Annotated in this window: 51 protein-coding genes and 5 pseudogenes (2 of these 56 only partly in view); 14 read left to right on the forward strand and 42 right to left on the reverse strand. The window is 70.4% G+C overall.

The genetic code is table 11. The features are described from left to right. The 4 genes and pseudogenes from AB0J12_RS13465 to AB0J12_RS13480 form a co-directional block, all read right to left on the reverse strand. Nucleotides 1-317, reverse strand: partial view of a hypothetical protein gene (locus tag AB0J12_RS13465; RefSeq protein ID WP_363264424.1) — the 5' portion only. 73 nt of this gene lie to the left of the window's left edge; 317 of the gene's 390 nt are visible here — the first part of the coding sequence; its start codon is at nucleotides 315-317; the stop codon falls past the left edge of the window. Nucleotides 318-716: 399 nt separating this feature from the next. Then, entirely contained in the window at nucleotides 717-1,055 is a 339-nt protein-coding gene (locus AB0J12_RS13470; RefSeq protein ID WP_363264580.1) for a hypothetical protein, read from the reverse strand. 356 nt (nucleotides 1,056-1,411) lie between these two features. Then, nucleotides 1,412-2,029: pseudogene (locus AB0J12_RS13475) on the reverse strand (FAD-dependent monooxygenase); the annotation flags it as partial. Then, nucleotides 1,948-2,361, reverse strand: a complete 414-nt coding sequence (locus tag AB0J12_RS13480; protein ID WP_363264425.1) for a hypothetical protein — start codon at nucleotides 2,359-2,361, stop codon at nucleotides 1,948-1,950. The gene AB0J12_RS13480 and the pseudogene AB0J12_RS13475, both read right to left, overlap by 82 nt. A gap of 477 nt (nucleotides 2,362-2,838) precedes the next feature. On the opposite strand from AB0J12_RS13480, the gene AB0J12_RS13485 reads away from it, so the two are divergent. Next, complete coding sequence (locus AB0J12_RS13485) at nucleotides 2,839-3,513, forward strand: hypothetical protein (protein WP_363264426.1); 675 nt, start codon at nucleotides 2,839-2,841, stop codon at nucleotides 3,511-3,513. A gap of 406 nt (nucleotides 3,514-3,919) precedes the next feature. Here AB0J12_RS13485 and AB0J12_RS13490 read toward each other — a convergent pair whose 3' ends face one another. Beyond that, nucleotides 3,920-4,870: an SDR family NAD(P)-dependent oxidoreductase gene (locus AB0J12_RS13490; protein ID WP_363264427.1), complete on the reverse strand. Its 951-nt coding sequence runs from the start codon at nucleotides 4,868-4,870 to the stop codon at nucleotides 3,920-3,922. Between the two features lie 684 nt (nucleotides 4,871-5,554). Between AB0J12_RS13490 and AB0J12_RS13495 the strand changes: the two genes are divergently transcribed. After that, the gene (locus tag AB0J12_RS13495) at nucleotides 5,555-6,388 is read left to right on the forward strand and encodes a PIG-L family deacetylase (RefSeq protein WP_363264428.1); all 834 of its coding nucleotides are present in this window, start codon (nucleotides 5,555-5,557) and stop codon (nucleotides 6,386-6,388) included. A gap of 749 nt (nucleotides 6,389-7,137) precedes the next feature. On the opposite strand, the gene AB0J12_RS13500 is transcribed toward AB0J12_RS13495, so the two are convergent. The 3 genes from AB0J12_RS13500 to AB0J12_RS13510 form a co-directional block, all read right to left on the reverse strand. Further along, the gene (locus tag AB0J12_RS13500) at nucleotides 7,138-7,992 is read right to left on the reverse strand and encodes a class I SAM-dependent methyltransferase (protein WP_363264429.1); all 855 of its coding nucleotides are present in this window, start codon (nucleotides 7,990-7,992) and stop codon (nucleotides 7,138-7,140) included. A gap of 420 nt (nucleotides 7,993-8,412) precedes the next feature. Continuing rightward, nucleotides 8,413-9,048, reverse strand: coding sequence for a hypothetical protein (locus tag AB0J12_RS13505; protein WP_363264430.1), 636 nt, complete (start codon nucleotides 9,046-9,048; stop codon nucleotides 8,413-8,415). Between the two features lie 473 nt (nucleotides 9,049-9,521). Next, entirely contained in the window at nucleotides 9,522-10,235 is a 714-nt protein-coding gene (locus AB0J12_RS13510) for a hypothetical protein (RefSeq protein ID WP_363264431.1), read from the reverse strand. Nucleotides 10,236-11,212: 977 nt separating this feature from the next. Between AB0J12_RS13510 and AB0J12_RS13515 the strand changes: the two genes are divergently transcribed. Beyond that, nucleotides 11,213-12,091: an alpha/beta hydrolase gene (locus AB0J12_RS13515; protein ID WP_363264432.1), complete on the forward strand. Its 879-nt coding sequence runs from the start codon at nucleotides 11,213-11,215 to the stop codon at nucleotides 12,089-12,091. Between the two features lie 290 nt (nucleotides 12,092-12,381). On the opposite strand, the gene AB0J12_RS13520 is transcribed toward AB0J12_RS13515, so the two are convergent. Then, complete coding sequence (locus AB0J12_RS13520) at nucleotides 12,382-12,645, reverse strand: hypothetical protein (RefSeq protein ID WP_363264433.1); 264 nt, start codon at nucleotides 12,643-12,645, stop codon at nucleotides 12,382-12,384. Between the two features lie 308 nt (nucleotides 12,646-12,953). Further along, nucleotides 12,954-13,522 (reverse strand): annotated as a pseudogene (locus tag AB0J12_RS13525) (rhodanese-like domain-containing protein). 76 nt (nucleotides 13,523-13,598) lie between these two features. Here AB0J12_RS13525 and AB0J12_RS13530 point away from each other — a divergent pair. Next, on the forward strand, nucleotides 13,599-13,880 hold the full coding sequence (locus AB0J12_RS13530) for a metal-sensitive transcriptional regulator (protein ID WP_363264434.1): 282 nt from the start codon (nucleotides 13,599-13,601) through the stop codon (nucleotides 13,878-13,880). A 38-nt stretch (nucleotides 13,881-13,918) separates the two neighbouring features. Here the strand turns inward: AB0J12_RS13530 and AB0J12_RS13535 are convergent, their stop codons facing one another. The 7 genes and pseudogenes from AB0J12_RS13535 to AB0J12_RS13565 form a co-directional block, all read right to left on the reverse strand. Continuing rightward, nucleotides 13,919-14,671, reverse strand: coding sequence for a sulfite exporter TauE/SafE family protein (locus AB0J12_RS13535; protein WP_363264435.1), 753 nt, complete (start codon nucleotides 14,669-14,671; stop codon nucleotides 13,919-13,921). Beyond that, nucleotides 14,668-15,033, reverse strand: coding sequence for a rhodanese-like domain-containing protein (locus tag AB0J12_RS13540; RefSeq protein ID WP_363264436.1), 366 nt, complete (start codon nucleotides 15,031-15,033; stop codon nucleotides 14,668-14,670). The genes AB0J12_RS13535 and AB0J12_RS13540 overlap by 4 nt, the downstream gene beginning before the upstream one ends. Before the next feature lie 41 nt (nucleotides 15,034-15,074). Next, nucleotides 15,075-16,077, reverse strand: a pseudogene (locus AB0J12_RS13545) (rhodanese-like domain-containing protein). A 469-nt stretch (nucleotides 16,078-16,546) separates the two neighbouring features. Then, nucleotides 16,547-17,392 (reverse strand): lysozyme, encoded by an 846-nt coding sequence (locus AB0J12_RS13550; RefSeq protein ID WP_363264437.1) that lies wholly within the window; start codon nucleotides 17,390-17,392, stop codon nucleotides 16,547-16,549. A gap of 146 nt (nucleotides 17,393-17,538) precedes the next feature. Then, complete coding sequence (locus AB0J12_RS13555; RefSeq protein WP_363264438.1) at nucleotides 17,539-19,404, reverse strand: M1 family aminopeptidase; 1,866 nt, start codon at nucleotides 19,402-19,404, stop codon at nucleotides 17,539-17,541. 498 nt (nucleotides 19,405-19,902) lie between these two features. Further along, nucleotides 19,903-20,718: a hypothetical protein gene (locus AB0J12_RS13560; protein WP_363264439.1), complete on the reverse strand. Its 816-nt coding sequence runs from the start codon at nucleotides 20,716-20,718 to the stop codon at nucleotides 19,903-19,905. Nucleotides 20,719-20,853: 135 nt separating this feature from the next. Continuing rightward, nucleotides 20,854-21,240, reverse strand: coding sequence for a nuclear transport factor 2 family protein (locus AB0J12_RS13565; protein ID WP_363264440.1), 387 nt, complete (start codon nucleotides 21,238-21,240; stop codon nucleotides 20,854-20,856). 251 nt (nucleotides 21,241-21,491) lie between these two features. Between AB0J12_RS13565 and AB0J12_RS13570 the strand changes: the two genes are divergently transcribed. After that, nucleotides 21,492-21,821, forward strand: a complete 330-nt coding sequence (locus tag AB0J12_RS13570) for a hypothetical protein (RefSeq protein WP_363264441.1) — start codon at nucleotides 21,492-21,494, stop codon at nucleotides 21,819-21,821. A gap of 105 nt (nucleotides 21,822-21,926) precedes the next feature. Here the strand turns inward: AB0J12_RS13570 and AB0J12_RS13575 are convergent, their stop codons facing one another. Continuing rightward, on the reverse strand, nucleotides 21,927-22,571 hold the full coding sequence (locus AB0J12_RS13575; RefSeq protein ID WP_363264442.1) for a helix-turn-helix domain-containing protein: 645 nt from the start codon (nucleotides 22,569-22,571) through the stop codon (nucleotides 21,927-21,929). 181 nt (nucleotides 22,572-22,752) lie between these two features. On the opposite strand from AB0J12_RS13575, the gene AB0J12_RS13580 reads away from it, so the two are divergent. Further along, entirely contained in the window at nucleotides 22,753-23,715 is a 963-nt protein-coding gene (locus tag AB0J12_RS13580) for a zinc-binding dehydrogenase (protein WP_363264443.1), read from the forward strand. 188 nt (nucleotides 23,716-23,903) lie between these two features. On the opposite strand, the gene AB0J12_RS13585 is transcribed toward AB0J12_RS13580, so the two are convergent. After that, complete coding sequence (locus AB0J12_RS13585; RefSeq protein WP_363264444.1) at nucleotides 23,904-24,554, reverse strand: TetR/AcrR family transcriptional regulator; 651 nt, start codon at nucleotides 24,552-24,554, stop codon at nucleotides 23,904-23,906. 178 nt (nucleotides 24,555-24,732) lie between these two features. Between AB0J12_RS13585 and AB0J12_RS13590 the strand changes: the two genes are divergently transcribed. Then, nucleotides 24,733-25,764: a medium chain dehydrogenase/reductase family protein gene (locus tag AB0J12_RS13590; RefSeq protein WP_363264445.1), complete on the forward strand. Its 1,032-nt coding sequence runs from the start codon at nucleotides 24,733-24,735 to the stop codon at nucleotides 25,762-25,764. Nucleotides 25,765-26,391: 627 nt separating this feature from the next. Here the strand turns inward: AB0J12_RS13590 and AB0J12_RS13595 are convergent. The 3 genes from AB0J12_RS13595 to AB0J12_RS13605 form a co-directional block, all read right to left on the reverse strand. Beyond that, the gene (locus AB0J12_RS13595) at nucleotides 26,392-27,330 is read right to left on the reverse strand and encodes a sigma-70 family RNA polymerase sigma factor (protein WP_363264446.1); all 939 of its coding nucleotides are present in this window, start codon (nucleotides 27,328-27,330) and stop codon (nucleotides 26,392-26,394) included. Between the two features lie 10 nt (nucleotides 27,331-27,340). Continuing rightward, the gene (locus AB0J12_RS13600; RefSeq protein WP_363264447.1) at nucleotides 27,341-28,531 is read right to left on the reverse strand and encodes an FAD-dependent oxidoreductase; all 1,191 of its coding nucleotides are present in this window, start codon (nucleotides 28,529-28,531) and stop codon (nucleotides 27,341-27,343) included. Between the two features lie 753 nt (nucleotides 28,532-29,284). Next, nucleotides 29,285-29,629 (reverse strand): hypothetical protein, encoded by a 345-nt coding sequence (locus tag AB0J12_RS13605; RefSeq protein WP_363264448.1) that lies wholly within the window; start codon nucleotides 29,627-29,629, stop codon nucleotides 29,285-29,287. A gap of 204 nt (nucleotides 29,630-29,833) precedes the next feature. Here AB0J12_RS13605 and AB0J12_RS13610 point away from each other — a divergent pair, with 204 nt between their 5' ends. Continuing rightward, complete coding sequence (locus AB0J12_RS13610; RefSeq protein WP_363264449.1) at nucleotides 29,834-30,022, forward strand: hypothetical protein; 189 nt, start codon at nucleotides 29,834-29,836, stop codon at nucleotides 30,020-30,022. Nucleotides 30,023-30,234: 212 nt separating this feature from the next. Here AB0J12_RS13610 and AB0J12_RS13615 read toward each other — a convergent pair whose 3' ends face one another. From AB0J12_RS13615 to AB0J12_RS13625, 3 genes are all read right to left on the reverse strand, one after another. Beyond that, the gene (locus AB0J12_RS13615) at nucleotides 30,235-30,798 is read right to left on the reverse strand and encodes a TetR/AcrR family transcriptional regulator (protein WP_363264450.1); all 564 of its coding nucleotides are present in this window, start codon (nucleotides 30,796-30,798) and stop codon (nucleotides 30,235-30,237) included. Nucleotides 30,799-30,975: 177 nt separating this feature from the next. Next, nucleotides 30,976-32,367 carry an amidase gene (locus AB0J12_RS13620; RefSeq protein ID WP_363264451.1) on the reverse strand — a complete coding sequence of 464 codons (1,392 nt, stop codon included), beginning with the start codon at nucleotides 32,365-32,367 and terminating at the stop codon, nucleotides 30,976-30,978. After that, nucleotides 32,354-32,563 (reverse strand): hypothetical protein, encoded by a 210-nt coding sequence (locus tag AB0J12_RS13625; protein ID WP_363264452.1) that lies wholly within the window; start codon nucleotides 32,561-32,563, stop codon nucleotides 32,354-32,356. Before AB0J12_RS13625 ends, AB0J12_RS13620 begins: the two co-directional genes overlap by 14 nt. A gap of 224 nt (nucleotides 32,564-32,787) precedes the next feature. Between AB0J12_RS13625 and AB0J12_RS13630 the strand changes: the two genes are divergently transcribed. From AB0J12_RS13630 to AB0J12_RS13640, 3 genes are all read left to right on the forward strand, one after another. After that, the gene (locus AB0J12_RS13630; RefSeq protein ID WP_363264453.1) at nucleotides 32,788-33,951 is read left to right on the forward strand and encodes an MFS transporter; all 1,164 of its coding nucleotides are present in this window, start codon (nucleotides 32,788-32,790) and stop codon (nucleotides 33,949-33,951) included. A 24-nt stretch (nucleotides 33,952-33,975) separates the two neighbouring features. Beyond that, the gene (locus AB0J12_RS13635; protein WP_363264454.1) at nucleotides 33,976-34,890 is read left to right on the forward strand and encodes an MBL fold metallo-hydrolase; all 915 of its coding nucleotides are present in this window, start codon (nucleotides 33,976-33,978) and stop codon (nucleotides 34,888-34,890) included. Nucleotides 34,891-35,055: 165 nt separating this feature from the next. After that, nucleotides 35,056-35,205, forward strand: coding sequence for a hypothetical protein (locus AB0J12_RS13640; protein WP_363264590.1), 150 nt, complete (start codon nucleotides 35,056-35,058; stop codon nucleotides 35,203-35,205). 64 nt (nucleotides 35,206-35,269) lie between these two features. On the opposite strand, the gene AB0J12_RS13645 is transcribed toward AB0J12_RS13640, so the two are convergent. Together AB0J12_RS13645 and AB0J12_RS13650 are read right to left on the reverse strand one after the other, a co-directional pair. After that, entirely contained in the window at nucleotides 35,270-36,010 is a 741-nt protein-coding gene (locus AB0J12_RS13645; RefSeq protein ID WP_363264455.1) for a methyltransferase domain-containing protein, read from the reverse strand. A 140-nt stretch (nucleotides 36,011-36,150) separates the two neighbouring features. After that, nucleotides 36,151-37,002, reverse strand: coding sequence for an alpha/beta hydrolase (locus AB0J12_RS13650; RefSeq protein WP_363264456.1), 852 nt, complete (start codon nucleotides 37,000-37,002; stop codon nucleotides 36,151-36,153). A gap of 103 nt (nucleotides 37,003-37,105) precedes the next feature. Here AB0J12_RS13650 and AB0J12_RS13655 point away from each other — a divergent pair, with 103 nt between their 5' ends. After that, on the forward strand, nucleotides 37,106-37,519 hold the full coding sequence (locus AB0J12_RS13655) for a helix-turn-helix domain-containing protein (protein WP_363264457.1): 414 nt from the start codon (nucleotides 37,106-37,108) through the stop codon (nucleotides 37,517-37,519). Between the two features lie 437 nt (nucleotides 37,520-37,956). Here the strand turns inward: AB0J12_RS13655 and AB0J12_RS13660 are convergent, their stop codons facing one another. Further along, nucleotides 37,957-38,409: a hypothetical protein gene (locus AB0J12_RS13660; protein ID WP_363264458.1), complete on the reverse strand. Its 453-nt coding sequence runs from the start codon at nucleotides 38,407-38,409 to the stop codon at nucleotides 37,957-37,959. 292 nt (nucleotides 38,410-38,701) lie between these two features. On the opposite strand from AB0J12_RS13660, the gene AB0J12_RS13665 reads away from it, so the two are divergent. Further along, nucleotides 38,702-39,262, forward strand: a complete 561-nt coding sequence (locus AB0J12_RS13665; RefSeq protein WP_363264459.1) for an alpha/beta fold hydrolase — start codon at nucleotides 38,702-38,704, stop codon at nucleotides 39,260-39,262. Nucleotides 39,263-39,480: 218 nt separating this feature from the next. Here the strand turns inward: AB0J12_RS13665 and AB0J12_RS13670 are convergent, their stop codons facing one another. The 13 genes and pseudogenes from AB0J12_RS13670 to AB0J12_RS13730 all read right to left on the reverse strand — a co-directional run bounded on the left by AB0J12_RS13670 (nucleotide 39,481) and on the right by AB0J12_RS13730 (nucleotide 53,003). Next, nucleotides 39,481-39,804, reverse strand: coding sequence for a nuclear transport factor 2 family protein (locus AB0J12_RS13670; RefSeq protein WP_363264460.1), 324 nt, complete (start codon nucleotides 39,802-39,804; stop codon nucleotides 39,481-39,483). Nucleotides 39,805-40,053: 249 nt separating this feature from the next. Beyond that, nucleotides 40,054-41,502, reverse strand: coding sequence for an FGGY-family carbohydrate kinase (locus AB0J12_RS13675; RefSeq protein WP_363264461.1), 1,449 nt, complete (start codon nucleotides 41,500-41,502; stop codon nucleotides 40,054-40,056). Nucleotides 41,503-41,508: 6 nt separating this feature from the next. Continuing rightward, nucleotides 41,509-42,222, reverse strand: a complete 714-nt coding sequence (locus AB0J12_RS13680) for a GntR family transcriptional regulator (RefSeq protein WP_363264462.1) — start codon at nucleotides 42,220-42,222, stop codon at nucleotides 41,509-41,511. 35 nt (nucleotides 42,223-42,257) lie between these two features. After that, nucleotides 42,258-43,307: a hypothetical protein gene (locus AB0J12_RS13685; protein ID WP_363264463.1), complete on the reverse strand. Its 1,050-nt coding sequence runs from the start codon at nucleotides 43,305-43,307 to the stop codon at nucleotides 42,258-42,260. Beyond that, entirely contained in the window at nucleotides 43,304-44,062 is a 759-nt protein-coding gene (locus AB0J12_RS13690; RefSeq protein WP_363264464.1) for a cyclase family protein, read from the reverse strand. The genes AB0J12_RS13685 and AB0J12_RS13690 overlap by 4 nt, the downstream gene beginning before the upstream one ends. Nucleotides 44,063-44,154: 92 nt before the next feature. Then, nucleotides 44,155-45,168 carry an ABC transporter permease gene (locus AB0J12_RS13695; RefSeq protein WP_363264465.1) on the reverse strand — a complete coding sequence of 338 codons (1,014 nt, stop codon included), beginning with the start codon at nucleotides 45,166-45,168 and terminating at the stop codon, nucleotides 44,155-44,157. Then, nucleotides 45,168-46,736 (reverse strand): sugar ABC transporter ATP-binding protein, encoded by a 1,569-nt coding sequence (locus AB0J12_RS13700; protein ID WP_363264466.1) that lies wholly within the window; start codon nucleotides 46,734-46,736, stop codon nucleotides 45,168-45,170. The genes AB0J12_RS13695 and AB0J12_RS13700 overlap by 1 nt, the downstream gene beginning before the upstream one ends. A gap of 6 nt (nucleotides 46,737-46,742) precedes the next feature. Beyond that, on the reverse strand, nucleotides 46,743-47,939 hold the full coding sequence (locus tag AB0J12_RS13705; protein ID WP_363264467.1) for a sugar ABC transporter substrate-binding protein: 1,197 nt from the start codon (nucleotides 47,937-47,939) through the stop codon (nucleotides 46,743-46,745). Between the two features lie 34 nt (nucleotides 47,940-47,973). Beyond that, nucleotides 47,974-48,816 (reverse strand): cyclase family protein, encoded by an 843-nt coding sequence (locus AB0J12_RS13710; RefSeq protein WP_363264468.1) that lies wholly within the window; start codon nucleotides 48,814-48,816, stop codon nucleotides 47,974-47,976. Between the two features lie 36 nt (nucleotides 48,817-48,852). Then, nucleotides 48,853-50,067 (reverse strand): CoA transferase, encoded by a 1,215-nt coding sequence (locus AB0J12_RS13715; RefSeq protein ID WP_363264469.1) that lies wholly within the window; start codon nucleotides 50,065-50,067, stop codon nucleotides 48,853-48,855. A gap of 2 nt (nucleotides 50,068-50,069) precedes the next feature. Continuing rightward, the gene (locus AB0J12_RS13720; protein ID WP_363264470.1) at nucleotides 50,070-51,776 is read right to left on the reverse strand and encodes a thiamine pyrophosphate-binding protein; all 1,707 of its coding nucleotides are present in this window, start codon (nucleotides 51,774-51,776) and stop codon (nucleotides 50,070-50,072) included. Nucleotides 51,777-52,073: 297 nt separating this feature from the next. Beyond that, nucleotides 52,074-52,301, reverse strand: a pseudogene (locus AB0J12_RS13725) (leucine zipper domain-containing protein); the annotation flags it as partial. 99 nt (nucleotides 52,302-52,400) lie between these two features. Next, the gene (locus AB0J12_RS13730; protein ID WP_363264471.1) at nucleotides 52,401-53,003 is read right to left on the reverse strand and encodes a hypothetical protein; all 603 of its coding nucleotides are present in this window, start codon (nucleotides 53,001-53,003) and stop codon (nucleotides 52,401-52,403) included. A gap of 389 nt (nucleotides 53,004-53,392) precedes the next feature. Between AB0J12_RS13730 and AB0J12_RS13735 the strand changes: the two are divergent. Continuing rightward, nucleotides 53,393-53,767, forward strand: a pseudogene (locus AB0J12_RS13735) (hypothetical protein); the annotation flags it as partial. Nucleotides 53,768-54,001: 234 nt separating this feature from the next. On the opposite strand, the gene AB0J12_RS13740 reads toward AB0J12_RS13735, so the two are convergent. Next, on the reverse strand, nucleotides 54,002-55,047 hold the 3' portion of the coding sequence (locus AB0J12_RS13740; protein ID WP_363264472.1) for a serine hydrolase domain-containing protein. Its footprint extends 487 nt past the window's final position; only the last 1,046 of its 1,533 coding nucleotides appear in the window; its start codon lies off the right edge, out of view; the stop codon is at nucleotides 54,002-54,004.

The raw sequence follows: 55,047 nt of genomic DNA on the forward strand, positions 1-55,047 counted from the left end.
CCGTTCGTGTCGCCCGGCTTGGAGTCGCCCGCGTAGCCGTACAGCGGGTGCCCGTGGTAGGTGACCTGCGTCTTGCCGTCGGATCGCTTCGACGTGCCCAGCAGGCTGGACTTCGCCGAGCCGCCGACCGAGGGCGCCCCGGAGGTCAGCAGCGGGGGCCACGCCGCTGCGCAAGGCCCATTGCACGTCGAGGTCTTCGACTTGTCCGCCTCGAACAGGTACAGAGTACGGCCCTTCCCGTCGACCAGAATCGTGCCGAGCTTGCCGGCCGAGGCGGTCTTCACCATGGCCTTGGCACCGGCCGACGCACTGCTCACCGCTCCGTACGGGCCTGCGCTCTGGTTCGGCGCGCTGCTCGTGGCCGTACTCGACGGCGTGGCCGACGACGAGGACGAGGAACCACTGTCACTACTGGAACAGCCACTCGCAGCAGCGATCGTCACAAGCGCGGCCGTCCACACGGCGGCCAGGCGGATACGCCTCATCACAACTCCACCACTGATCAGTAAGGGTCCGACGTACGAGGGGCCAACGAACGCATACTCCCCAGAAAGCTCGGCGCTTCGTGCCCCAGAGCACCGAGTTTCACTGAGATGGACCGGTGTGCGGCAGCAGAGCGCATATCAGCGTCCGTCAGGGCCGCAGACCTGCGGAACGACCCGCACCTCGAACCCCGCGACTACGAGCAGGGCGGCACGGCACGGCACAGGAGCGGCTCACCTCCGGGACCAAGGTGCCCGGTGTTGAGGGCCTCGTCGTCCGGGGCACCGAGAGCGGTATCTGCGCGGAGCCCGCACCCTGCGCAAGGTGCGCCGTCGGGGTTGTTTGCGGCCGTCTCGGAGCAGGCGGCGGACGGGTGCGGCAGTGCCGGGGGCGCAGGGGGCGGCGGTGGAGCGCACAGGTGGCGGTGGTCGGCGCGCCGAGCACTGTTCCAGCGCGTCTGGCAGACCCTTGCCGTCTTCCGTGTCGGTGGCCCATGCCACGTATCCGTCCGGTCGTACGAACAGAGCCTTGAGGCCGGGCCGGTCCGGGCAGGTGAGCGTATGGACCTCCAGCCGTCGCCGTACCCTTCGGGGTGGGAGCGCAGTTGGACATCGTCGGCGAGGTCGAGCAGCAGGGCGCGGCCGGAGTGCATGCGGTCACCGAGGCGGGATCCGTCGGCCAGTATGAGGTCGGGGGCGCTGGCGCCGGTCAAGGGATGGTCGCCGGGCAGGTCGTAGCGCTGCCAGATGCCGGAGATCTTCGTGACCAGGTACGTCGTTCCGGAGGTGGTCAGCGCCAGGTCGGTGACCACGCGGCGCAGGGCGCGGGCGTGCCGGTCCGGGCGCATCACCGCGATCTGGGCGCGCGTCCAGTCGAGCACCCAGGCGCCGATCGGATGCCGTTCGGTGGCGTAGCTGTCGAGCAGCGACGCGGGCGCCGTGCCGCGTACGACGGCGGCCAGCTTCCAGCCCAGGTTCATCGCGTCCCCGATGCCGAGGTTGAGTCCCTGCCCGCCGAAGGGTGAGTGCACATGCGCGGCGTCGCCCGCGAGCAGCACCCGGCCCTGGCGGTAGTCGGTTACCTGGCGGGCGTTGTCGGTGAAACGGGTGGCGCTGATCACCCTGCCACGGTGACCTCGGGTACGCCGGAGACCCGGCGCAGGCTGGCCTGCAGCTCCTCGGCGGTGACGGGCGCCGACCGGTCGGTGGGGGGCTTGTCGACTCCACGGTGAGGATCCGGCCCGGGAAGGGTCCGTGCACGTGTGTGCCCACGTCGGTCGTTTCCAGCCTTCGCTCAGTCGCTCGGCGCCGGTCAGGTCCACGACCGCTTGATAGGCGGTGATTTCCGGGTCCGTGCCGGGGAAGTCGAAGCCGGCGAGTTTGCGGACCGTTCTGCGGCCACCGTCGCAGCCGACCAGCCAGCCGGCGCGGACGCTCACCCCGTCCTCGTCCGCGTCGAACCCGGTCAGCCCCACGCCCCGGCGCACCTCCGCCCCGACCCAGTCGGCCCGCCGCGCGAGGATCCGTTCCAGCTCCGCCTGCGGCACGCGGAGACCGGTGTCACCGGCGCGGGGCCGGCCTCGGCCCAGGCCGGGTCCGAGCCGTCGAACAGATCCGGGTCCATGGTGATCCCAGCGAAGTGCCCGGCGAACTTGGGCGGGTGCTTCGCCGTGCCGGTGCCGGCTCGGAACGCCCGCATGCGTTCCCGTGCCGCCTCCCACACTGTCTCCAACTCGGGCAGCAGCCCTCGCCGGTCGAAGGCGACCGCACTCGCGATGTTGATCGCACCCGCCTTGATCGTCTCGTCCACCTCGGCCAGCCGCTCCATGACCAGTACCCGCGCACAGCCGAGCCCCAGCTCGCAGCCGATGAAGAGCATCCACGGGCCCGGCGCCCGCCACCACGAGGGCAGAGCTGGTCGGGATCAAGGGCCTTGAACTCGGTACTCGGAGTGCGGATCCATTCGGCGAAAGACGATTTCCCCCGATTGAGTTGACGGCCCGGTTTTCTGCCGGCGCGTGCGACTTGCTGGGTGACAGCGCTGACAGTGGCCGCATCAACCAGTGGCCGCAGCCGAGTCAGCGAGCCGTAACGCCTCGGATGGGCCTGCGTCTCATTCCTCATCGAGGGATGCCTGGCGGGCGAGGAACCTCTCGAACGCCACCTTCTGCACGACATTGGCAGCGACTGGAAACTGAAGGCCACCTCTCAACCAAACCCCTGACAGCCCCAGTCGGGGCGCCAGCCACAGCTGATCCCCACGCCCGTCGGAGTCGGTCGACCCTTGGACGGTCGTGTCAGCCGCAGGTCGTATCGTTGCGGCGATCACCATCAGAACGCACACACGGGGGCACACATGACCGTTCACCGGCCAGGATTGCCGGAGGACCTTCCGCTGGCCGAGGAGCTGTGGGCGCGTTGGGCGCTGCTCGCCGCCCTTGAGGCGACCACCGAGTACGAAGAGCGCCCGCCGCGTCACCGGACCGGCCGTTGGATCGATGACGAGGGCCTCCACTGGGACGACTGCGGCTGCACCTGGTGGGTCATGTCCCAGGCAGGCGACGGCCGGTTCGTGCTCTACGGCGAGGACGAGGCGAGCGATGTCAAGTGGTACGAGCCGGCGATCGACGTGCTGGCGGGCGGCCCGGACTGGCTGCCCTACGAGGAACTGCGGGACCGACTCGGAGGGCGCGAAATCGGCTGCGTCTACTGGTACGAGAACGGCGCCTGGGCCCGGGCCCCGTACCCGGACGACCTTGACGACGACGGCCTGGACTGCGGCATGAGTTACTTCATCGACCGCAGTGAGGTTCTGGGCGAACTGACGGACCACCTGGACGACACGGTCGACGGGCCGAGCGCGGACAGCCTCCTGGCCGATGCAGAAGCGTACCGACTGGAGCCGCACAGGCTGCTGGAAGCGTTGGGCCAGACCAACCGCTTCGACGATCCGTTGGACCGGTCGGCCCTCGTCCGGGCCCTGGCCCGCGCAGGTCTGACCGGGGAGCTCGCGGCGACCGACACCCTCTGACGGCTGGACGGCTGGACGGCTGGACGGCTGGACGGCTGGACGGCTGGACGGCGGCGGCTCGGCGGCCGGTCCATGAGGAGGCCGGGGACGAATGCCTGCGTCCGGTGGCGCGGCTCCACCCGGATGGCCCTGATCCGGCCGCGGTAGCCACCGAGCTCGCCGGACCCCGCCCAGGCACACGGCGTCGACCCGAACGCATATCTGATAAACAGTCCGCCGCCGGCCCAGCCGCGGGCGCGGCCAGCCGTCCCTGGATCACGCTGGACGTGGCAGAGATCCAGCAGCGCGCCGCGCCTCGATGATCTGAATCAAGGACCTCCTGCAGGCAACTGCTGGTGACTGAGCCGGGTTGGCCGGGCTGACGTGGCAGTTGGCCATCGGTGGCCGCCCGGGTACGAGTCCCCGCCTACCGAAAGCCGAGGTGCGGATCGGTACCGGCCAGTTCCGCGCTGGCGGCCCACAGGAGAGCGGCGACGGCCGGGTCGGCCATATGCGAGGGGACGGGCTCACGTCGCGGTTTGCCACGCAGGCCGAAGACCCGCGGCCCCCACAACTGCCCTCCTTGCACCTCGGAGTCGAGGACGGCACGGACGATGGACCATGCTCCGGCGTCCTTGCCCTGCACCAGGAGCGCGCAGGGCAAGGCGCGCATCCGCAAGCCGGGGGGTGTCACGCCTACCGGCGGCCGGGAGGGGGTGAGGACGTCGAGTGCGCCGCCGGGGTGCGCCACCACACTGAGCACCGTGCTGCCGACAGCACGCAGGCGGCGATCGAGTTCGAAGCCGAAGCACATCTGCGCCAGTTTCGATCGGCCGTAGGTGCGCTTGGGCCGGTAGTCCCGCCTCGACTGCAGATCGCCGAGGTCCAGTCGCTCGGACCGTGCTGCGAAGCTTCCCACGGTAACGATGCGGGCCGCCGGCGCCGCGGACAGAAAGGGGGCCAGCCACTGGGTCAGCGCGAAGTGGCCGAGGTGGTTGGTGCCGAACATCAGCTCGTGGCCGTCCTCGGTCTCTCGACGTGGCGGGTCGTCGAGCGCGACCCCCGCGTTGTAGACCACCGCGTCGAGATGATCGAGGTCCAGTCTGTCCACGGCGATCTTCAGGGACGACAGGTCGGCGAGGTCCAGTTGAAGGTGCCGCACACGCGCGCCGGGGACGCGTGAGCGGATCGAGGCCATGGCGGCGTCGGCCCTCGCGGCGTCCCGGCTGCCGAGTATGACGACGGCACCGGTGGCGGCGAGCTGCTCTGCGGCAAAGTATCCGATCCCGGCGTTGCCGCCGGTGACCAGGAAGACCCTGCCCTCGGCAGACGGCAGCCGGTGCACGTCCCACGGTCGGCTCTGGGATGCGGAAGACATGATGACAGGCTCCTTGCACTCTGAGGCAGCGTGCTCATGAAGAGCACCGACCCGCCCAAGGTCGCAACCTCCACCGACATACCGCCGACAGATCACGCTCACGCCGACAGATGTCCGACAACCCTCCGGAACAGCTGATTCCGGAGGAGCGGGGGAGTGCTCCGGCCGACGCCGTCTGCCTGCAGGGCACCGCCAGGTCCCCCCCGGCCCCGCCGAAGAGGACGCCGACGTGCGCCCGGTCTACCAGAGGTCTGTGCTCGGTTGGCGACGCGAGTCCCACCCGGGGTAACGGTCCACCAGCGTGAGGAACTGGCTCGCCTGCGGGATGTCGCTGTGGTTGGTGTCGACAAGATCGTCCACACCAGGCAGGACATCGCGGAGGAAGGCTCGGGCCGCGTCCACGGACTACAAGAGACATGCTCAGGACGCACTCAGTACGCGTATGGCGACCGGGGCTTCTCGTCGAGTGCGCTGACGGCTGTATCCCGCCAACTTTGAAGGGCGAGCGGTCGCGCCGGGAACAGCCGGTCGGCCGGCACGGTTGCATCGACCGGGGGACCGGCGCCGCACGGGCGAGGAACACGGAGAGGATAGGGTCGTGCGCCTCCCAGGAGTCGGGCCCAAGATTGCGGTGCGCCCGACGCACACTTGGACGAAGACGTATGTCTGCAGGAGGACTGATTCATGGCTGACCGGCCCTTGACGCTCATGGCAGTACACGCCCACCCGGACGACGAGGCCACCGGGACGGGAGGGGTCCTCGCGCGGTACGCGGCGGAAGGCATCCGCACGGTTCTCGTGACGTGTACCGACGGCGGTTGCGGTGACGGCCCAGGGGGTGCCAAGCCGGGCGATCCTGGGCACGATCCGGCGGCCGTCGCCTTGCTGCGCCGTAAAGAACTTGAGGCGAGCTGCGACGTCCTGAAGGTCAGCGATCTGGAGATGCTGGACTATGCCGACTCCGGGATGATGGGCTGGCCGAGCAACGACGCCCCCGGATCCTTCTGGCAGACCCCCGTCCAGGAAGGCGCGGAACGACTCGCGGAACTCATGCGGCACTATCGCCCTGATGTGGTCGTCACCTACGACGAGAACGGCTTCTACGGCCACCCTGACCACATCCAGGCCCACCGCATCACGATGGCGGCGCTGGAGATGACCGCGCTGGCACCGAAGGTGTACTGGACCACGATGCCCCGCTCGATGATGCAGCGGTTCGGCGAGATCATGCGCGAGTTCAGTGAGGACATGCCGGAGCCGGATCCTGCCGAGGCCGCCGCGATGGCCGAGATCGGCCTCCCCGACGATGAGATCACCACGTGGGTGGACACCACCGCGTTCAGCGGTCAGAAGTTCGACGCGCTGGCCGCGCACGCCAGTCAGGGCGAGAACATCTTCTTCCTCAGGATGGGCAAGGAGAGGTTCGGCGAGTTGATGGGCATGGAGACCTTCGTACGAGTCCAGGACGCCACGGGCGCGGCCGTACCCGAGAACGATCTCTTCGCCGGACTGCGCTGATCCCCCCCCCCACGAGGGCCCTCGCACTCGACCGCGACCCGCGCGAGAGCTGGCCGTCATGCAGATCACCGTGCGCACCGTCGAGGGACAGCTGCGTGAGCACTGCACCGGCTGGGACTCCTGCCGGGACCGGATCGTCCACCAGGTGCCGACCGACGTCGCCGTGGTGCCCATCGGCCGCCTGCACGACGAGGCCGAAGGCAAGGGGCGGACGCGCTGCAGCGCCCCAGCATCGCGGTCGACCTGCGCGCCGCCGTCACGGGCCGCCCGGGAACAGGCACGGGCCCGTGTGAGACCGGCGGCCGCCCTCGCCCCGGTCGGGCGGCCGTCCTTGGTTCCTCCGGAAGGCCCTCTCCCGCCCGGGAGGGGGCGTATTCGGCTATTCGAGGAGCAGCTGCGCGACCTGCGGGGTCTACGGCGCGGATGCCGTGGTTTCCATGAGTTCCAGAGAGTCCGGCAAAAGGTGCTCGTCGTCCGCGCCCCGGGCAGGCCGCCCGTCGTGTCGATCACCTCCACCGCTTCCAGTAACACGCCCTCAACCGAAGGGCACAGAAGCTCGCTCAACTGCGGGAGCACTCCGTTCACGGCGAATGGCAGTCGACCACACCACCATCCAGCCAGACGGTTTTCGGGCGGACTTCACTGGTCGTAGGCGGTCCATGCGTGCATGACTGGCTGGCCGCCCATGAACGTGGCTCCACTCATCAGACCCCCTTGATATCGATCATCCAGGGGAACCGTGAGGCGCTCTACCGGCGGACCGCCGAGATCAGTCCGCCGGACCGCTCCTCGTGCTGCGGCGGGGTGCTGATCGGGCGGCCGTAGGCGGCCGCGCGTTCGCGCAGGGTGTGGCAGCTGGCCTCCCAGCCGTACCCGGCCAGCCAGCCCAGCGGGTCGTCGGGCATCTCCGAGACCCACATGGACGCCGCTGATCCCGCCACGGCATCCGCGCCGAAGCGCTCGATCACACCGCGCGAGCCCAACGTCAGCCCCATTCGACTGCCTGCCGCCGACTGCGCGCTGATCCGGGCCAGCAGCAGCTCCACCGCGTCCTCGGGCAGGTAGATCAGCAGTCCCTCGGCGATCCACACGGTCGGCACCGCCGGGTCGTGCCCTGCGGCGGCCAGCGCCCCTGGCCAGTCCTCACGCAGATCCACCGGGACGGTGATCCGCTCGCAGCTTGCGACGGCCCGCTCCTGGCGCAGCACCGAAGCCTTGAAGTCCAGTGGCGCGGCGGTGTCGACCTCGAACAGCCGGGTGCCCTCGGGCCAGTCCATCCGGAAGGCCCGGCTGTCCATGCCGGCGCCGAGCAGCACGACCTGCCGGACACTGGACGCGGAGGCCTGCTGCAACAGGTCGTCGAGGAACTTCGTCCTGATGACGATGGAGAGCGACACGGCCAGCCGGCGGCGTCGCGCGGCCTCGTCATCGGGCTGCGGCGGCGAGGAGGGCCACAAACCGCCGGCGGTGGCGAAGGCCCGTGCCAGTGGGTCGCGGAACAGCGCGTTGTCCCGCTCGGTCTCCAGCGCCCGCACCCTGGCCACTCCGACCGCCGTGGCCCACACTCCCGACGGCTGCTGTACCCGCTCCTGCTCACCAGTCACCGCGCCAGCCTAGATGATCGATTCCAAGGGCCCTGAAGGTGATGTTGGGCGAGCGGCAGGCACGGCCGGAGGATCTCCGCTATCTCCGCGGGGGAGAAGAGTTCCGTGGACGACTGGGCGCTGTCGCGCGGTCTGAGCGGCACGGCCGCGGAGGTCAACCGGTTCAGCCATGAGTACGGGGTCATCTACCTGGTCGACGCGGCGACAGGCTGCCCGGTGCAGTACGACCGCCGTGGTCTACCGCGTCGCGCTGACGGTCGTGGTCCGTATCACTGCCGGGGCGTCGGCAGGGTGCCCGGCTTGACCTCCGCCAGCACCTGTTTCGGGCTGTCGCCGCTCACTACGGCAGGCGCCAATACGTCTTCCTCGGCACCGCGACGACGGCAGCCCCGCGATCTGGCTCCGGCCCTGACCGGGCCCCTACTCGTCGGTGATGGGATACATGTCGGCATAGGGGTCCGGCTCGCCGGTACGCGGGTCCAGTCCGGCCACAAGCCGTCGACGCTGCTCGCGCCAGCTGACGAAGGTGTCTGTCCGCTTCCAGAGTGACGCATCGCCAAGTGGGCAGGCGGCGAACTGGCCCAGCATCATGCGGCTGATGAACTGGACCATGCCGCAGTCGAACAAGGCCCAAGGCGACTCGCCCCACGAGTGGTGCCTGCGCCAGGCTACGACAGGCCACTTGTCCGGATCCGGGTCGTTCATGAGCCAAGCTATCTCGTTGGCGTTCAGGCCAGTGCCCCAGGGCAGAACGGCTTCGGCATCGAGCGTCACGCCCGGGGGTCCTGCGTCCTCGTTCCAGAGTCCGCGCAGGCCGCCTGTCATGGTTGCGATGTGACACCCTTCCCACCCGCGCACATCACTGGGGAGTGGAGGCAGAATGACGAGCTCTCCGATATCGCCTACACCGTATGTGTCCAGGAGAGCCTTGTAGTCGCTCGGCAGCTTGGTGCCTAGCGCGACTTCGGCCGCGGTCCAGTCAATCCGCTCGCCGCCCACCAAGTCTGCCGGCACGAGGTCGAGCAATACGGCCACATCAGGATGAATGATCCCCACGGTGAATTCCTTTTTGAGGTCTGTTGCCGGCAACCCTAGTTGTGTGGGCTGACACCGTTGAAGGTCGCCGCAGACGAGGTAGAGGGCTGGTTCTCTCCTCCCTGGTGGAGGACTTCCGCGACTGGGAGGGAGCAAGAGCGCCGGCGAGGATCGCGGTGAGGCCGCGATGGCCCCGGGGTCGGCGGTGGCAGCCGGGGTGCGAACGCCACGGGCGCGGCGGCCCGCCCAGGCGGATGTGCGCGGGCAGCAGCGCGACGTGCGCGAGGACGGCTGCGGCAGGAGGCCGGCGATGGCCGCGCGGGCGGGTCGAGTTGGCGTAGTGCCTGCGGTGCGCGGTGAAGGCGTGGGCGAGCCAGGCGCCGAGGGCGGCAGGGAGGTACGACCCGGCTTCGTCGCCCTCGCGGGGCGCGGTCTGCTCCAGCGTGCCCAGCTCGCGCAGCTCGGCTTCCGGGCGGTGGTGTGATCGCTCGCGTTCAGAGGATGTGGACCGATGACACCTGCCATTGTTGGAAGCCTGTCTTGTCCATGCCGAGTACGAGGTACGAGGCGTCTTCAGCCGTGGTGGGCAGCAAGCAGTAGCGGGTGGCGTCCACATACTCGGGTCCTCCGATGCTGGGAAGAGCCTCTGCGCTCGGAGGGAAGGTGCTGTTGGGGCCGAGGCACTCGGGCGTGGCAGTGAGCGCGTCGCTGTAGGAACGGAACTGCTCGGCGGCTGTCTGCGCGACTCCGGCCCCGGCGAGCGAGGATGCCGTGGCCATGTCGTGGTGGCGAAGGGCGCGCAAGAAGCGGTCCGCGGCGGCGAGTTCCGTGGCAGCGCTGAGTCCGGACGCAGTGATGGCGTGGCCGTTCCAGCGCAAGGTGGCGGTGTAGTCGAGCGTCGCGCTCGCGCCCGGGTCGCCATCCTGCTGAGTCGACCACTGGGCGGTGACACCACCCGCGGTGTAGCGCAGCCGGTGCACGGAGGCGTTCTCGCCCGGGGCGTGGCCGGGTAGGTTGATGTTGCTCAGGCTGATGTGGCCGAGCAGCGTAGGGCCAGGCCCGTAGAAGGCGATGATTTCCGGCCAGGAGACGCCGCCGGCCGTGCAATAGAGCGTAGCCGCCGCGTCGCCGGTCCCGTCGCCGTCGAGATCGCCGAGCGTCAGCAGATCCGCCCGTGGCTGTCCCGTCTCCAACCAGGCCAGACCCATCACCCCTTACCGCTTACGCCAATCGGCCGGCGCTGCCGCTGTCGCGTCTGCGTACGCCGGAGTACGAGCGGACACCGGGCCGGCAGCCGCCAGCGTGAGTGCGGTCGCAACGAGCACCGCCCGTCTGATCTGCAAGCGGTTCATGGCGTCACCGGCTCTGAACTCGTCTCATCGGAGGGCAAAGTCGTCGTTGCCGAGATCTTCCACGTAACCAACTTCCGCAGAGCAGCGGCGACTTGCCGCACCTGGTTCACGCTGGACGTGGCCGCGGACGCGGGCGGACCGCTTTCCTTGGGCTCACGCGCCTCACCCTTCCCACCGGTCCGCATCAACAGAAGAACGGCCAGCACGGCGAGGCAGACGAGCCCGACGATCATCCCGATGGCAGCTCGATACGAGCGCATCATCGCAACCCCCGATCCCATGAAGGTGGGGAGCGTACCGACACGACCAGCGCAATACTCAGGTGACGCAATTTCGTGACGTGAGTAGGCATTCGGGTATATGAACCCCAACGCGACGATGGCGTGTTCTAGGCACAAGCTGCCTCGTCCGGCCGTCAATCGGAACGCCCGATGCCGCAGACCGTTGGCAGCAGGGCCACAACGAACGTCATCCTCGCCCCACCGCGGCCGCTCGCTCGGCCTCAGCACTTCGCCGCCGTGGTCGCTGTGGTCGTTCCAGCCACGATCAGTCATGATCGCCCCGGTGCTACTCGCCCACCCCATTACCGCCGAAACATGATCACAGTCCTACGACAGGCGAAACCGTTTCCGGTAATTCGCAGCGGGTATGGCCGCCAGAGCAAGATCGAAGACGGAAGGACGCACCGTGGACCGGTCAGCCGGAGGATGGACCTTGCTCACCAACCACGCCCGCGTGCTGCTGACCATCGCACGCGACACCCACCTCCACGCGGATGGGTCCCAGCTCGAGCACCCCGCTCGGAAAGCAAATAACTAAGAGGAATAGCACGCGTGAGTGAATGGCAGCTGCCCGAGACGTTCCGCAGCACGTCGGGTGGTGTCCGCTGGCGAAGCCTCGGACGCGTCGGCCGGGATCCGGTCGTGCTCCTTCACGGCACACCCTTCTCCTCGTATGTCTGGCGCGCCATCGCCCGCGCGCTCGCCCATCACTACCAGGTGTTCGTATGGGACATGCCCGGTTACGGGGCATCGGCGAAGTTCGCCGGCCAGGATGTCTCCCTGGCTGCCCAGGGCAGGATCTTCACCGAGCTCCTGGCGCACTGGGGCCTTGATGAACCGTTGGTGATCGCCCACGACTTCGGTGGCGCCGTCTCCCTGCGGGCGCATCTGCTCCACGGAGCTCGCTACCGAGCGCTCGCTCTGGTCGACCCGGTCGCTTTGGGCCCGTGGGGTTCCCCGTTCTTCCGGCTCGTGGGAGGGCACTCCCAAGTCTTCGAGCAACTGCCGCCCGCACTGCACCACGCTTTGGTGCGCGAATACGTAAGCTCAGCCAGCAGTCCGGGCCTGCACCCTGCCGTCCTCGACCGGCTCACCGAGCCCTGGGTCGGCGACCCCGGCCAAGCGGCCTTCTACCGCCAGATCGCCCAGGCCGACCAGCTTTACACCGACGAAGTGCAAGACCGCTACGGGGAGATCGATATCCCGACGCTGGTGTGCTGGGGCGAGGACGACACATGGATCCCGGTGGCCAAAGGACGGGAACTCGCCGCCCGTATCCCTGGCGCGCGACTCGAACCAATCGCCGGGGCTGGACACCTCGTCCAAGAAGACGCACCCGCCGAACTCACAGTTGCTCTTCTCGCCTTCCTCCAGCCCCAAGGTTCTGACACCCATACACAACCCGGCGAACCTTCTGGGGCACAGCACTAGCTCAGACAGCCGTCCCCTGCATCCCGCATGGTGGGCTTATCCAGTCGCGACGGCCAACCGCTCGCCGCCCGCGCTGAGCGTGGCATTCACGCTCCCCTACCGCCCGCCCCGAGCCACCCCACGACCCGGTAAGGGCCGACAGCGCGCGGATCTCCCTGCTGCAGCGGTTGGGCGTGACTGGACACGACGAAGCCCGCCGTCTGTTACTCGACCCATCGGACGGGCCTGGTCGGTGCCTCGGCAGGCCCCGGCTGTGTGCGGCGGTCGGGGCCGTGTGGATGAGTGGCTGGTTAGCCGAGAGTGGCAGCGAACTCCCCGTTCTCGGCCTGTTCGGCGGTCATCTGGACGGTGCCGCGATGGCTGACCTCCACCTTGTAGAACCTCTCACCCTTGGGCACGTCCTGGACGGCGATGTCGTACGCGCAGGTTCCGTAACTGGGTGACGTGCTGTCGCCGAGGTATCCGGTGGCGATCACGCTGCTGTCCGCCCCGTACACAGTGACGGACGCGCCTTCGCTGATGTCGTCGTAGCCGCCCGGTGCCCTGGCAGCCACCGGTGTCATCGTCGGTGGCGTCTTCGGTGAGGGTGAAGGTGCCTTTCAGCGTGAACGTGGCTGGCTTGCCCGGGTTGCCGTTGGCGGTGATGGCCGTGGGCGGCGGCTCCAACCGCTTGGTGGCGGCCGGGTCGTAGTCGACGCCGTCGACCGGCCGAACACGGTCGGGAGCCCGCGCCCACACCGGGTACTCCGCCGCCTCCACGCCGCCGTCCTACTGGTGAAGGAGCGGTATTCGCTCGGCGGGACGGCGTGGGGCGGGCCGCTCAGCGGGGCGCCGTGAGTGGTGCCCCCTGGGCTTGGTGGTGTCAGCCGGTGAGGGCGGCGAAGGTCGCGTCCAGGTCGGTGGTCTTGGGCTGGTTGTGGGGGAGTTTGGCGAGGATCTTGGCTATGCCGCAGGTGTTGGTGAGGGCGGAGAAGACCAGGCCGCCGGCGACGCCCGCGGAGAGCCAGCGGGCCGCGTTCCAGCGTTGTCCGGCGATCAGGCCGGTCAGGACCAGCGTTCCGGCGGCGAGGCGGACCTGGCGGTCCATGAGCCAGGGGGTGCGTGTGCCGGCGGGGCGGTGGGTGTCGTGGCCGAGCTGTGTCCAGGCGGTGGTGCCGCCGGTGAGGGTGGCTGCGGTGATGCCGTGGGCGGCCAGGCGCTGGCGGGCTTGGGCGGATCGGGCGCCGGAGGCGCACACGGTGAGGAGGTCGCCGCGGCAGCCTGCGGCGTTCTTCAGGGCGGGGAGGGCGGTGTCGAGGTGGTCGAGGGGATGTTGTGGGCGCCGGGCAGGTGACCGGAGGCGTATTCGCCGGGGGTGCGCACGTCGATGACGGTCAGCTCGTGCAGGCGGGCGTTGGCCTGGTCGGCGGTGAGGGTGGTGGTGGGTGCCACGGGGATTTTCCTTTGCTTGGTTCGGGTTATCCCTTCGGTAGGATACCCACGGGGGTATCTCGAAGGAGTGTGGGTTGTGGAACTGGCGATGGCGGCTGAGGAACTGAAGACGGTGGTCAACCGGCTGCGCCGGGCGCAGGGCCAGATCGCCGGTGTGATCAAGATGATCGAGGAGGGGCGGGACTGCGAGGACGTGGTCACGCAGCTGGCTGCGGCGTCCCGGGCTTTGGACAAGGCGGGTTTTGCGATCATCGCGACCGGTCTGGAGCACTGCCTGACCGATGCGGACATGGCCGCTTCCGGTGACCGGGATCAGATGCGTACGCGGCTGGAGAAGCTGTTCCTGTCTCTGGCCTGAGCCGTGGTGCCGCGGCGCCCGGTCATCCGCCTGACTCGTCAGGCGAGGGCGTCGATGAGCATGAAGGCTGCCACGGCCAGCAGCACGCCGGCGAAGGTCCGCTGCAGCAGGGTGCCGGTGACCTTGGCGGCCAGGCGTTTGCCGTCCCAGGCACCGAGGATCGCCGCCCCGGTGAAGGGGCCGATGACCGCCCAGTCGACGCCGGCCGTGGTGGCGCCGCGGGTCGCAAGGGAGGCCAGCGAGTTCGCCGAGATGACCAGCAGGCTGGTGCCGACGGCGGCCTGCATCTCGAATGCCAGCACGGTGACCAGGGCCGGGACGGCGAGGAAGCCTCCTCCGACACCGAGCAGACCGGTCAGCGCGCCCAGTCCCGCCCCGGTGCCGGCGGCCTTGGCGGGCCTTGCCTCGCCGGCCGCCGGGCCGGTGGCGGTGCGGCTGGGCCGCAGCATCCTGACGGCGGCGAGTGCGGCGATGGCGGCGAACGCGGCGGTCAGCACCGGCTGGGGCAGGCGGCCTGCGGCGGCTCCGGCTGCGGCCGCGGGCAGGAGTCCGGCCGCGGCGAAGAGGGCGCCTGCTTTCCAGCGGACGTCGCCGGTGCGAGCGTGGGCATACAGGGCGGTGAGCGAGGTGGCCGTGACGATGATCAGGCTGGCAGTGGTCGCGGCGGCCGGGGTGAACCCCAGCAAGTAGATCAGCGCCGGGACGGCCAGGACGCTGCCACCTCCACCGAGCGCGCCGAGCGCGAGCCCGACCACGGCCCCCGCGATCAGGGCCAGTATCAGCGCACTCACGCTATGACACCGCCGCTGCCGCCCCGACTACCGGTGACCGGCAGGCCCGCACGCACCCAGGCGGTCATGCCACCGGTGACGTCCGTGGCCTGAACGCCGCGTCCGGCCAGCAGCTTGGCGGCCTGCCGGGAACGGTGACCAGAGCGGCAGATCGTGACCACAGGCTTGCACTGCGCGGCTGCCGGAAGTGACGCCCCGACCACCAGACGGGACAGCGGCAGGTGCAGCGCACCGGGCGCGTGCCCGGCGTTCCACTCCGGTGTTTCGCGTACGTCCAACAGGACGGCGGTGCCGTCGCTGGTCTGCTGATGGGCCAGTTGGGGGGTGAGGCGGCCGGGGCCGCGACGGAGAAGCGAGAACATCGTTTGATCACTTTCGTGCAGGTGGCGCGGAAGGGCGCGTGTCAGTCGGTGCCCTCAGGACGGCTGAGGGCCAGTCCCGCCTCGGTGGCGGCCTCGAAGCCGTCGTCGACGGCGACCACGTCGCGCCCGGCGGCGTCGAGCAGGGAGGCGGCGATCGCCGCGCGCATCCCGCCGGCGCAGTGCACCCACACCACCCCGGGCGGCACCTCGCCGATGCGGCCGTGCACCTCGTGGATGGGTATGTGGACCGAGCCGTCGAGGTAGCCGCCCGCACGCTCCGCGTCGCGGCGCACGTCGAGGACGACCACGTCGTCCCCGCGCTCAAGGACATCGGCGAGGTCGGCGAAGCGGGCACGGGGGAAGGAGGCGAGCTGCTCACCCTCGCGGACCCAGCCGGCCGGGTCGCCTGTGGCGGCGGCGGCCGGGCGGTCGATACCCACCCGCACCAGCTCCCGCTGCGCGGCAGCGATCTGCTCCGGGGTGTCGGCGAGCAGGGTGACGGGCTTGCCCCACGGGATCAGCCAGGCGAGGTACGTGGCGAGCTTGCCCTCGCCCTCGAGGTTGAACGACCCGGCCACGTGCCCCTCGGCGAAAGCCATACGGCTGCGCAGGTCCACCACCCACTCACCCGCGGCCAGCCGGGAGGCGATCTGCCCGGCGTCCGCACGGCTCGGCGGGGTGAGGTCGAGCGGCGCGGGGCCCTCGGCGTTGGCCGGGAGTGGCGATGGCGCGCAGCACCAGGCCCTCATCGATCGTCACGGTGTCGCCGTCGGCGACCGGGGTGCGGGCGAACGACACGTGCGCCCCGGCCGGCACCAGGTACCGGGCGCCGGTGATGCGGGCCAGCTCCAGGCCGCCGGTGACGTAGTCGTTGTGCACGTGGGTCTCGGCCACCCAAGCGATGCGCACTCCGCGGCGTGCCGCTGCGGCAATGACCTGATCGATGTCCCGCGGCGGGTCTACGACAACCGCGGCGTCGGATCCGCCGGCCAGGTAGCTGCGATTGCCCAGGCCCTCGAACTCCAGGGTGTCGACGAAGAACACGGCTCACGACTCCTCTCAAACGGCGTACCCCGGGGGGTATCTGGCACTCACCCTACAGCCATACCCGGGGGGGTATTCCGAGGGTGGGGAGCGCCCGCTCAAAGGCATCGCCTGGCGCCTTGTGCGACGTCATCGGGTTCGACGGGAAGCCCCCGGCAGGCGCGGACGGCTGCTGCCTGGCCAGGAAGCGTCCTCGCCGGGGGGCTCGCAGTGCCTCCACCGCCCGGAGGAGTCCGAGGCGTCGTCCCTGGGCCCGCGGGGGGTGGGAACGGGCGGGGTGGTCCCTTCCGGGCCCGTCCCCGCTCAGCCCAGCCATCGATCCGTGCCCGGGCATCCCTGATCTGTGACGCGGCCCGCTGAGCCCGCGTCACCGTGTGCGGACCTAAGGGGGCATATCCAGGGAGCGGATCGAGGAGCTGGCCCGCGCGCTCGGCACCTGGACCTGACGGCGTCCCGGCTCCGCCCGCCGTCAGCCGGTCGCGAAGTCGCCCAGCTGGGTCTGGGTGCCGTTGAAGCGGTCGTGGTCGCCCACCGTCGTGCCGGTGGCGGTGTACTGCCACATGGTGTACGACGTCCAGCCCGCGGGGAGCGGCCCGGGTGTCGTGGCGTAGCGGGCGATCCACAGCGGGTTGCTCGCGCCGAAGCCCGAGTAGTTCCCGGTGCACTGGGTCCACCAGGTGGTGGCCGTGTAGATGACCGCGTCCCGGCCGGTGCGTGCCTTGTAGCGGCTCAGGAAGTCGCGGATCCAGCCGACCATCGCGCTCGGGGACTTGCCGTAGCAGGCGTCGCCGTACGGGTTCCACTCGATGTCGAGGGCACCGGGCAGGGTCTTGCCGTCCTTGGACCAGCCGCCGCCGTGCTCGACGAAGTAGTCGGCCTGTGCGGTGCCGCCGGTGGAGTCGGGGGTCGCGAAGTGGTAGGCGCCGCGGATCATGCCGGCGTCGTAGGAGCCCGCGTACTGCTGGGCGAAGTAGGGGTTGGTGTAGTAGGTGCCCTCCGTGGCCTTGGCGTACGCCCATCTGGTGCCGCCGCCCCACAGGGCCGGCCAGTCGACGTCGCGCTGGTGGCTGGAGACGTCCACGCCCTTCGTCTGGGTGGCGCGGGCGGCGAGGGCGTCGTCGGCGGTGGCTTCGCCGCCGTCGTGCGCCAGGACGCCCATGCCCATGAAGGCGCTGCCCCGCTCGGGTGTCACGGGGTCGGGCAAGGGCAGTGCCGTCGGGGTGGACAGGGCCAGCAGCAGGCCGGTCAGCGCAGCGGTGACGGCCAGGCGCGGGCCACGGGGGCCGGGGGATATGGAAGGTCGCACGCAGTCCATCTGACCCGCAGCCGGGCGGTACCGCATCCCGGATACCGCCCAACGATGCCGCCAGGGGCCCGGGTTGGTCCATACGGGTGGCCCGGCCACGGGTTGCTGCGGGTCGTGGCCGGGCCGGTGCGGGGTCGGGCCCCGAGGGTGCCGGGTCAGCCGTCGATGCGGTGCTGGGACCAGAAGGAGGCCAGGTCCGTGCTCGTGGCGGCCTGGGCGGCGGACTTGAACTCGGCCGTGGTGGACACGCCGTACCAGTGCGCCGCCGCGTAGTCCTTCAGCAGCTTGGCCATGGCGGTGTCACCGAGGACGCGGCGCAGGTCGTGCAGGGCGCACTTGCCGTAGTCGTAGACCACGGTGGAGTAGCGCGAGGAGTGCGCGTCCCAGTAGGCCATGGAGTTGGTGATCTTCTCGGTGCTGGAGGCCCAGGAGACGCCGCTCCAGCAGTTGCTGCCCGTCTTGCCGAGGGCGAGGTCGGTGGCGTAGTCGGTGAACGCCTCGTCCAGCCAGGGGCTGTTGTACTCGTCGTCGCCGACGATGCCGTACCACCACTGGTGGCCGATCTCGTGGGTGAGGGCGGTGGTGCTGACCAGGTCGAGGACGAAGCCCGGGTACTCCATTCCGCCGAACCAGTAGTTGTTGTCGATCACCGCGTCCAGCTCGCCGTAGGGATAGGCGCCGAACCGGGAGGCGTGGGCGTCCACGGCCGACTTGGCGGTGCTGAGCATCGACTGGGCGCTGGAGGAGCTGATGCCCGCGACGGAGTAGACGGCGATGGGGACGCCCGCCGTGGAGATGCCGGAGATCTTCGTGAAGGGCCCGGCGGCCCAGGCGAAGTCCCGGACCTTGGCCGCGGTCGCCGTGGTGACCGTACGGCCGCTGGATCCGGGGGTGTCGGTGGAGGTGCCGGTGGCCGGGACCAGCAGGCTGCTGGGGTGGTCCAGGGTCACCTTGAAGTCGGCGGCCAGGGAGTAGAAGGATTCGCCGTTGTTCGTGTACGGGTCCAGGTGCCAGCCGGCACTGTCGCGGACCGCGAGGACCGGCAGGGCGTTGCCGATGAAGCTGTAGGCGCCGTCGTGGCCGAAGCGGTCGGCGCCGCTGGGCACGGTGATGCCGAGGTCGAAGCCGATGGTGGCGCTCTGGCCCTGGTTCAGCGGGTTCGACAGGTCGATCTTCAGGGCGGTGCAGTTCACCGAGAGGGCGCCCGCGGCGCCGCCGGTGACATTGCTGACCCGGATGGGCATCGCGTCACAAGTGCCGTGGTAGTTGTCCCACAGCCTCAGATACACCTCGCTGAGCGCGGTGGCGGAGGCGTTGGTGAAGCTGACGCTCTCGTGGCCGGTCCAGACGGTACCGCTCGTGTCGCTGCTGAGGTTCACCGTGTAGGAGGGGGCCGCCGGGGTGCGGGTCGCGTCGGTCGTGGGCGGGGTGGTGTCGCCGGAGGTGGCGAGGGCGATGTCGTCCAGGACGAAGCTGGTCTGGAGGCTTGAGTCCTCGGTGCCGGTGAAGGACAGGTTCACGCTCTGGCCGGCGAACGCGGAGACGTCGAGCGACTTCTGCACATAGCCGGTGGTGTCGTCGAGGTTCGAGTACGTGGCCAGCGTGGTGGTGCCGATCTTGGCGGTGAGCTTGTCGTAGGCGACGGACGAGGTCGTCTCGTCGGTGTCGATGTGCAGCCAGAAGGTGAGGGTGGCGCCGGCGCATCCGGCGGGGATGGTGACGCTCTGGCTGAGGGTGTCGGTGTGGTTGCTGCCCACTCCGTCCAGCCAGGCGTAACTGCTGCCGCCGTGGGCGCTCTGGCCGGATCGGCTGGTGATCACCGTGGACGAGGACTGGCTCCAGGGTGAAGTCCCGCTCTCGAAGCCGCCGTTGGCGACCACCTGGGCCGGAGTGCAGGTGGCTGCCGCACTGTGCTGCACGGTCGGCTGGGCGGCGGCGGGGGTGGTGGGGAGGGAGAGGGCGGCCAGCGCGGCGACGGTGAGCGCGCCGGCGCCGAGGGCCCTGTGGGGGGTCGATCTCACACGCTACTCCTTTGCGGCGACCGGGATCCCGGCCTGCTCGAAGACCACCCGGCCGGCTGGGGTGCGCCGGGGCGGCCACGGACGGTGCTTGCGTGATCGGTACGGGTCAGCCGACGGCACCCTTCTGGGTCAGGGGCGCCGACTGCCGAAAGCGTGACAGATTTGACTGGTGCATGCCAGAAGCGCGCAGGGGGCAGAACCGGCGGAGCCGTGCCGGTGCCCCTCGGCTCGATCGTGACCGTGAAGAGGGGCCGCGGGGCGGGGCCGAGTCGCTGCCGGGGTTCATCCGGAGTCAACTGAGCGGCGTCAGCGTGGTCTCGGACAGCTCCCGTGTGATGGACGTCGGGAGTGTCCGCGACCATCTTGCAGCCGATCACCGCAAGTAGGAGCTCGGTGCGGTTGGCGCCTACGCCCAGCGGGCGGTGCGGAGCTGTGGCCGACGTGCCCGCGATACCGCGGTGACCCGCCGGCGCCGCCTGCGGCAGCATCGCGCGCAGGTCAGTGTTCGGCGGTGAGCGCGGCCTCGAGGTTCGCGACGTGCCGCGCTTCGGCCGCCTTGCGGACGGCCGCGAACCTGCGGTCGACGACCAGCACCGGCAGGGCCCACAGCCAGCCCCACAGGCTGAAGGTGTCCACGGCTCCGGTCTGGCGCAGCACCGTGTTGGTGACGACGCACAGGACAGCGCAGATGCCCCATGCGGTGGTTCGATGCCGGCCCAGGAAACGCACTGGTGCGTTCCACGGACCCGACAGCGCTTCCAGTGTCGCGGCGCGCACGGTGGCGGCACGGTCCACGCCGTCGGCGTCAGGTACCGCCGCCCCGCCCGCGCGCTTGAGATCCTCCGCGAGATCACGGGCCTGATCCTGGGTCACGCGGCCCTCGAGCGCGGTGGTGGCAGCCCGCATCCTCAGATCGTCCCAGTAGCCGCGCCGGGCCCAGCGCTCGGCTGCGGCGAGCCGCTGAGCCTCGGCGGAGCACGGCGCCACCTCTTCGAGACGCCGTGCCAGGTCCACGGCACGCGTGGCACGGCCCGGGTACTCGAAGGAGTCGGCCCGCAGACACAGTTCCGCGTAGCCGGCGAGCAGACCGGCATGCTCACCGTGCAGAGCCAGCCCGGCCTTGAACGCCTCCTCCGCAAGATCGTCATGCTCGTCGTCGTCCTCGGCGGCGTGCCCCAGGGCCAGCCAGCAGTACAGGTCGGCCGTGGGCCCGAGTTCGTCGAGTCCCTGTTGAGCCGCGCGCCGCACAGCCGCGTTTCCGCCGGCCAGGAACAGCTGTTCACAGCGGTTCTGGTAGGCGTCGATGGTGGTCATGGAGGCCTTTCCTCATCTCCCCGTTCGCAAGGGCTGGACAGAGCGTGGCCGCTCGATCCTTCCAGGCGGGGAAAGCGGTGACGATCTCAGGGTTCGAACTGCTGTGCCCGTAGGATCACCGTCCGAGACTCGCAGTTACATGCTGTCAGGCGGGATGGGTGTGGCCTGGTGGTAGTACATCTGCCAGGGGGCGTCCGCGCTCTGCTTGCGCCAGAGCGAACTGCGCCGTGCCCGGTTTCCATCCCGCGTGGTCTCGTAGGTGAGGTGCACCAGCCCGGGGGCCAGCAGGACACCGGTGACCTGTGAGGGCTCGTAGAGCGGACCGTTTTCTGCCGCGCCGTCCAGCTCAGGCAGCGCGGCGAGCATCTCGTCGTACGTCCACCGCCGCCCAGAAGCGCCCACCTCTACGAAGTCCGGGTCGAGTAGTTGCTGGGCAAGCGCGCGTGATGCGCGGACCTTGGGGTCCATGAGGCGCAACTCGCCTGCGATCGCTTCACGTACCTCATCTGTCTCTCGGCTCATGCAGGCATCTTCGCTCAGGTGGCCAAGCCCATCGCAGCCGAGTTACCACGCCGGTTCAGTGTCACGGCACACTGGTCCCAGCGTGCGGGGACGGCGTCCCGCCTGCCATCCTTCCCCTTCACAGGGGCATACTGCCGTCACCCCCCACTTGTACGTTGTGACGTTCTTTGTGGAGGGATTCGCCCAACCACGACATTCCTTTGGCTGAACGCATGGATCGAGGCCCGGCCCGGCGACCCTGACGCCGCCTGGTGACGGCGCACGCCAGGGTTTTGTACGCGTGGAAGCTGCGCGGCAAGGCGCGTGCGCAGTACACCTCGCGGAGCCAGTTCGATGGATTTCATCGCGAACTGCTCGCCTCGCAGGACGACATCGAACGGGCCTTGACCCTTCACCCTGACGATCCCACCCCGCTCGTCGCGGAAATCTGGCGGGCGCTGGGACTGGGCTCCCCCCACTCGGACATGCACGCGCAGATCACGGCCCGGGCGCCGCATCACTTAGACGCGCGGCATGCCTGGTTCGAGAATCCTCGAGCCGGCCCCTGCACGACAGTTGCACCGGTAGCGGTGGGAAGCTGAAGGCCGCCTCAAGGGGGCCCCCGGAATCCGGCACGGTCCCGTGCCTCGCACCGTCTGCGGCGCCCCTACGCCGCCGCCCGGTGCAGTTCCCTCCCGGCCCCGGATTTATGGCGTGTCGGGCGAGGGGGTGAGCTGCAGGCGTGGTGCCGGCGGCAGCGGCGTCGGTGCTCCCGTCTCGGGAGCGGCGCGGAACGCTTCGATCGCGTAGGCGGCGAAGCGGCGGGAGGCTGTGACCCGGGCGGCACGTGGCGTGTCCTGGAGGCCCCGGTGGGCCATGAGCATGAGGATCAGGTCGTCGACGACGAAGCCGGGGCGCAGCCGGCCGGTCTTTTGGGCGCGGCGGGCCAGTTCGCCGACCGCGTGCCATGCCCGCTCCCGGTCGGCGGCGAAGTCCATGGCCTCGGGGAAGGCCGTCATGAAGGCGTCGGCGAACCCCCGGCTGTGCGCGTGGAGTTCGCAGATCCGCTCGATCAGGCCTTGGAATCCGTGCCATGGATCCGAGTCCGCAAGGGCGTCGCGGACTGCGGCATGGCAGGCCCGCCGCTGCTCGGCGAAGGTCTCGGCGATCAGCGCCTGCTTGGTCGGGAAGTGCCGGTACAGCGTGGCGGGGCCGACGCCTGCCTGCCGGGCGACCTCGCGGATGGGCGCACTCAGGCCATTGTCGCCGAACACCGTGCGGGCGGCGTCCAGGATGTGGGCCCGGTTGTCGCGGGCGTCGGAGCGCACAGTCCGAGGCAAATGATGGGTCATCGTTTCTCACTTTAGCCAAACGGACGGTGGTGTCCATTACGGTCCGATGGCGGTGCTGCGGCCCCGTCCCGGCTTTTCGCCGGTGATATTCCCGCTGTGTGGTCGTGGTCGTGGTATGGGGCGGCTCGGCGCCAACGGCCGCAGCAGCTGCGGTTGGTCCCTCCACCGACGAGGAGCACAGATGAAAGCCGTCGTGATCAGGATGTTCGGAGACCCCGATGGTCTGGAGGTCGTCGATGTGCCCGTGCCCGTTCCTGCCCCGGGGCAGGTGCAGATCGCCACGAAGGCGATCGGGGTTGGCGGCGTGGACGCTGTGATCCGCCGGGGAACGCTTGCCGCGTACGGCTTCCGGGAGGGCCATGTCCTCGGCAGCGAGGTCGCGGGAAGGATCACCGCGGTGGGAGAGGGCGTGGACGCCTCGTGGATCGGGCGACGGGTGTGGGCGTTCACCGGCCTGTCCGGTGGGTATGCCGAGCAGGCCGTCGCCGCGGTCGAAGACGTCCTTGCGCTGCCCGACGGCCTGACCTGCGCCGACGCGGTGACCCTCGGCGGCTCCGGCGTGGTCGCCCACTTCGCCCTGGACCGGGCCCGTTTCACGCCCGGCGAGACCGTGCTCGTGCGCGGTGCGGCGGGCAGCATCGGGGTCACGGCGGTCCAGCTCGCGGCCGGGGGCGGCGCGAACGCGGTGGCGGTCACCACGTCGTCGGCGGAGCGTGGCGCGCGCCTGCGGGACCTGGGTGCGACCCATGTCCTCGACCGCTCCGGGGAGGGCGGCCCGGACGCACCGGCGGCTTTCGACGTGGTGATCGATGTCGTGGGGGGATCCCAGCTTCCCCTTTTCCTGGACAAGTTGAATTCCAACGGGCGGTATGTGGCTGTCGGTGTGGTCGGTGGGCAGCCGCCGGCGGACTTCGGCATGCGGTTGATGGACGCCTTCCGCAGGTCGTTGTCCTTCGCCACGTTCAGCTCTGACACCGTGCCCGGCCCCGACCGGCAGGCCGTGCGGTCGTCCCAGTTCGCCGACGCTGCGCACGGGTACCTGCGCACGGTCGTGCATGATGTGTTGCCGCTGGAGCAGGCGGTGCTGGCCCACCGCGAGATGGACGCGGGGGAGGTGTTCGGGCGGGTGGTGCTGGCGCCCTGAGCCGGGTAGGGACGGGGTTCGCGGCCTGGCAGAAAGTCGGCTGCATGGACGCCACTCGCATGCGCGCGAAAAATGCGTGCGAAAAGGGGCGAGGAGAACGGCCCCTCGCGGGTCGACCGCCGCAGGATCGCAAGAAAGGACCACATGCGTGACGGGTCGCGGCGGCCTCGGTGCCCCGTAGGCGCCATCTACTGCGTCAGGTGCCGCAGTTCGCTCGCGTACAGCTCGGCCGGGTCGAGCCCCATGCCGGTGAAGTGGCCTGCGAGCTCCAGGGAGAGGATGCCGTGCAGGCGGGTCCAGAAGAGAAGGGCGCGACGCAGGGCGGCTGGGGGTGCGGGGTGGTCGGCAGCCCACTGCCTGTGTTCGGCGAGGTGGGCTTCGAGACGGGTCTGGTCCGCGGTGTCGGCACCGGGGCACGACTGGGCGGCGTCGAGGAGGCTTTCCATGATCTCGGACGCGATCTCGGTGACGTCGTCGGGTGCGTGGTAGCCGGGGACCGGTGTTCCGTAGACGAGGAAGTAGCGCTGGGGGTCGTCCAGGGCCCATGAGCGCAGCGCGTGCCCCAGTGCGGTCAGATCCGCATCCACGACGGCTGCGGCGCGGACGGTGTCGGCGAGACTGCGGTAGGCGTCCCGGATCAGCTCGGTGATCAGTTCGTCCCGACTGGTGAAGTACCGGTAGAGCGCGGGGCCGCTCATGCCCATCTGCTTGGCGATGGCGTTCAGGGAAAGCCCCGGTGCTCCCGCGGCGGCGATCTGCTCCCAGGCGCGCTCCTTGATCTCGGCTCGCAGCTGGGCCCGGTAGCGCTCGCGTGGTGTCTCCTTGCCCGCAGTGGCCACGTGCTCGATTCCCTTCCTTCACATGATCACCGACTCTCGCGGTGTCCAGGCGGAGCCTTCGGCCCGCCAGTGAGTTAGACCCTATTACGAACACTCTTGACTGTCATTCCAACGCTCAGTTATAACTTCTAACGAACACGCCAGGCCCTAACTGGCGGAGAGGTCGACGGAGGTTGTCATGAACCGTGAAGCAATGGTCGAGGTCGTACTGCCGGGCATAGTCGAGCCCGAGGGATTGGAGATCCGGCAGGGGAGTGCCCCGTCCGCCGGTCCCGGCCAGGTCGTGATCCGCATGGAAGCGACCGGTGTGTCCTTTGCCGAGCAGCAGATGCGCCGGGGCCGCTACTACGACCAGCCTCCCTTCCCGTTCGTCCCCGGCTACGACGTGGTCGGCACCGTCATGGCGACCGGCGACGGTGTTGCTCCCGGGCTTGTCGGCACCCGGGCGGCCGCCCTGCTCAAGGTGGGCGGATGGGCCACCCACGTGGTCGTGGACGCCGCCGACCTGGTGTCGGTCCCCGACGGGGTCGGCGCGGCACAGGCGGAGACCGTCGTGATCAACGGGATCACGGCCTGGCAGATGCTGCACCGTAAGGCCCGGGTGCGCGCCGGGCAGACAGTCCTGGTGCACGGCGCCAATGGAGGTGTCGGCTCGGTCCTGACCCAACTCGCCCAGGCTGCCGGTGCGAAGGTGATCGGCACCGCTTCCACGCGCCACCACGCCGCACTGCGGGAACGGGGCGTGGCCCCGATCGACTACCGCACCGAGAACGTCCCGGCCCGCGTCCGCGAGCTCGCCCCGGGCGGTGTGGACGCTGTCTTCGACCACGTCGGCGGCCGCAGCATCGTCGACTCCTGGTGCCTGCTCGCGCCCGGCGGCACGCTCGTCTCCTACGGCAGTGCCTCCACGCGGGACGACCAGGGTTCCAAGCAGTGGCCCGTGCTCAAACTGCTCGGCCGCGTGTGGTTGTGGAACGCGCTGCCCAACCGTCGCCGCGCCTATTTCTTCAACGTCTGGGCCGGGCGGGCCCTCAGCCGCAACCGCTTCCGGGCCCGGCTGCGTGCCGACCTCACCGAGGTGTTCGAAGCGCTCGGACGCGGCGAGATCACCGCACAGATCGCCGCCGAGCTGCCGCTCACCCGGGTCGCCGAGGCGATGCGGCTGGCCGAATCGGGCACCGTCGCCGGAAAGGTCGTCCTGCGCGCCTGATGATCGGGCGCGAAACCCTGCGCGCCTACGCATCGCACAGGTCCGCGCCATCCCCTCATCCCCTGGGCCGTCACGGCGCGAAAAGGTTCGAGAGAGCGGAACTGGTACGGCATCCGTTACGGCGTGCTGCTCGGACGCACCTACGCCAACCTCCACCCTGGCCGGCTGCGCACCATGGTTCTCGACCCGGTAATGGGCGAAACCGCCTCGCCCGGGGAGAGGATCCGACAGAAGGCGGCCACGGCCGAGGAGGCGTTCCGCCGCTTCACTGCCTGGTGCGCCGCGTCAGTGCACCGTGCCCCCTGCCGGGTTGCCACGGCCCGCCCGCACCCCTCACACGCCACCCCGTCCCGCGGCGGGCCGGCCATGAAGATCCCCTCGCCTGCGTCGGCCAGGGCAGGCCGCTCGCCTTCAGCCATCACCGCTGGGAACATCAACGACTGCACCCGGTTAGAGGAGCTCATGGCCCGCATCAGCGTCAGCCGGTGTGGGCCCGCCGTGCCCAGGACCGTGCCGACTGACAGCTGGCCATCGGGGATCCGAACTGCATGGCCCAGTCCCCGATTCGGGAGCCGAAGGGGTGCTGTACCCGCTCCTCTTCAGATCACTGGGTTCCGGCGGCTCAGGTCACCATGCGGTGATGACCGGCGCGTCGGGCTCGTACTGCCGCCAAGCCCCGCTGAGACGAGTGAGCCGTTCCGCGGCGGCGATGCCGTACAGGGACGCGACCTTGCCGTCACTGATATCGAAAGCCACGGCGCCCACGACCCGGTCATCGATCACGGCGAGGACGGCCGGGGAGCCGTTGACCAGCGCGATGTGGAACGCGGGGGAGCCGCCGGCCAGCCGCCGCTTCGCAGGAGTGGGCTTGAAACCGGCCCGTACGTAGGAGGCGACGCGTTCGCGCGTCGTGTACCGCAGCAACCGCCTGGCCAGTCCGGCGCCGTCCGAGACTGCAGTCACGTCGTCGGTGAGCATCGCCACCAGCCGTTCGGTGCGCCCCGATGCGGCGGCGGCAAGGAACTCCTCGACGATCCGGCGGGCGGACGCGGGGTCGGTCTCTGCGCCGCGGCGGCGCTCGGCGGCGACATGGATCCGGGCGCGGTGGACATGCTGCTGGCTCGCCGACTCGGTGATGCCGAGGATGCCGGCGATCTCGGCATGGCTGTACGCGAAGGCCTCGCGCAGGACGTAGACGGCCCGCTCGACCGGTGAGAGGCGTTCCATGAGGGTCAGTACGGCCAAGGACACCGATTCGCGCTGCTCGAAGGTGTCGGCCGGGCCGAGCATTGGGTCGCCCTCGAGGAGCGGCTCTGGCAGCCAGGCACCGGCCGCGCGCTCGTGGCGCGCCTGCGCCGAGCGGAGCCGGTCGAGGCAGAGATTGGTGAGGACCTTGGTCAACCATGCTTCCGGAACGTCGATGCGTTCGCGGTCTGCGGCCTGCCAGCGCAGGAACGTGTCCTGCACGGCGTCCTCGGCGTCGGTGGCCGAGCCGAGCAGACGGTACGCGAGCGAGGCCAGCCGGCCCCGGCTGGCCTCGAAACGACCGATGGCTGCGCTGTCCATGCGGAGCAGCCTAGGCGGCGGCCCTCACGCCGGCGTGCTCGGGCGCGGTGGCCAGGCGGCGCTTGCGCTTCGGCATGCCGAAAGTCGGGTGGGCGATGCCCCACGCGGCCCCCTTGAGCACGCCGGACTTGAGCCGCGCGGCGGTCCGGCCGCCCAGGTACCAGGACTTCGACCGGACGTCCGTGTCCACCATCTGGAAGATCGCGTCCCGCCGTCCGAGGCTGATGTGGTTGCCGTGGTACTTCAGCCCGATGGTCGGGACCTTGCTGCCCGTCAGGCGCGCGATGATCGCGGCCGTTGCTTGCATGTTGGTGTAGCCGGCCGAGGCGCAGGACATCGGCAGCGGCCGGCCGTTCTCGGCGATCGCGTAGGCGCAGTCACCGGCGGCGTAGACGTCCGGGTGCGAGACCGAGCGCATGGTGCGATCGACGACGATCTGGCCGGTCCCGGCGACCTCCAGGCCGCTGGCGGCCGCGATCGGGTGCACGGCGAACCCGGCCGACCACACGGTCACGTCGGCCGGGATGGACGTACCGTCGGCGGCGAGCGCCCGCGTCGGCTCAACGGCTTCGATGCCGGTGTGCTCATGGACGGTGATGCCGAGCCGGTCGAAGGCCTGGCGCAGGTGGCGGCGGGCTCTGGGGGAGAGCCAGGCGCCCAGCTCGCCGCGGGCGGCGAGTGCGATCGAGAGGTCGGGCCGGGACTCGGCGAACTCGGTGGCGGCCTCGATGCCGGTCAGCCCCTCACCGACGACCAGCACCGTGCCGCCCTCGCCCAGGCCGGCCAGGCGCCGGCGCAGACGCAGCGCCGAGGCCCGGCCGGTCACATCGAAGGCGTACTCGGCCACGCCGGGGACGCCATGGTGGGCGACGGAGCTGCCGAGCGCGTAGAGAAGCGTGTCATACGCGAGCTCGCCGTCGCCGTCCTCGCCGGTCACGGCGACGGTCCTGCGCTCGGGGTGGACGCCGGTGACCCGCGCCAGGCGCAACCGGACCCCGGTACCGGCGAAGACGTCGGCGAGCTTGCGGAACGCGAGGTCCTGGCCGATCGCGAGCTGGTGCAGCCGCATCCGCTCGACGAAATCGGGCTCGGCGTTGACGACGGTGATGTCCGTGTCAGCGGGGGAGAGCCGGCGGGCCAGGTTTCCGGCGGCGAAGGCCCCGGCGTATCCGGCGCCGAGTACGACGATGCGGTACTTCATGGCGTGTCTCCTGTCTCGTTAGCGTGTCCCTTGAGCGAGACGGCGCCTCGATTGCTGACAGGTATCGGGTGTGATGCGGGTCACCCCGCCGAGGTGAGCGGCTGAGTCTCCAGCAGGGTTGAACCCGCAGGCGAATTCGAGTTGAAGAACTGGGAGTTCGGCCGCTCCGAACCCCGCCCACCGCGCCGCCAGGCCTACCGGCGCCTGCTGGACGGCTGGTCGGCGAAGCACCCGGCCGCGACGCCCCCGAGCCGTCGCCCGCCGAGTCGTCACCCCTCGCCCCAGCGCCCCCGCAGCCCACCCGCACGGCGCAGGTACCGGCCCCGCAGGCACCTGCCTCGCAGACCCCGGCCCCCGAGGCCGCGCCCCTGGCCCCGCCCCCCAGCGAACCCCCGCGGCCGCACGCCCCGCCTCGGCCGAGGCGGCCGCCGGCCGCGGGGGTCGGAGCAGTGGACTTCGAAGCTGGATGCGGTTACGCAAGCACTGCTGTGGGAAGCCGCTGATCCCGCCCTCACGGGTGCGGCCGCAGGGCGCCGGAACGAAGGACGCGCCTGATGGGACGCTGTTCGCGGCCATCGTCCACGCGCTGGTCAGTGGCGGCGCCTGGCCACCGCGTTGCTGGCCACTCGAGTGCCTGCGGCGGCACGCGGTGTGGACGCCGACCGGACGATTTCGACGGCCTGACCCCATAACGGCCTGCGGGACATGCCGGCTCAGGTCGGCACGTCCCGCGGGGATCTCATGGACCGAAGGTCAGTCCTCGACCTTCACGGGTGGCTCCGTCTCACTGAGCAGCTCGCGCAGTTCCTCGTCGGAGGCCGTGGCGAGGAGCTCATAGATATCGTCCGTGAAGCCCAGATGCGGCTTGGGGCGGTCCAGAGCCGGCTGGGGAACGGCCTCGGCGGGCGGGGCGTAGTCGGCGGGTTCGCGGTAGCGGGCGAGCTGGGCCTCGTTGATACCGGCCAGCGCGACGACCTCGGGGTCGATCCAGGCCGTCTCGGGGATAGCCTCGCCGGTGGTGAGTTCCAGGACCAAACCCTCCGGCCCGGCGAAGTAGACGGACCGGCAGAAGCCGTGGTCGATGGGGCCGATCGCCATGACCCCGCGGTCGCGGATCCGGTCGCGCAGGGAGGAGTTCCTCGACGCTGTCGAGTTCGAGGGCGACGTGCTGCATGGCGCCGGCCGTCACCGGTCCGGTCGGGGTGGCCGCGTGCGTCAGGCCGTGCTCGATCTTCCCGGGGTTCTCGGGGTGCTGCACGAAGGCGATGTACGCCTTGGGGTTGAGCTCGACGAAGCCGTGCCATGCGCCTTCGACGCCGCCAGAAGGTCGGCCGCTCCCTGAGCGACGAGACCCGCCCTCTGCACCGACTCGCCGCCGACCACGAGACGCTCAAGGGGAACAACGAGCGCGTCCGCACCACCTGGTTCGATGCGGCCAACGCCGTAGCCCTCAAGAAGGCCCTGGACGGCCTCCTCGCCGATCTGAAGTAGGAGCGTCCGGCTGGGACATGGGTAGACCCGGAGCGGCGACTCCACTGCGTGCCCTCCCGCAAACGATCCTGCTTTTCGACCACCACGACCCCGAGATCGTCACGTCGATGTCCGGCGTAGCGTGACCGCGGCCGAGGCCGAGCGGGTCTGTGCCAGCTCCGCCTGACGGCGCGTCACTCCCTGGGGCCTCGGGAGGGACGCGCTCTGCGAGGTCATGGAGCGGTGGGGCCGAGGAGTGTGCTGACGAGGTGGTGTGCGTAGGGGGTGCTGAGTTCCTGCGGGCGGAAGAGGATGCGGTACATGAGGGGGGCGACGATGCGGTCGATGACGGTCTCGGTGTCGGGTGTTTCCTCTCCGCGTTCGTGGGCGCGGGTGAGGATGAGATCGATCTGCTGGGCGGCGTAGGCGGAGCACTGGCCGGCGTTGCTGCCGTCGGGGTCGCCGAGGAGGGCGTCGCGGATGTAGGCGCGGCCGGCGGGCGAGGACATCTCGTCGAGGAACTGTTCGGCCCAGGCCGTAAGGTCGGCCGGCAGGGCGCCGTGGTCCGAGGGCGCGGTCTCGGGACGCAGGTGCTCGACCGCTACGTCTGAGAGCAGTTCCTGCAGGTCTCCCCAGCGGCGGTAGACGGTCGACGGTGTGACGCCCGCGCGCTGGGCGATCATCGGTACGGTCAGGGCGTCGCGGCCCACTTCCGAGGCGAGTTCGCGTACGGCGGCGTGTACTGACGCCTGGACGCGGGCGCTGCGTCCGCCGGGGCGTACCATCTGCCTGCTCATGGGGCCATCTTAAAGCGAATCCGTTGCGTCTGGCGGGTGTGTGGCCGGCCCCCGCCCACCTGGCCTGCACAGTCGGCGGGCGGGCCGCCCTCGGGCGCTGTTCCCTCCCCCCCGGCACTCCCCACTCCGCACCCCGCGACTGTCATCCGGCCGCTGCCGTCGGCTCCTGCCGTTCGTTCACGCGGCGTGTGCGAGGGCGGAGGCGGGCCGGGTCTCTTCGTAGGCGTGGCCGGCCCGTAGGAGCACGTCCTCTTCGAGTGGCCGCCCGAGCAGCTGCATGCCGATCGGCAGTCCTGCGCTGTCGTGGCCCACGGGCAAGGACAGGGACGGTATTCCGGTGATGTTGGCGGGGGACGAGAGGCGTACGTAGGCGTCGGAGACGCCTTCGACGGTGCCGTCGGCCCAGGTGATGGTCTCCTGGCCGGCGCTGACGGCGGTGGTCGGGACGGTGGGCGCGGCGATGAGGTCGACCTCCTTGAGCATGCGGGCCCATTCCTGCCGCATGAGGGTGCGGGAGCGCTGGGCGCGCAGGTAGTCCCCGGCGGTGATCAGTGCGCCGGCTTCGAGGAGGGTGCGGACGTCGGCCTGGTAGAGCTCGGGGACCGTGCGCAGGGTGTTCTCGTGGTAGGCGGTGGCCTCGGGCACCATCAGACCCCACTGGGTGGCCTGGATGTAGCGCGTCATGGGGATCTCCACCTCGACGAGGCGGGCGCCGAGGTCTCGGAGCTGGTCGATGGCGCGGCGGACGGCGTCTTCGGTCTCGGGGTCGACGTGGTCGAAGTAGTAGGTGCGCGGTACGCCGACCCGCAGCCCTGTCAGGTCCGTGCCCGTCCGCGGCCGGTAGTCCGCGGCGGGTGCGGACAGTGAGGCGAGGTCGCGAGGGTCGTGCCCGGCCAGTGCAGTCAGGACCAGGGCCGCATCCTCGGCGGTGCGTGTGATCGGGCCGACGTGGTCCAGTGACCAGGACAGCGACGTGACGCCGTGGCGGGGGAGGAGACCGTAGGTGGGCTTGAGGCCGACCACGCCGTTGAGTGCGGAGGGCACCCTGATGGATCCGCCGGTGTCGGTGCCCAGGGCGAAGGTGGCCATGCCGGCGGCGACGGCAACGGCGGATCCGCCGCTTGAGCCGCCGGCGACCCGGCCCGTGTCCCAGGCGTTGTGGGTCTGCGGGGTGGTCAGGCCGTAGGCGAACTCGTGCGTGTGGGTCTTGCCCAGCAGGACCGCGCCGGCCTGTGCCAGGCGGGCGGCGACCGTGCTGTCGGTGTGTGCGCGGTGGCCGGCGCGGACACGGGAGCTGGCCGTCGTCGCCGAACCCGCGACGTCTATCAGGTCCTTGAGGCCCATGGGGATGCCGTGCAGCGGACCGCGGTGGCGGCCGGCCGCGATGTCGCGTTCGGCGTCCCGCGCTGAGCTGCGGGCGCGGTCGGCGGCGACGGTGACGTAGGCCTGAAGGTGCGGCTCCCTCTGTGCGATGCGCTCCAGGACGGAGTCCGTCAGTTCGACCGGAGACAGGTGCCGGGTGCGGATCGCGTCGGCGGCTGCGGTCAGCGTGAGTTCATATGGCTGCATCGTGCCTCTCCTCTCCCGCTCGGTAGGCGGGGGCGGGCGGGGTGTCGCCGAAGTCCAGCTCGCGCAGGACGGCGACGACGGAGTGGATGTGGTCGGCGGTGGCTGCGACCGCGGCGTGGCGGTCGGCCGGCAGTGGGAGCCCGCCGCGGGCGGCCCAGCGGGCCGCTTCGGGCGGGGTGAGTTCTGCGGCGGACATCGACTTCCTTCTTCTTTGCGGGCTTCGGCGTTTCCCGGGCTTCCGGGGCTTCCGGGGCTTCCCGGGCTTCCTGGGTTCGCTTCGTGGGCTTGTGGGCTTCTCGGGGCGAGCGACGAAGCGCACCACCGGCTACAAAAGCTAAAAGTTTGCGTTAGTCCACTGTAGGGTCTACGGTGATTTAACGCAAACACTTAGCTTTTAGTGGTGAGGAGCAGAGGAGTCCCATGCCCACCGTCACCCCACGAGCACCCGCGCCCCGTCCCCTCCCAGCCGTCCGCATCCGCACGGCCCGCCCTGTGGCGCCCTTCGCCCTGAACGCTTCGCTCCTGGCCACGCTCCTCGCGGGATCGAGCGCACCCACGCCGCTCTATCCCCACAACCAGGACGCCTGGCACCTGTCCGAGCTCACCGTCACGGTGGTCTTCAGCGCCTACTCCCTGACCCTGCTGCCGGCCCCACTCACCACCGGAGCGCTCTCCGACCACCTGGGACGACGCCCCGTTCTGGTCGGCGCCCTGGCGTTGGAGGCCGTCTCCATGGTGCTGCCGGCCTCGGCGGACGGCACCCGTGCACGGATCGCCGCCCGTGTCGTGCAGGGAGCGGCCACAGGCGCGGCCACCAGCGCCGCGGGCGCGGCCCTCCTCGACCTGGCGGACCCCCGACGTCCCGAACGGTCCGCCCTGGCCAACAGCATCGCCCCGGTGGCGGCATGGCCGCCGGCGTCCTGGTCTCCACCCTCCTCATCCGTCTCGCCCCCGCCGCGGCCGTCACCGTCTACGCCGTGCTGGCAGTCCTCTTCGCAGCCCAGGCGGGTCACGTTCACCCTGGAGAAGGTCCGCCCGCGCCTCGGCGTCCTGCGCTCCCTGTATCCGCACCTCGCCGTGCCACCGCCGGCACGGCGCGCCCTGCTCGCGGGCGGCAGCAGTGTGATCGCCGTCTGGGCCCTGGCGGCTTCTACTCCTCCCTCGGGTCGGCGCTCGTGCGCCTGGTGGCCCCCGGCGCCCCGCAGGAAGCCGGCGGCATGCTCTTCTTCACGCTCACCGCCGCCACCGCGACGCCGTACGGCACCGCGCGCCGTCGCCGCGGGCGGCAGCCTGGCCGTCCTGCCCGCCGGCGCTCTGACACTGAGCGCTATGCACGGCGCCGGCCTGCCCGCCTACTACGTCCTCAGCTACCTCTCCATGAGCCTGCCCGCCATCGCCGCGGGCGCCGCCACCGGCCACTACGGGCTGCGTACCACCGCCCATGCCGTCGCCGCCGCCCTGGTTGCCGTCACGGCACTGGCCGCACTCGGCGTGTCGAGGAGCAGCCCAGCCCACCGCCCACCCGACGGCACCCCGCACACCGGCACCACACGCAGCGGCGCCCCACGCAACGACCTTCCCTGACGAGACTCGAGGGACAGCACGATCATGAACACCGCACCCGCCACCCACCCGGCCGCCGCCCCCTCCTGGACCGTGGGCGACGTCACCGTCCACCGCATCGACGAGACCCCCCTGCCGCCCGCCACCGGCCCCTGGCTGCTGCCCGACGCCACCCCGGACCTCGTCGCCGCGCAGGACTGGCTCCACCCCCACTTCGCCGACGACAAGGGCACCCTCCGCATCGACAGCCACAGCTTCGCCTTCACCCTCGGCGGCTTGCGGATCCTGGTCGACACCGGCATCGGCAACGGCAAGCAGCGGGCCAACCCCGCCTGGCACGACCTCAACACCGACTACCTCTACAACCTCACGGCCGCCGGATTCCCCCCGGACTCGATCGATCTGGTGATCCTCACCCATCTGCACGCCGACCACGTCGGCTGGAACACGCGGAAGGCGGACGGCGATTGGGTTCCGACCTTCGCCCGCGCCCGCTACCTGACCACCCGCACCGAGCGGGAGTTCTGGGCTGGACACGACATGGACGAGGCACGCGCGCAGATGTTCCGGGACTCGGTGATCCCGGTGGAGGAGGCGGGGCTGCTCGACCTCGTCGGCGTCCCCGCCCAGGGTGCCGACATCGTCCCCGGCCTGCGCCTGCTCCCCACCCCCGGCCACACCCCCGGACATGTCGCCGTCCAACTGACCAGCCACGGCCGGACGGCTGTGATCACCGGCGACTGCATCCACCACCCCGTCCAGCTCGCCCACCCCGCCATCGGCGCGTGCGTCGACATCGACCCCCAGCAGTCCGAGACCTCGCGCCGTACCCTGCTCGCCTCCCTCGCCGGCACGGACACGCTCGTCCTGGGCACCCATTTCGCCCCGCCCACAGCCGGCCATGTCGCCGTCCACGAGGGCGGTTACCAACTCTCGCCCGTCCACGCCGACACACAATGACCGGCGGCTGCCGGTCAGTAGGGCCCCGGCCGTCGGAAAGGCGCCCAGGGGCAGATGGAGGCATCCCGGCAGCTCCATGCCGTCCCGACAAGGGCAACGCCGGCACCGCTGTAGCCGACGCAAGGCCGCAGTATCGCCCCCGCCTCCAGCTGCAACTCCGGCGGCATGCCCGGCGACGCGACCGGCGGCTTGAACGAGGTCGATACCGGCAACGACTGGTCGGGCTGGGCCGTGGCCACACGCTTCGACAAACGCGCCTGCGTCTTCCATGGGACCGTCACCCTCGCCTCGATCCGGCTCTGGCTCCGCCCGTGATCAGCCGGACAGGCCCTGGGCCTGCCCGGCGAGGGGATGCCTTCACGTCTCGGCGCGGCGGAACTTACGGTTTGTGGGTTACCCAGAGCAGTTCCGCCGGCCAGCGGTGTGCCCAGTCGGGTGGGTCGGTTTCGTTGTAGCCGTTGGGTGTTCCGAGTTCGGGTCGCGGCTCGATGAGGTCGTCGATGATGAGACCCGCGTCGCGCAGGACCTTGACCCAGTCGCCGTAGGTGAGCTGATAGCTGGTCGCGCCGTCGTCTTCGGCGATGGTGTTCAGCCCGAAGTAGTCCTGTTGCAGCGTCGTGGTCACGCGGCCGGCGGCTTCGTCGTAGCAAGCTTCGAACCATGGGCTGGCGACGTTGAACACCAGGCGCCCGCCTCGGGCCAAGACGCGTGCGGCCTGCGGGACGGCCAGGTGCGGGGGTGCCCAGCTGAGCCCACCGAAGTCGCAGAACACCAGGTCGAAGCTGTCGGCGGCGAAGGGGAGTTGTTCGGCGGCGCCTTGCACCAGCGGGTAGCGGGCCGCTCCCATCGCGCGGGTCGCTGCGGCGAGTTGGGCTTCGGACAGGTCGAGCCCGACCACGGTGGCGCCCTCGGCGGCGAGCGCCCTGGACCACTGACCGGCGCCGCAGCCGAGTTCGAGGACGCGCTTGCCGGTGACGTCGCCCAGGGCGTGCAGGTGCGCGTCGGGGATGGAGTACATGCCCCACAGCCGGGGTGCGGCGCCGATTTGCGGGTCGTGCTCGTGCTGGTAGGCGCTGCTGATCTGGTTCCAGAGCCGCCGGTTGGCGGGGATGCTGTCCACGTGCCGACTCCAGCACTGCCTGCCGGGGGCGGTCAACACGATTAGGGAACTGGCCGGCCCTCGCCTCGGTCCGGCCTCGGCTCGGCCTATGATCCGCCGGACGAGCCCTGGGCGTGTATCGAATGTCAGCTCCCGCCCGGTCACGCTGTTTTCGCGTCCTCGCCGGCCAGGAACGGATGCAGCAGCGTGAGCAGGGCGCGGGGCCGGTGCAGCGGGATGATGTGGCCGCAGTCTTCGATGACGTGTCCGGTGAGATTGTCGGTGACCGGGCGGAGCTGGCGTTCCAGCGCAGCACCGACGGGCCGGGCGCCCAGGGCCATCGTTGGCACCGTCAGGCGGGCAGCGGCGACCGCCTGCTCGATTTGTACTGCGCTCTCGGGAAGGGCTCGGTAGTACGAGAACGCGCAGCTCAACGCCTGGCGGCCGCTGTATGCGCGGACGAAGGCGTCCCGGAGAGCGGGGCGCACCCCGTCGCCGAGCGTGCCGGCGTTCAGAAACCAGTCGACGTAGGCGGCCTCCTGGCCCTCCAACACGGTCTCGGCGAGGCCAGGCGCGGCGGAATGGAAGCCGAACCACCACGGCGGCCCTTCGGCGAGGAAGTCCTCGGCGCCGGGCAGCCTGCCCAGAAGGGACTCCATGACGACCAGGCGCCGGACGAGGCCGGGGCGGCGCAGGGCGAGGAGGAAGGCCGGCGCGGTGCCCGCGTCGATGCCCACCACTGCGGCTGAGGACACGCCGAGCGTGGTGAGAAGCGCCGCTGCGTCCTCGGCCAGGGTGCCCGCGTCGTACCCGGAGGCGGCCCGGCTGCTCGCGCCGAACCCGCGCAGGTCCGGCGCGATGACGCGGTAGCGGCCGGACAGATCGGCCATGACGTCCGTCCACAGCTCCCAGGTGTGCGGGAAGCCGTGCAGCAGCAGGACGGCCGGGCCCGATCCGGCGAGGGCTACGTTCAGTTCGACACCGTTGGCAAGGACGCGTCGCAGCTCGGGCATGGAGGGGCTCCCGGTATGTGGTGAGTGATGGTGACTAGGTCACGCTAGGGAACTATGCTGGTTGGCCCAAGACGGCACTTTTCCTTCAGGTGGTGAGTCCCGGGTGACCACGTCGACGCCCGGCGGAGGTGACCAGCGGCCCGGTGAGCGCGGTGACCTGCTGGATCCGCGCTGCCCGACCCGCCAGTTGCTCGACCGTATTGGCACCAAGTGGACGTCGATGGTGTTCAAGGTGCTGGCCGAGGAGGCTCCGGGCGAGCTCCGTTTCGCGGAACTTCGGCGCCGTATCCCGGGCATCTCACAGAAGATGCTGTCCGTCACCCTGCAGAGTCTGGTCCGCGATGGCCTGGTCGCGCGCCGCGTGGAACCCACCGTGCCGCCCGCCGTCCACTACCGGCTCACCGAGCTCGGCCTGTCCCTCGAAAGACCGCTCTCCGCCCTGCGGGACTGGGCCGAGACGCACATGCAGGAGATCGACCGCAGCAACCAGCTCGCCGACGAGTCACCCTCCAACTAGGCGTTGGCCCGTAACTGCTGGCAGCAGTGAGCCGGTAGCGCCCGCCCGTGTCAGCCGAAGAGGAGGCCGACGTCCTTCTCAATGCAGAGTCGCGGGACGACCACCAATTGGCGGGCGTCGTCTCTGTGCCGTTGGAGAAGCGGGTCGGGGCTCCCGCCTTGAGGCTGGTCGGCGATCTCCTGCAGGCGGGGCATCTCGTCCCGGGCGAAGCCCTCGGTCCGCAAGGGCCGACCCTTGAGCCTGCCGCTTGAGGACCAGGAGAACCACCGGGATCTTCCGGGTGGTCCGCATCTGATGGACCGCGTACTCCGGTATGACCGACGGGGTGTGGCGAGGGTGCGTGCTCGGGTGTCTGTGAAAGCAGGGAGGCCGCCCCGAACCGGAACGGCCCCCCAGCATGCGCCCCGGTTCAGTCCGCCGGGGTCACGTGCGTGCGGTTACGAGGAGACGCGGGGCAGGTTGTAGTCGCAGACCTTCTCCGACCCCTTCACCAGACACACCGAGATGTCCAGCCGGGTGCCCTCCTTGATGTCGCCGGTCACCCACTTGGTGGTGTACGGGGAGGCGTGCCCTGCTGTCGAGGCCGAGCGGTAGATCCAGGTGTCCGAGACCGTCCCCTTGACGCCCCAGCCGTCGGCCCCGCCGTCGTATGCCTGCAGTGCGTCCCCGGGCTTCTCGCCCAGCGGGTCCGCGTTCCAGGTCACCGCGCCGGCGTACTTGCCGTCGGCGTAGAGGGAGACGACCACCGACTTGCCGTCCTGGTACCAGATCGTGTCGGTGGTCAGCCGGGGCGCCGCCGAGGCGCTGCCCGCACCCACGCCGATCGAGAGACCGACCGATACGGCGGTCGCCGCCAGCACCGTGCCTATCCGGCTGCGTGTTTTGAACATGAAGTTGCTTTCCCCCTTGGAGAGTTGAACAGTCGGCGTGATCTTAACCCCCGCGTGATCACAATGTGGTCCTGTCTCTCTCGAAGCGTCAGTGCCGGTCTTCCCGGCAAGGGCTGCGGCCAGGCGGACGTCGTGCTCACCTCGCCCGAGGACGGGGTGCCGGTGCTGTTCGTGGAGGTCCATCCGGGGGCACTTGGTTCACCGTTCGGGTGCCGGCCGGGTTCCTCCCCGCGTAGACATCTGTCCGCAGCGGGTAACAACGGTTCGTCGGACGGGGTGAGGGATGAATGCCATGGCAGGGACTCAGCAGATCTTGTTCATCCAGGGTGGCGGCGCGGGCGCGCACGACGCGTGGGACGACAAGCTGGTCGACAGCCTGAGGCGAGAGCTCGGCGACGAGTACGAGGTCCGCTACCCGCGGATGCCGGACGAGGACGACCCGAGCTATGCCCGGTGGGGCCCGGCGATCCGGCGCGATCTGGCGAACCTTGGGGACGGCGCGGTCGTGACGGGCCACTCCGTGGGCGGAACGATCCTCGTCCATGCACTCGCCGAGCAGCCGCCGGAGTGCAGGCTTGCAGCGATCGTACTGATCGCCGCCCCGTTCGTCGGCAACGGCGGCTGGCCGGGAACCGAGTTCGAACTGCCCGGCGATCTCGGCGCGAGACTGCCGCGGGGGACGCGGGTACATCTGTTCCACGGACTCCAGGACGAGATCGCCGCACCGCTGCACGCCGATCTCTATGCTCGCGCGATTCCGCAGGCACAGGTGCACCGACTGCCCGGACGCGATCACCAGCTGGACAACGACATGAGCGAAGTGGCCAAGGTGATCAGCCCCGGCAAACCCTAGAGCCCGCAACCCGCACTTCCGGTGGACGTAGCGCTCCTCACCCAAGGTCGCCGGGGACGCCCGCCGTCAGCGGCCGCTTGGACGACCTCCGCAGCCACGACACACGTCCGCCGCCGGAACGGGAAGCGATCCCGCGAGCGGAGCCGGCCGAAGCCTCCCCACTTGCCGGCCGGCCGACACCAGCTTGCGCGGCTCCGCAGAAAGGGACGAGGCGGGGCCTACGCCTGGCCGGTCTCGAAGCGGGACACCTTGCCGTCGTCGACGGTGAAGTGCCATCTGGTCCGCATCTCGCCCCAGGTGTCGTTGCGGTAGCGGGCGACGAGCGTGTGGCCGTCGTCCGCCTCCGACTCGATGTCCATGTGCCCGCGGGTGGAGAACACCTCCCGGTCGAGCCAATCGCGGACGTCGCGGTCGGTTCCGTCGTCGGCCATGGTCGCGCCCGGCGTCAGGACGTCGTACACGGTGCTCGGGTCGCCCGCGTTGAGGGCCGTGACGAAGGCGCGTACGGTCGGGTCGCTGAGCTGGTTCACCGGAATCGTCATGCCCTACCCGTACACCGGCACTCCCTGGTCCCGTCGCACCCCGGCCGTGGCGGTCGCTCCAACAGCGGGTCGGCCCGGCTGCGAGGGTGGTCAGGATCAGTCTTGGGACCTGGGCGTTGATCCATGGCCCAACTCCAGCGACTGGCTGAGCCGGGCACGGCCCATGGCCCCGGGACCACGGACGGCACCGCCCAAGCGAGGGCTCCTCGCTGTCGCCTGCCAGCTCGGCGGACCCATCCTCGCACCAGGCTATCCGTCCCTGGCGCGGAGCCACTGCCGGTAGAGCTCGTCATAGCGTGCCGCGACAGGAGCCTGTGGGGCGAACCGGCGCAGGCCGCGTTCCGTGTGTGCCTGCGCCGCCTCAAGGCTGGGCTCCAGTCCCGCCGCGACCAGTGCCAGCAGTGCGGCACCGTGCAGGCTCGCGTCGGGCTCCGAGCTGGCGTGCACGGGTCGGCCGAGTACATCCGCCCGCAGCTGCACCAGTTCGGGTGAGCGTGACGGCCCGCCGGCCAGCACGATCGGCGTGTCGGGGGCGTCGTCGCTCAAGAGGGTGTCCACGGCCTGACGTACGACGTACGCGGCGGCTTCCTGCGCGGCGCGCAGGAGGTGGGCGGGGCGATGGTGCTCGGCGAGGCCCCACAGCCCGCCCCGTTCCTTCTGGTCCCAGCCGGGGAAACGGCTGCCCGTGAGCAGCGGCGACATGGACAGTCCGTCGCTGCCCGCGGGGATGGCGCGGAGCGCGGGACCCAGCCGTTGCACAGCGGTGGTCGGGTCGCCGAGTCCCAGCAGGCGGGCCCAGTAGGCCAGCGCTCCGCCGGTCATGCCGGTCGCGCCGCCGCAGGTCCACAGCCCGGGAGTGAGATAGGGGTTGAGTACGGCAGCCGAGGGGCGTTCGTGCGGGGATGCGATGACCTGGGTCAGTACGTCGGTCGTACCGGCCACGTCGACGACGGCATGGGGGGCCGAGCCTGCCACGGCGGCGGCGCCGACCGTGCCGTCGGGGCCCCCGGCGGCCACCGGCAGGCCCTGAGGCAGGCCCGTCATGAGGGCGGTGGTCGCGGTGACGGCACCGACGATGTCCGTCGCGGCGTGCTGCTCAGGGAAGTGCTCCGGCCCCTTTCCCGCGATGGCGAGCAGGCCGGGGTCCCAGGCCCGGCGGGTGACGTCGCTGCCGAGCGTGTACGCCGCGCTGGTCATGTCGGTGGCGGCCTGGCCGGTCAGACGCAGCACCAGGAAGTCCTTGGGGGCGAGCGCCCATCGGACGCGCCGGTGCAGGGACGGGTCGGTGTCCTTCAGCCAGTGCAGGAGGGGGACGGCCCCGCCCGTCACCGCGGGGCGGCCGGTCAGGCGGAGGGTGGCCGGGTCGGGCCAGGCGGCCGTTACCTCCCGCACGCCGCGGGAGTCGGCCCACCCGCCGGCCCGGCCCAGTGGGTGGCCGTGCTCGTCGACCAGAACCTGACCGACGTGCCCCGCGATGGCGAGACACCGCAGTCGCGGGCGGGCGGCATCGTCGGTGACGTGACGCAGGACGTCGCACAGGTCGTCCCACAGCCGCTCGGCGTCGAAGGTCTCGGTGCCCTCGTCGGCGCCGCGCCTGCTGCGGGCCTGAAGCAGCCGCTGCCCGTCGGACGCCACCAGGGCGGCCCGCACCTCCGATGTGCCCACGTCCACGGCGCACACGACGCCGCCGGTCGCCATGGTGCGTCACCTCTCCAGCCTGATGAGCAGCGGGAATTGGGGTCGGCTCCAGCTGTGCGCGAACTCCACCGGCCCGGTCCCGTCGCCGTGGGCGAGCCGGGTGATGGCGATGAGCGGGGTGCCCGGTGGCACCTGGAGCAGTGCCGCCTGCTCGGCGCTGGCCGCGGCTGCCGACACCTCCTGCTCGGCCCAGGTGAGTGTTATGCCGAAGCGGTCGGCCAGGGTCCGGTAGAGGGAGCCGCCGATCAGCTCGTCCTCGGCGAGGGAGGGCGCCAACCCATAAGGGACCCAGGAATCCTGGATGGCCGCCGGCTGTCCGTCGACGACGCGCAGTCGCAGCAGCCGGATGACCTTCTGGCGGGGTTTGAGGCCGAGTCTGTCACTGACGTCCTCGGGTGCGTCGGCGACCTCGCGGAGGTGGACCACGGTGTCGATGACGGCGTCGCCCCGGCCGATGTCCTCGCTGTACGGACCGAGGCTGTGAACCTTGCGGAAGGTGGCCTGACGGTCGGCCACGAACGTGCCCGCGCCACGGCGGCGGACCAGCCGGCGTTCGTCGGTGAGGCGGCCCACCGCCTGCCGCACCGTCATTCTGCTGACGCCGTAGTGTTCCGCCATCTCCCCCTCGGAGGGCAGCCGGTCACCGGGCCTGAGGGTGCCGCAGGACAGCTGCCTGTCGAGGTCGCGGTAGATCACCTCGTACATGGGCAGTCGTGCCACGCGGTGCCTCCTTCGGGTCGTGTTGCACGCTTTGGTTACATCATGCCCGCGAACGGCAGAATCCCGTGCGTGGGCCGGCGGGTCGGCACCTCGCCGCGCGCCCAGCCGACCGCGGCCAGGCTTCCGTCGCCGCGACGCACCCACACGTCCAGTCCGATCCGTGTGCGGGAGCCGTCACGTTCCACCTCACGCACCGCCCCCGCGGCCTCGATGCGGTCGAAGGCGCTCACGGGCCGCAGGAACTTCACATGCAGCCAGCCGGTCCGAAACCACTCGGCACCGACGGCGCGGGTAAGCAACTCGACTACGTAGCAGACGAGTTGCTGCCCCTGGACGATCGGTAGCGGGAGGCCCCCGGCACGTGCGGTGGCGAGGCTGTCGTGGATGTTGGTGACGAACTCGCCGATCCGGGAGAAGACGGCCATCTGCTCGAACGTGATCTCCTTGCGCAGCGGCTCCAGCCCCATGCCGAACAGCGCATTTCCGCCGAGACGCTCCGCGAGCGGCAGGGTGGTGTCGTACTCGTCGCTGACCCGTCGGCTGGTGGCGCGGCCGGCCGATCCGCGTCCGGCCACCTCGCCCGGCGTGGTCCGCATGATCTCGACACCCCGGTGGCGGACCAGCGTGCGGTCCTCCTCGTCGCGGGCGTCGGCCTCCATGACGACGTACCCCTGCCCCCGCCGCTCGTACTTGTCCACGTAGCGTCCGGCGAGCCGGACCCGCTGCCCGACCAGGACGGGCCGGTGGAACCAGAGCTCCTCCTCGGTGTGCAGGCCCACCACCTGGCTGGCCGCGAAGTGCAGGGTGAAGAGTTGCAGCAAGTCGTTGGCGAGCAGTCCGGCGTGGCCTATGCGCGGGCCGTCGGGGCCGGCGCGCAGGTACCAGTCGTGGTGATCGTCCTGCGTGAACGCGAAACGCTTGACCTTGAGGTCGTCCACCAGCAGGTCGACCGGGCCGAACTCCTCGGGAATGACGATCTCGTCGAACACCGGCGGTTTCAGACCCGCCTCGAGATCCTCCTCGTGTGCGGCGCGGGACGGGTCGGTGAGGTTGCGGCCGAGAACCGCCGTGTGATGTGCGGTCATTGCACTTCTCCGTCCACGACGGCCACCGCGCGCAGCGGGGAGCCGGTGCCGTGCGCGATGCGCAGCGGGAACGCCAGGAAGAAGCTGAGCGCCGGCAGCCGGTCCAGGTTGGCCAGGTTCTCGATGATGAGCACGCCGGCGGACAACAGCACGTAATGCGCGGGCAGTTCACCGCCCCCGCCGTCGCCGCTGTCGAGGCTGACGCAGTCGGTCCCCACCGCCCGCACGGATCGCTCGCGCAGCAGCTCGGCCGTCTCCCGCGCGATGCCCGGCCAGTTCTGCAGGTGGGCGAAGCCCGCCTCGTGCAGGCCCCAGCGGGTGCGGGCCCACTGGAAGTCCAGCAGCACGATGTCCCCGGCCTCGAACGGCCCGTGGCGTTCCTCCCAGTCACGCAGGGGCTGTGGGCCGACCATCTCGTCGGGGCCGGGCGGTGGATCCATCGTGACGGTCGCACAGCGTCCGGTGAGCGCGGTGAGCGCAAGCTCGTCGACGCTGACGCGGGCGTGGGGGCCCTCGATCGGGAAGTGGCAGGGGCTGTCGACGTGGGTGCCGGTGTGCTCGCCGAGCACGAGCTGGTTCATGCCGGCGACGTCGCCCATCGACAGCCATCGATTCTGGAAGTACTTGGCGTGGGTGGGATAGGTGGGCATGCCCTCTTCCAGGGTCCGGCTGAGGTCGACCAGTCGGGCCCCGGCGAGTATCTCGCCCAGTGCCCGGGCGGTCTTCGGGCCGTGCCCCGCCGTCGGTGTCCGCATCCCGTCCTCCTTGGCGAAGTGCGCAGGACGTCGAGTGGTTCGGTGCCCGGGCACCGCAGGAGGCTGCGGTGTCCCGGGCGGTCGGGCGCGTGTCATCCGGTGCGCACCTGACGGGTCTCCTGCCGGGCGACCAGGACGGCGATGATCAGCACGCTTCCGTTGAAGATGGGCTGCACCCAGAACGGCACTCCCAGCAGACTCAGTCCGTTGAACCCGATGGCCAGCAGGGTGATCGCGACCAGCGCTCCCAGGACGTTGTAGTAGCCGGGCCGGTAGGTGGCCACCCCGAGGAACGCCGCGGCGTAGGCGGGCAGCAGCAGGTCGGGCCCGTAACCGGGGTTGGCCGATCCGGCCTGGGCGAGAGCGAAGTTGGCCGCGATACCCACGATCAGCCCCGCGGCGGCGAAGGAGGTCATGCGCATCCGGTTGGTCCGCACGCCTGCCAGGTAGGCCACGCGCTCGGAGCCACCGATGGCGTACCAGAAACGGCCGTACGGGGTGTGTTCCAGAATGTAGAAGAGGATCAGGGCGAGCAGCAGGGTCAGCCACACCGCCAGCGACAGGCCCAGGAAGTCGTCGGATGCCAGGGACGTCAGGGCGGAGGGGATGTTCTCGAAGATGACTTTGCCGTTGCTGATGCCCTGGGCCCCGCCGCTGAGCAGGATGCCGACGCCGAGGGTGGCGATGAAGGAACTGATCTTGAAATAGACCGTCAGCACGCCGTTGACCAGGCCGACGAGCAGGCCGACGACCGGGCCCGCGCCGATGACGAGCACCGGATTGCTGGTGTGCTGGGCCACGACGGCTTCGAGCATCGCCAGGAATCCGATGAGGTACCCGACGGACAGATCGAACTCCCCGATGATCAGGGGCATCAGGACGGCCAGGGTCATGGTCGCCGTGACGGCCTGTACGAGAGCCACGTTCTGGAGGTTGCTGGCGGTCAGGAACCGGTCGGAGGCAAAGGTGAAGACCACCACGAGCAGGACGAGGAGCACCACTGTCTCGTAGCCGCTCACCCAGGACAGCAGCCGGGCTGGGGCGAGGCGTTCGCGCCCGGGGTGCTCGGACGCGGCATCGATGTGCCGAATGGTCTTGTCGGTCATCACAGGGCCTTCGTCATCAGGTTCTCGGCGGTCATGGCAGGCCCGGAGATCTCCTCGGCGAGCCGCCCCTGGTGCAGCACCAGGACCCGGTCGCACAGGCCCGCCATCTGCTCGGGTTCGGTAGAGGTCATCAGGACGGCGATACCGCTCACCGCGGCGTCGCGGATGGCGTCGAACATCACCTCGCGAGCGGCGGGGTCGACACCGTAGGTGGGGTCGGCGAGGACCAGTACGCGCGGCCGCATGCGCAGCAACCGGCCCAGGATGACCTTCTGCTGGTTGCCACCGGACAGCCGGCCGAAGACGGTCGACGAGTCGGTGGGCCGCACGTCGAGGTAGGAGACGACCTGCCGGACGGCCGCGCGCATCGCGGCCCGCCGGTGCCAGAACTTGCGTGCTTCGGGGAGGACCACGTTCTCGCTGACGGGGAGAGTGTGGATGCCGCCCTCATGGAGCCGGTCGGCGGGCAGGTACACCAGACCCTGGCGGATCGCCAGCCTCGGCGGCAGTGTGCGGGGCAGCCGGTGTCCGGCGACTTCGATGGTGCCCCCGCGGCGCTGTTCGGCACCGGTGAGCAGCCGTGGCAACTCCTCCAGGCCGCTGCCGCGCACCCCGATGACACCGACGATCTCGCCCGGCATGAGGCTGAGGTCGAGTCCGTCGACATCGTGTCCGCTCACGCCCTGCACGCGCAGCACCGGACCGGTTTTCCGCTGCGGCAGCGGGGCCCGGTCGCGGCCGTCGGCCGTGTGCCCCCACAGGGCGGCGATCCCGGTCGTGCCCCGGACGGCGCCGGTCCGGGTCCCGGCGTGCGTCTCGTCGGCCGGGCGAGACGCCTGGGCGGTACCGCGCATCATCCGTACGATCTCCGAGCGTTCCACCTTGGCGGCGGGCCCCTCCAGCACCAGCCGGCCGGCGTCGAGCACGGTGACCCGGTCCGCGTAGGCGAGCTCGGCAAGCCGGTGGGTGACGGCCAGGACCGGCAGGCCGCGGTCGGCGATATTGCGCACGTGCCGCAGGAAGGGCTCGGCCTCGGCCTCGGGCAGAGCCGCCGTGGCCTCGTCGAGCACCAGCAGCCGCAGGTTCTCGCCGGCGGTGCGCACGGCCAGCTCCACGCTGAGCATGGCCCGCTCGGCACCGGTGAGGCGCCCGGCCAGTTCCCGGCTCCGCCGCTCGAGCGACAGGTCGTCGAGCAGCCGCTGGGTGTCGGCGCGAAGCGTGCGCCAGGCGATCCGGCCGGGCACCGCGCGGGGGTAGCCGGCGAACAGGGCCACGTTCTCGGCGATCGTCAGCCGGTCCACCAGCGGGGCCTCCTGGTGGACGACGCGCACCCCGGCCGCCGCGGCGGCGGCCGGGCTCCATCCGCTGGTGACGTCCCGGCCGTCGACCAGAATCCGCCCGGCGTCGGGTACGTACACCCCCGTGATCGTGCGGACCAAGGTCGACTTGCCGCTGCCGTTGGCGCCGAGCAGGGCGTGGACCTCGCCGTCCTCAACGGTCAGGGACACCTCGCTCAGCGCCGCGAAGGTCCCGAACCGCTTGGTGACGCCGTCCAGAGCGGCAGTCATCGGGCATCACTTCCACAGTCCGTCGAATGTCTTGGGGTAGTCGAAGGAGGCGTGCCAGTCGGAGCCGGACGCGGGCGCGTTGTCCTTGTCCAGCACGACGAAGGGCAGGTTCTCGCCATGCGGCTCGGCCAATGGCTTCTTGGTGAGCAACCGGGATGTCTGGTCGAGCATCGCGTAGCCCATGTACCGGTTGTCGTAGGCGGCGTCGGCGACCTGGACGTGCGACTTGCGCACGAAGTTCAGGTTCTCCTGGCTGCCGAGCACGCTGATCAGGCGGACCTTGTCGCCCAGGCCGGCCTGGGCGATCGCCGGCACGACCGCTGCCGCCGCCGGGTCGTAGGGGATGAAAACGTAGTCGACGTCAGGATGCGAACGCAGGTAGCTGACGACCGACTGCGGCAGCACCTGGGCCACCTGGTTGCCCGTGAAGTAGCGCAGCGGCTGCACCGTGCAGTCCTTGCACTTCTTCAGTTCGTCCAGCAGCCCCTTCTGCAGGGCCAGCACGGACGGGAACTCCTTGTCGGAGTAGACGACGATGTTGGCCTTGCCTTTGGAGTCGGCCTGCACCCACTGCGCGGCCTTCGTCCCGAGAGCGGCGTAGTCGGGCCCGACGTCGAAGGCGTAACCGAGGTTGTTGCCGGACGGCTTGATGGGCGGATTGGGCGAGTCCAGACCGTTGGAGCCCGCGCCCACCGCAACGCCGGCGCGCTGCGCCGCCCTCAGCCCGTCCTGGACCGCGTTCGGGTCGATGGCGATGTTGAGGATGATGTTGGCGCCCCAGGACAGGGCGTTGAGCATCTGGGCGTTCTGCTTGTCCGGCGTACCGCCGCCGTCCAGGACCCTGACCTGCCAGCCGAGCTGCTTGGCCGCCTGCTCGGCGCCCGTGGCGGGCGACACGCAGCCGCTGAGGATGCTCAGGCAGGTGATGACGGCGACCTTGAGGTGCTTGGGGGTGGTGACCGGTGCGGTCGGGCCCTGGTATTTCGAGGGTGACTCGGTGGTCGCCGCGCTGTGCAGGTCGTCCCACTGGTCGGAGTGCCAACCGACGCGCAGGGCCGCGGCCTTCTGATCGCCTTGACCGTTGCCGGAGGCGGTCTGGGCGTGGGAAGTGGAACCGGCCCACGCGGTGCCGGCGGCGAGGACGGCTGCCACCGGAAGGGCGAGGACGGTGTGGCGTATGCGTCGTCCGCGGGTGGTCTTCATGATGGTGCGTCTCCTGTGACGGGCGGATGGTGGATCAGGCGATCGCGACGGGCCGTACGGGCGAGCCGGTCGCGCCGGTGATGGCGAGTGGGAGGCAGAGCATCAGGAACTCATGGACTGCCGCCGCGGCGAGTTCCTCGAGGTAGACCCATTCCATGAGGGGGATGCCGAGGTCCCGGATCAGGAGCCGGTGCACCGGCTGGGGTTCGCCCTGGACGCCGGAGGGGGAGACCTCGACGGCTGCCGTGTCACTGCCGACGGCGGCCGGCCGGTACTGGGCGAGCATGCGCGCACCGTCCAGGTCGAGCCCGGCTCCCTGGACCGCGGCCATCGCCTCGGTGTCCGGCCAGTGCTTCATGGTGCCGGTGCGCAGCAGCAGTACGTCGCCCTCCTCGATCCGCACCTGCTGCCGTTTGAGCGCCAGCAGGATCAGGTCCGGGTCGATGTGCTGGTGGGGCCGCAGCGTTTCACGCCCCAGCGCGCCGGGCGCGTCCACGAGGACCGCTCTGCACAGCAGGGGTGGCAGCGTCGACGCGTCGTGGGTGAGGGGGCCGTAGTCGCCGAGGTACTCGTGCGCTGAGTAGCCGCCGTACCACTCGTCGTTCTCACCTGACGTGATGTGCGCCAGGGCATCGATATGGGTGCCGGAGTGGGCGCAGAACGAGAGGATTTCGGAGATGAACCCGAACCGGGAGGCGTTGTCCCGCAGAAACTCCAGCTCGCCGCGGGCGCCTTGGGCGCGCTCACCGGCCGGTGTCCGGAAGGTGAGGACCTGGAACGGCGGGTGCCCGGGTGCCAGCGGCATCCCGGGCCACCACCCGGAGGACAGGTCGAACACCCGGCCCTGACCGGCCAGGGCAAGGGCGGAAGGGTCCACGTGGAGATCCGTGGGGCGGTGCGCGGAGGTGTTCACTCAGATCACCCCCCGGGACTTCAGCCGGGTGATCTCCTCCTCGGACCGTCCCAGCAGCTCCCCGTAGACGTGGTCGTTGTCCTCGCCCACCAGGGGTGGTGCCTTGCGCACCGACCCGGGAGAGGCGGTCATCTTGATCGGGATGCCCGGCAGACGCAGGGTGCCCAGGACGGGGTGCTCGACGTCGAGCATCATCTCCCGCGCTTTGATCTGCTCGGAGTCGACGACTTCGGGGATGTCGCTGACCTTCCCGAACGGGATGCCGGCCTCCTGCAGGACCTGCGCGATCTCGTCGCAGGGGCGGCTCTTGGTCCAGGCGGCGACGGCTTCCTCGAGCTCCTCGATGTGCGCCATACGGCCCGGAACCGAGGCGAACCTCTCGTCGTCCAGGAGGTCCTCACGGCCGATCGCCCGGCACAGCCTGGGAAAGAGGGGGTCGGTCCCGGCGTGGATGTAGACGTAGCCGTCGACGGTGGGAAAGACGTTGGCCGGGCCGGTGAGCAGGTCGCGGGAACCGTTGCGCCGCGGATGCTCGCCCAGCATGGCGTAGGCACTGGGCCGCGTGCCCAGAGAGGCGAACAGCGCGTCCAGGGACGCCACGTCGACGTGTTGTCCCTGGCCGGTGCGGTCCCGGTGCAGCAGGGCGAGCATCGCCCCCATCGCCCCGTGGAACCCGGCGATGTAGTCGGCGATGTACGTGCCCGTCAGGGTGGGCTCACCGTCCGGCGGACCGGTGAGGCTCATCAGCCCGGACGTGGCCTGCGCGATGGCGTCGAAGAGGGCCCGGCGAGCGAGCGGCCCGGTCTGCCCGAACCCGGAGATGGACACCAGGATGATGCCGGGGCGCAGCTCCTGCAGTCGCCGGTAGGGCAGGCCCATCGCCTCCATGGTCCCGGGACGGTAGTTCTCCACCACGATGTCGCTGCGCCGGACCAGGTCCTCCAGCAGCGCCAGTGCCTCGGGGCGGCGGGTGTCCAGCGTGGCCCCGTACTTGTTGCGGTTGTAGACCATCGTGTAGACGCTGTGCTGGCGGTGGAAGGGGGCGTGCTTGCGGGCGTCCTCGCCGCTGGGCCGCTCGATCTTGATGACCTCGGCGCCCATGTCGCCGAGCAGCTGGCAGCACAGCGGTCCCGCGATGAACCGCGACAGGTCCAGCACCCTGATTCCGTTCAGTGCGCCGGAAGCGCCGGTGTCGCGGGCGGTGCTGTCGGTCATGATCAGCCCTCCTCCGGCTCGTAGGGGCGGAAGGCGGGGTAGGTCCAGGCGTTGACGCTCCGGTCGATGGGGACGTCGAAGAGAGCGGGCGTGCGGCCCTCCAGCGTTTCCGCGACGTGCTTGGCGAGCTCTTCCAAGCCGGTGGTCCGCTCGGCCGGCAGGCCCAGACCGCGAGCGACCTGGGCATAGTCCGACGGCCCGAAGTCCACGCCGATGGTCCGGTTGTCGTAGTGGACGATCTGTTCCTGACGGATGTTGCCGTAACCGGCGTCGTTGAGTACGACGACCGCGACGCGGCCCCCCACCCGCACCAATGTCTCCAGCTCCGCCAGACTCATGCCGAGCGAACCGTCCCCGACCAGGGCCACGACGGGGCGCTCGGGGGCGGCCACGGCCGCAGCGACGGCGGCGGGGACGGCGAAGCCCATGTTCCCGAAGCCCACCGGCTTGATGTAGCTGCCCGGCTGCCGGATCTGCCACAGATACGACCACACACCCGGATTCCCTGCGTCCGGGATGAGCAGGGTCTCGTCGGGCGCGGAGGAGCGCAGCCGCAAGACGACGTCCGCGGGGGACAGGCCCTCCGTGTGCGCCGACGCCACGGCGCCCGGCTCCTGCCACCACAGCTCTTCGGCCTGTTCCAGCTCGGCTATCCAGGCCGAGCGGCGGGCGGAGAACTCGTCGGCCCGGCCGGCCAGCAGCGCGTGGAGTTCCTCCAGCGTGGCCTTCGCGTCCGCGACGACCCCGGTGGTCCGGCGGCCGTAGTAACGGCCCAGCATGGCGGGGTCCACGTCGATCTGGATCACCTGCGGCAGGTCCATCCGCCACCGGCCCGTCGAGACGGCGTTGAGGCTGTTGCCCACCGCGAGCACCAGATCGGCGTCGGCCATGACACGGCTGGACAGCCGGGTGCCCATCCGGCTCAGCGCCCCGAAGACCAGGGGATGCGTGGTCGGCACGGTACCGATGCCGTTGAACGTCGTGATCACCGGTATCCGCAGGGTCTCGGCCAGCGCCAGCGCGGCCCCGCCCGCGCCGGAGCGGTTGCAGCCGTTGCCCAGCCACAGCACCGGCCGCTCGGCCCGCGCGAGCCGCCCGGCGACATCGGCCAGTGCGCGGACATCGGCGCGCGGACGCTGCACCACCCACCGGCGCATCGGATGCTCCCCTTCGGGCACCGCAGCGTCCGCATCGGCCACCGGCCCTTCGATGGTGTCCCGGGCGAAGTCCAGATGAGCCGGCCCGGGATTGCCGGACATCGCGTTCAGATAGGCCTCCTCCACGGCCTGGCACAGTGCGCTCGGATGTGCCACCAGGCGGCTGAATTTGGTCAGGGGCCGGAACAGCTCGACGTGATCGGCGTTCTGGGCGTCGTCCCGGTGGATGTTCTCACCGGCGTTGTTGCAGGTCAGCACCAGCATCGGGCTGGAATCCCTCACCGCCCCGCCCACCCCGGTGAGCAGGTTGGTCGCCCCCGGGCCCGTCGTCGCCAGGCACACCCCCGGCGTCCCCGTCAGCCGGCCGTAGGCGTCCGCCATGACGGCCGCCGCGTTCTCGTGCCGGGCGGTGACGAACTCGATCGCGGGCGAGGCCAGGATCGCGTCCGTGATGGAGAGCGTCTGGCCACCCGGCACCCCGAAGACCGTCCGGACGCCCAACGACTCCAGCATTCTCACGACGAGCTCTCCACCGGTGACCGACCCAGACATGACCCCTGCCTTCGTTCCGCACCCCAAAGCAAAATCTATCTAGTTGTCTAGATATTTCCATTGAGAGCACGTGCGGGGCATATGTCAAGTAAGGAATGGAGGGGCGATCTGCCGCCGTCCCGGAGGGCGGGCGCTCATGCCTGCCTGTACTGGACGCTCCGGGCTCCGCGCACACTCTCGGGCGCTCCACCCGCCGGGGCCCGCACGGCCCGCCGCGCTCCCGCCGGCCGGCATCGCCAGGGCCAGGTGCCCCCTGTCGGCCGAGTGCGAGGACCGGGCACGGCGTCGCCGCGAGTCCCGGGCCTCGACCGCGGGCGGTGTGCGGCGGGGTGTGGTTCGGGGCTTGCTGGAGCGGTCGTGCAGGCCGGCCTCGCCCTCGGCCCGCCAGCGGCGGATCCACTTGTGGGCGGTGGGCCGCGCTATGCCCATCTCGGCCGCCACGTGCGCGACGGGACGGCCGGACAGGACGCGTTCGACCAAGATCCGTCTGCCGTGAACGGTCAGGCGGGCATTACGGTGGGACACGAAGGCCTCCGTGTGACCGTCGCGACACCTCCACCACACCGGAGGTCTTCGCTATGATCAAGACCCCGGCCCTGTTAACAACGCTCGTGATCAATACGCCTAGTACGGGCCGCCGCGGAAGAGCATGCTGCCGTGGTGGCGCGGGCGGTCACCACGTTCGTGAGCCGCGTCGGAACGCTCCGCAGGGGCCGAGAGCCGGGCAAGGGCACGGAGCGTCGACAGTCCGGCCAGTACTTCACCACGACGCTTGGAGGACTTCATCCAAGTCGGCAGCCGGGCGAACATCGCCATCGTGGGGGAGGCCTGACGCTCGCGCAGGCGGGCGCGTACGTAGGCGTCGAGGGCGTCGACATGGTTCTCGTTGTAGGCCCACAGAATCCGTCCCGCGCAGCGGGTCTGAAGCCACAGCGGGCGCCGGAAGAAGGGATCCTCGGTGCCGCCGGGCACTGCGCCCACCAAGCCGGTTCCCCGCTCCTGGGCCGTCCAGTCGGCGACCGCGCCGCATTCGGCGCAGGCGAGGCGGCGCGGCTGGAAGAGCAGGGCGCTGAAGTACTTCGGCGCCGCGACGCCGGGCACGGGCACGACGAGCCCGCGGCCACCGCACCTTGGGCACACCACCAGCACCCGTCCGGTGAACTGGACGAGCCACTGGCCGTGATCGCGGTGGCGGACCGGGCCGGTGTGCGTGGGCTCCGAACTCATGACGGACACCCTGCCAGGCCCGACCCGGCCAGGCGACCGAGATACGGCTCGACGCCGGGAAGTGGTTCTCGGCTGCCTGCGCACCGAGCTCGGGCCGGCCTCCGCGGGGCACCACAAACCCGGAAACCCCAACGTCCACATGGGATTAGCCGATGACAACGTTCATTTCACCGGAATCGCGCTGGGCCGCGTGCGCGCGATCGGCGTGGACGTGCTGGGTGCGCACGGCAGGCGGCGAACCGCTGCTGACTCCGCAAGCATCGCTCTGTTCCTTCCGTACCCGATCAGATGGCGGTCAGCTGGCGCGCAGCCGCTCGTCCTCGCGGATGATGCTTCCCGCATGAGGGCGGCCTCCGGGTGGCACACACGCTGGGGAGGCTGCCCGCCGCCTCCTCGGCGTGTCCGCGTTCCACACCGCGCCTGCCCTCAACGCCGGGATGTTCAACGTCGCAGGCGCCGCCCCGACTCTCGCCGGCGCCGCCACCACCGCGGCGTTCAACCTGGGCAACACCGGCGGCCCCTGGCTCGGCGGCTCCGTCATCGACGCCGGCCTCGGCTACGCCTCCCCGGCCTGGGCCGGCGCCGCCATGACCGCCCTCGCCCTGGCCACAGTCGCCATCGCCCTGCGGCTCACCAGGCCGACCTCCCGGATCGTGACCCGCTCCTCCGCGTCCGAAGCCCCGGAACACGAACCCCCGCAGCAGCAGGCCCCGGATCAGCACATCTTGCAACAGCGGGCTACGGAGCAGGAGTTCTGCGCATAGCAGCCCTCGGTCCGCACGGCCGACGCGTCCTGCGCATCGTCTCGCTGGGCGCTCGAGCCCGCCAGGTGCCGCACGCTCCATCCTCGCCCTGTCAGCTGTCGACCGGACCCTCCCGCCCCGCTCCGGCACCACCGTCTCCGTGCCGCCACGGCCACCACGCTCGGCTACCCCCACGCGGCGGCCACGGCCTCCATCACGGTCCCCGTGGGTTCCGCCGTCCTCCGTTCGTGTCCGTCAGGGCATCTGGTGGCGGTGCAGCCGTCCGTGGTTGCGCCACCAGGCCACCTTCCCGTCGGGTCCGCGCACGAAGTCGGAGCGGGTGCCGACCGGTCTGCCGTCGGGGTCGAGGTCCAGTGCGAAGTCCTTTCGGTAGAAGGCGAGTCCGACCTCGCTGGTCTGGTCCTCGACCGCGTCCTCTTGGTCGGAGGCGACTCCGGGGTCTCTGGTTGAGTGTTGGACCGTCTGGGTACCGCGCAGCCGTCCGTCGTGCCGGGCCAGTGTGATGACGGCGTCCTCCACGGCGCCCTTGTCGTTGATGCGCTGTGCCATGTAACGGCCCTCGTAGGGTGCCAGTTCCTGGCCGCTCAAGGCCTTGGCCGTGGCCGGCAGGTTGGTCACCCCGGCGAACCGGCTGAGGGCCCAGTCGTCGGTGAACAGTTCGTCCCTGAGCCGGGTCCCGCCTTCCGAGTTGGTCAGCAGGGTCAGTGCGAAGCCGCGGCTGGGAACCATCACGAAGCCCGAGATCTGGCCCGGCCAGGTCCCGCCGTGCTGCACGATCCGTGGTCCCTGCGCCGTCGGGCGCAGCATCCAGGTGACTCCCATGCCGTCGAGTTCCACGACCAGCGTGCCGCCAGGGCCGGGTCGGGAGCGCATCTGTTCCAGCGATTGTCTGCTCAGCAGTCGTGTGCCGTCGGGGGCCGTGCCGTCTCCGAGGTGGAAGCGGGCCCAGCTCAGCTGGTCGCGCACGCTGGAGATCAGGCCGCCGGTCGGCGCGAGGCTGCGCGGCTGGGGCCAGAAGGACGGCTCCAGCACGGCCTTGCCGTCGACGACGTTGTGTGACGCCGCGACGTTGAAACCCACGATCTCGTCACTCGAGAAGCGGCTGTGGTCGAGCCCGAGCGGATCGATGACCAGTTTGCGCACCGCCGCCTCGTAGGTTGTGCCCGTCACCACCTCGATGATCCGGCCGGCCACGCACAGCGCCGCGTTGTTGTAGGCGAACACCTCTCCTGGGGCGGTGAGTTGCGGCAACCGGGCCATCGACGCGACGAAGCGGGCCA

The sequence above is a fragment of the Streptomyces sp. NPDC049915 genome (assembly GCF_040656475.1).
In the GTDB taxonomy this organism is placed as follows: domain Bacteria; phylum Actinomycetota; class Actinomycetes; order Streptomycetales; family Streptomycetaceae; genus Streptomyces.

Excerpts from the sequence above, each read along its gene's own strand:
- AB0J12_RS13665 (WP_363264459.1), top strand. The coding sequence starts at position 38,702 with ATGGCAGGGACTCAGCAGATCTTGTTCATCCAGGGTGGCGGCGCGGGC.
- AB0J12_RS13565 (WP_363264440.1), bottom strand. The coding sequence starts at position 21,240 with ATGAGCCGAGAGACAGATGAGGTACGTGAAGCGATCGCAGGCGAGTTG.
- AB0J12_RS13485 (WP_363264426.1), top strand. The coding sequence starts at position 2,839 with ATGACCGTTCACCGGCCAGGATTGCCGGAGGACCTTCCGCTGGCCGAG.
- AB0J12_RS13560 (WP_363264439.1), bottom strand. The coding sequence starts at position 20,718 with ATGACCACCATCGACGCCTACCAGAACCGCTGTGAACAGCTGTTCCTG.
- AB0J12_RS13495 (WP_363264428.1), top strand. The coding sequence starts at position 5,555 with ATGGCTGACCGGCCCTTGACGCTCATGGCAGTACACGCCCACCCGGAC.
- AB0J12_RS13625 (WP_363264452.1), bottom strand. The coding sequence starts at position 32,563 with ATGTCCGCCGCAGAACTCACCCCGCCCGAAGCGGCCCGCTGGGCCGCC.
- AB0J12_RS13600 (WP_363264447.1), bottom strand. The coding sequence starts at position 28,531 with ATGAAGTACCGCATCGTCGTACTCGGCGCCGGATACGCCGGGGCCTTC.
- AB0J12_RS13650 (WP_363264456.1), bottom strand. The coding sequence starts at position 37,002 with ATGCCCGAGCTGCGACGCGTCCTTGCCAACGGTGTCGAACTGAACGTA.
- AB0J12_RS13480 (WP_363264425.1), bottom strand. The coding sequence starts at position 2,361 with ATGCTCTTCATCGGCTGCGAGCTGGGGCTCGGCTGTGCGCGGGTACTG.
- AB0J12_RS13595 (WP_363264446.1), bottom strand. The coding sequence starts at position 27,330 with ATGGACAGCGCAGCCATCGGTCGTTTCGAGGCCAGCCGGGGCCGGCTG.
- AB0J12_RS13490 (WP_363264427.1), bottom strand. The coding sequence starts at position 4,870 with ATGTCTTCCGCATCCCAGAGCCGACCGTGGGACGTGCACCGGCTGCCG.
- AB0J12_RS13730 (WP_363264471.1), bottom strand. The coding sequence starts at position 53,003 with ATGAGTTCGGAGCCCACGCACACCGGCCCGGTCCGCCACCGCGATCAC.
- AB0J12_RS13705 (WP_363264467.1), bottom strand. The coding sequence starts at position 47,939 with ATGAAGACCACCCGCGGACGACGCATACGCCACACCGTCCTCGCCCTT.
- AB0J12_RS13615 (WP_363264450.1), bottom strand. The coding sequence starts at position 30,798 with ATGAGCAGGCAGATGGTACGCCCCGGCGGACGCAGCGCCCGCGTCCAG.
- AB0J12_RS13690 (WP_363264464.1), bottom strand. The coding sequence starts at position 44,062 with ATGCGGACACCGACGGCGGGGCACGGCCCGAAGACCGCCCGGGCACTG.
- AB0J12_RS13635 (WP_363264454.1), top strand. The coding sequence starts at position 33,976 with ATGAACACCGCACCCGCCACCCACCCGGCCGCCGCCCCCTCCTGGACC.
- AB0J12_RS13510 (WP_363264431.1), bottom strand. The coding sequence starts at position 10,235 with ATGGGTCTGGCCTGGTTGGAGACGGGACAGCCACGGGCGGATCTGCTG.
- AB0J12_RS13720 (WP_363264470.1), bottom strand. The coding sequence starts at position 51,776 with ATGTCTGGGTCGGTCACCGGTGGAGAGCTCGTCGTGAGAATGCTGGAG.
- AB0J12_RS13590 (WP_363264445.1), top strand. The coding sequence starts at position 24,733 with ATGAACCGTGAAGCAATGGTCGAGGTCGTACTGCCGGGCATAGTCGAG.
- AB0J12_RS13540 (WP_363264436.1), bottom strand. The coding sequence starts at position 15,033 with ATGTTCTCGCTTCTCCGTCGCGGCCCCGGCCGCCTCACCCCCCAACTG.
- AB0J12_RS13640 (WP_363264590.1), top strand. The coding sequence starts at position 35,056 with ATGCCCGGCGACGCGACCGGCGGCTTGAACGAGGTCGATACCGGCAAC.
- AB0J12_RS13610 (WP_363264449.1), top strand. The coding sequence starts at position 29,834 with ATGCGCCTTCGACGCCGCCAGAAGGTCGGCCGCTCCCTGAGCGACGAG.
- AB0J12_RS13575 (WP_363264442.1), bottom strand. The coding sequence starts at position 22,571 with ATGACCCATCATTTGCCTCGGACTGTGCGCTCCGACGCCCGCGACAAC.
- AB0J12_RS13605 (WP_363264448.1), bottom strand. The coding sequence starts at position 29,629 with ATGGCGATCGGCCCCATCGACCACGGCTTCTGCCGGTCCGTCTACTTC.
- AB0J12_RS13660 (WP_363264458.1), bottom strand. The coding sequence starts at position 38,409 with ATGTTCAAAACACGCAGCCGGATAGGCACGGTGCTGGCGGCGACCGCC.
- AB0J12_RS13550 (WP_363264437.1), bottom strand. The coding sequence starts at position 17,392 with ATGGACTGCGTGCGACCTTCCATATCCCCCGGCCCCCGTGGCCCGCGC.
- AB0J12_RS13675 (WP_363264461.1), bottom strand. The coding sequence starts at position 41,502 with ATGGCGACCGGCGGCGTCGTGTGCGCCGTGGACGTGGGCACATCGGAG.
- AB0J12_RS13715 (WP_363264469.1), bottom strand. The coding sequence starts at position 50,067 with ATGACCGACAGCACCGCCCGCGACACCGGCGCTTCCGGCGCACTGAAC.
- AB0J12_RS13700 (WP_363264466.1), bottom strand. The coding sequence starts at position 46,736 with ATGACTGCCGCTCTGGACGGCGTCACCAAGCGGTTCGGGACCTTCGCG.
- AB0J12_RS13695 (WP_363264465.1), bottom strand. The coding sequence starts at position 45,168 with ATGACCGACAAGACCATTCGGCACATCGATGCCGCGTCCGAGCACCCC.
- AB0J12_RS13685 (WP_363264463.1), bottom strand. The coding sequence starts at position 43,307 with ATGACCGCACATCACACGGCGGTTCTCGGCCGCAACCTCACCGACCCG.
- AB0J12_RS13670 (WP_363264460.1), bottom strand. The coding sequence starts at position 39,804 with ATGACGATTCCGGTGAACCAGCTCAGCGACCCGACCGTACGCGCCTTC.
- AB0J12_RS13630 (WP_363264453.1), top strand. The coding sequence starts at position 32,788 with ATGCCCACCGTCACCCCACGAGCACCCGCGCCCCGTCCCCTCCCAGCC.
- AB0J12_RS13580 (WP_363264443.1), top strand. The coding sequence starts at position 22,753 with ATGAAAGCCGTCGTGATCAGGATGTTCGGAGACCCCGATGGTCTGGAG.
- AB0J12_RS13620 (WP_363264451.1), bottom strand. The coding sequence starts at position 32,367 with ATGCAGCCATATGAACTCACGCTGACCGCAGCCGCCGACGCGATCCGC.